Source organism: Actinomycetes bacterium, from assembly GCA_036000965.1.
Classification (GTDB): Bacteria; Actinomycetota; CALGFH01; order CALGFH01; family CALGFH01; genus DASYUT01.
Window position 1 is genome coordinate 1 of record DASYUT010000208.1, and the last position, 50,577, is coordinate 50,577.

General features: G+C 72.0%; 40 protein-coding genes and 1 pseudogene. 20 read left to right on the plus strand and 21 right to left on the minus strand.

Going from position 1 to position 50,577, the window contains the following annotated elements; all coding sequences use genetic code 11:
- Positions 1 to 294: 294 nt before the first annotated feature.
- Genes VG276_19320 through VG276_19340 form a run of 5 tightly spaced genes read right to left on the minus strand, consistent with a single transcriptional unit; the run spans position 295 to position 4,730 of the window.
- Entirely contained in the window at positions 295 to 1,365 is a 1,071-nt protein-coding gene (locus VG276_19320) for a macro domain-containing protein (GenBank protein ID HEV8651483.1), read from the minus strand.
- Between the two features lie 10 nt (positions 1,366 to 1,375).
- Positions 1,376 to 2,113, minus strand: a complete 738-nt coding sequence (locus tag VG276_19325) for a DUF4433 domain-containing protein (protein ID HEV8651484.1) — start codon at positions 2,111 to 2,113, stop codon at positions 1,376 to 1,378.
- Positions 2,114 to 2,137: 24 nt separating this feature from the next.
- Positions 2,138 to 2,338 carry a hypothetical protein gene (locus VG276_19330; protein ID HEV8651485.1) on the minus strand — a complete coding sequence of 67 codons (201 nt, stop codon included), beginning with the start codon at positions 2,336 to 2,338 and terminating at the stop codon, positions 2,138 to 2,140.
- The gene (locus VG276_19335) at positions 2,335 to 3,945 is read right to left on the minus strand and encodes a hypothetical protein (protein HEV8651486.1); all 1,611 of its coding nucleotides are present in this window, start codon (positions 3,943 to 3,945) and stop codon (positions 2,335 to 2,337) included. Before VG276_19335 ends, VG276_19330 begins: the two co-directional genes overlap by 4 nt.
- The gene (locus VG276_19340) at positions 3,921 to 4,730 is read right to left on the minus strand and encodes an ABC transporter ATP-binding protein (protein ID HEV8651487.1); all 810 of its coding nucleotides are present in this window, start codon (positions 4,728 to 4,730) and stop codon (positions 3,921 to 3,923) included. Before VG276_19340 ends, VG276_19335 begins: the two co-directional genes overlap by 25 nt.
- Positions 4,731 to 5,056: 326 nt before the next feature.
- On the opposite strand from VG276_19340, the gene pcrA reads away from it, so the two are divergent.
- From pcrA to VG276_19355, 3 genes are all read left to right on the plus strand, one after another.
- On the plus strand, positions 5,057 to 7,369 hold the full coding sequence (pcrA, locus tag VG276_19345; GenBank protein ID HEV8651488.1) for a DNA helicase PcrA: 2,313 nt from the start codon (positions 5,057 to 5,059) through the stop codon (positions 7,367 to 7,369).
- Between the two features lie 236 nt (positions 7,370 to 7,605).
- Positions 7,606 to 9,492 (plus strand): ABC transporter ATP-binding protein, encoded by a 1,887-nt coding sequence (locus VG276_19350; protein ID HEV8651489.1) that lies wholly within the window; start codon positions 7,606 to 7,608, stop codon positions 9,490 to 9,492.
- 12 nt (positions 9,493 to 9,504) lie between these two features.
- Complete coding sequence (locus tag VG276_19355) at positions 9,505 to 11,172, plus strand: class I SAM-dependent methyltransferase (protein HEV8651490.1); 1,668 nt, start codon at positions 9,505 to 9,507, stop codon at positions 11,170 to 11,172.
- A gap of 12 nt (positions 11,173 to 11,184) precedes the next feature.
- Here the strand turns inward: VG276_19355 and VG276_19360 are convergent, their stop codons facing one another.
- The 4 genes from VG276_19360 to VG276_19375 form a co-directional block, all read right to left on the minus strand.
- Positions 11,185 to 12,255: a hypothetical protein gene (locus tag VG276_19360; GenBank protein ID HEV8651491.1), complete on the minus strand. Its 1,071-nt coding sequence runs from the start codon at positions 12,253 to 12,255 to the stop codon at positions 11,185 to 11,187.
- 385 nt (positions 12,256 to 12,640) lie between these two features.
- Positions 12,641 to 14,470: a translational GTPase TypA gene (gene typA, locus VG276_19365; protein ID HEV8651492.1), complete on the minus strand. Its 1,830-nt coding sequence runs from the start codon at positions 14,468 to 14,470 to the stop codon at positions 12,641 to 12,643.
- Between the two features lie 338 nt (positions 14,471 to 14,808).
- Positions 14,809 to 16,398 (minus strand): PH domain-containing protein, encoded by a 1,590-nt coding sequence (locus tag VG276_19370; protein HEV8651493.1) that lies wholly within the window; start codon positions 16,396 to 16,398, stop codon positions 14,809 to 14,811.
- Entirely contained in the window at positions 16,388 to 16,903 is a 516-nt protein-coding gene (locus VG276_19375; protein ID HEV8651494.1) for a PH domain-containing protein, read from the minus strand. Before VG276_19375 ends, VG276_19370 begins: the two co-directional genes overlap by 11 nt.
- A gap of 100 nt (positions 16,904 to 17,003) precedes the next feature.
- Between VG276_19375 and VG276_19380 the strand changes: the two genes are divergently transcribed.
- The 4 genes from VG276_19380 (at position 17,004) to VG276_19395 (ending at position 21,066) form a co-directional block, all read left to right on the plus strand.
- The gene (locus VG276_19380; protein ID HEV8651495.1) at positions 17,004 to 17,987 is read left to right on the plus strand and encodes a 4-hydroxy-3-methylbut-2-enyl diphosphate reductase; all 984 of its coding nucleotides are present in this window, start codon (positions 17,004 to 17,006) and stop codon (positions 17,985 to 17,987) included.
- Positions 17,988 to 18,306: 319 nt separating this feature from the next.
- Positions 18,307 to 19,347, plus strand: coding sequence for an alcohol dehydrogenase catalytic domain-containing protein (locus tag VG276_19385; GenBank protein ID HEV8651496.1), 1,041 nt, complete (start codon positions 18,307 to 18,309; stop codon positions 19,345 to 19,347).
- 346 nt (positions 19,348 to 19,693) lie between these two features.
- Positions 19,694 to 20,782, plus strand: coding sequence for an exo-alpha-sialidase (locus VG276_19390; protein ID HEV8651497.1), 1,089 nt, complete (start codon positions 19,694 to 19,696; stop codon positions 20,780 to 20,782).
- A 2-nt stretch (positions 20,783 to 20,784) separates the two neighbouring features.
- Positions 20,785 to 21,066, plus strand: coding sequence for a ubiquitin-like small modifier protein 1 (locus tag VG276_19395; protein ID HEV8651498.1), 282 nt, complete (start codon positions 20,785 to 20,787; stop codon positions 21,064 to 21,066).
- A 111-nt stretch (positions 21,067 to 21,177) separates the two neighbouring features.
- Here the strand turns inward: VG276_19395 and VG276_19400 are convergent, their stop codons facing one another.
- On the minus strand, positions 21,178 to 22,224 hold the full coding sequence (locus tag VG276_19400; protein HEV8651499.1) for a DUF933 domain-containing protein: 1,047 nt from the start codon (positions 22,222 to 22,224) through the stop codon (positions 21,178 to 21,180).
- A 157-nt stretch (positions 22,225 to 22,381) separates the two neighbouring features.
- On the opposite strand from VG276_19400, the gene VG276_19405 reads away from it, so the two are divergent.
- Positions 22,382 to 23,719, plus strand: coding sequence for an ATP-binding protein (locus VG276_19405; GenBank protein HEV8651500.1), 1,338 nt, complete (start codon positions 22,382 to 22,384; stop codon positions 23,717 to 23,719).
- A 72-nt stretch (positions 23,720 to 23,791) separates the two neighbouring features.
- On the opposite strand, the gene VG276_19410 is transcribed toward VG276_19405, so the two are convergent.
- Positions 23,792 to 24,079 carry a 4a-hydroxytetrahydrobiopterin dehydratase gene (locus VG276_19410; GenBank protein HEV8651501.1) on the minus strand — a complete coding sequence of 96 codons (288 nt, stop codon included), beginning with the start codon at positions 24,077 to 24,079 and terminating at the stop codon, positions 23,792 to 23,794.
- A gap of 246 nt (positions 24,080 to 24,325) precedes the next feature.
- Here VG276_19410 and VG276_19415 point away from each other — a divergent pair, with 246 nt between their 5' ends.
- Positions 24,326 to 24,760 carry a hypothetical protein gene (locus VG276_19415; GenBank protein HEV8651502.1) on the plus strand — a complete coding sequence of 145 codons (435 nt, stop codon included), beginning with the start codon at positions 24,326 to 24,328 and terminating at the stop codon, positions 24,758 to 24,760.
- A gap of 218 nt (positions 24,761 to 24,978) precedes the next feature.
- Positions 24,979 to 27,111 carry an AAA family ATPase gene (locus tag VG276_19420; protein HEV8651503.1) on the plus strand — a complete coding sequence of 711 codons (2,133 nt, stop codon included), beginning with the start codon at positions 24,979 to 24,981 and terminating at the stop codon, positions 27,109 to 27,111.
- Here the strand turns inward: VG276_19420 and VG276_19425 are convergent.
- Positions 27,081 to 28,523, minus strand: a complete 1,443-nt coding sequence (locus VG276_19425) for a citrate synthase (protein ID HEV8651504.1) — start codon at positions 28,521 to 28,523, stop codon at positions 27,081 to 27,083. The two genes, VG276_19420 and VG276_19425, sit on opposite strands and share 31 nt — an antisense overlap.
- 101 nt (positions 28,524 to 28,624) lie before the next feature.
- On the opposite strand from VG276_19425, the gene VG276_19430 reads away from it, so the two are divergent.
- The 5 genes from VG276_19430 to VG276_19450 all read left to right on the plus strand — a co-directional run bounded on the left by VG276_19430 (position 28,625) and on the right by VG276_19450 (position 33,220).
- Positions 28,625 to 29,902 carry a hypothetical protein gene (locus tag VG276_19430; protein HEV8651505.1) on the plus strand — a complete coding sequence of 426 codons (1,278 nt, stop codon included), beginning with the start codon at positions 28,625 to 28,627 and terminating at the stop codon, positions 29,900 to 29,902.
- A 154-nt stretch (positions 29,903 to 30,056) separates the two neighbouring features.
- Positions 30,057 to 30,554, plus strand: coding sequence for a pyridoxamine 5'-phosphate oxidase family protein (locus tag VG276_19435; GenBank protein ID HEV8651506.1), 498 nt, complete (start codon positions 30,057 to 30,059; stop codon positions 30,552 to 30,554).
- Between the two features lie 320 nt (positions 30,555 to 30,874).
- Positions 30,875 to 31,003, plus strand: coding sequence for a hypothetical protein (locus VG276_19440; protein HEV8651507.1), 129 nt, complete (start codon positions 30,875 to 30,877; stop codon positions 31,001 to 31,003).
- A gap of 179 nt (positions 31,004 to 31,182) precedes the next feature.
- Entirely contained in the window at positions 31,183 to 32,301 is a 1,119-nt protein-coding gene (locus tag VG276_19445) for a low temperature requirement protein A (protein ID HEV8651508.1), read from the plus strand.
- Between the two features lie 436 nt (positions 32,302 to 32,737).
- Positions 32,738 to 33,220 carry a GNAT family N-acetyltransferase gene (locus tag VG276_19450; protein HEV8651509.1) on the plus strand — a complete coding sequence of 161 codons (483 nt, stop codon included), beginning with the start codon at positions 32,738 to 32,740 and terminating at the stop codon, positions 33,218 to 33,220.
- 60 nt (positions 33,221 to 33,280) lie between these two features.
- On the opposite strand, the gene VG276_19455 is transcribed toward VG276_19450, so the two are convergent.
- From VG276_19455 to VG276_19475, 5 genes and pseudogenes are all read right to left on the minus strand, one after another.
- Complete coding sequence (locus VG276_19455; protein HEV8651510.1) at positions 33,281 to 34,702, minus strand: cytochrome P450; 1,422 nt, start codon at positions 34,700 to 34,702, stop codon at positions 33,281 to 33,283.
- A gap of 17 nt (positions 34,703 to 34,719) precedes the next feature.
- Entirely contained in the window at positions 34,720 to 35,763 is a 1,044-nt protein-coding gene (locus tag VG276_19460; protein HEV8651511.1) for an alpha-hydroxy acid oxidase, read from the minus strand.
- 5 nt (positions 35,764 to 35,768) lie between these two features.
- Positions 35,769 to 37,310 carry an NAD(P)-binding domain-containing protein gene (locus VG276_19465; protein HEV8651512.1) on the minus strand — a complete coding sequence of 514 codons (1,542 nt, stop codon included), beginning with the start codon at positions 37,308 to 37,310 and terminating at the stop codon, positions 35,769 to 35,771.
- A gap of 75 nt (positions 37,311 to 37,385) precedes the next feature.
- Positions 37,386 to 38,636 (minus strand): annotated as a pseudogene (locus VG276_19470) (MFS transporter).
- A gap of 539 nt (positions 38,637 to 39,175) precedes the next feature.
- A complete protein-coding gene (locus VG276_19475) occupies positions 39,176 to 40,921 on the minus strand; it encodes an ABC transporter substrate-binding protein (protein HEV8651513.1) in 1,746 nt (581 codons plus the stop codon).
- A gap of 205 nt (positions 40,922 to 41,126) precedes the next feature.
- Between VG276_19475 and VG276_19480 the strand changes: the two genes are divergently transcribed.
- The 4 genes from VG276_19480 to nrfD all read left to right on the plus strand — a co-directional run bounded on the left by VG276_19480 (position 41,127) and on the right by nrfD (position 47,031).
- A complete protein-coding gene (locus VG276_19480; GenBank protein HEV8651514.1) occupies positions 41,127 to 41,777 on the plus strand; it encodes a nitroreductase family protein in 651 nt (216 codons plus the stop codon).
- A gap of 141 nt (positions 41,778 to 41,918) precedes the next feature.
- A complete protein-coding gene (gene fdh / locus VG276_19485) occupies positions 41,919 to 45,137 on the plus strand; it encodes a formate dehydrogenase (GenBank protein HEV8651515.1) in 3,219 nt (1,072 codons plus the stop codon).
- Positions 45,134 to 46,072, plus strand: coding sequence for a 4Fe-4S dicluster domain-containing protein (locus VG276_19490; protein ID HEV8651516.1), 939 nt, complete (start codon positions 45,134 to 45,136; stop codon positions 46,070 to 46,072). Before fdh ends, VG276_19490 begins: the two co-directional genes overlap by 4 nt.
- On the plus strand, positions 46,069 to 47,031 hold the full coding sequence (nrfD, locus tag VG276_19495; GenBank protein HEV8651517.1) for an NrfD/PsrC family molybdoenzyme membrane anchor subunit: 963 nt from the start codon (positions 46,069 to 46,071) through the stop codon (positions 47,029 to 47,031). Before VG276_19490 ends, nrfD begins: the two co-directional genes overlap by 4 nt.
- Positions 47,032 to 47,152: 121 nt before the next feature.
- On the opposite strand, the gene VG276_19500 is transcribed toward nrfD, so the two are convergent.
- Positions 47,153 to 47,383 carry a hypothetical protein gene (locus tag VG276_19500; GenBank protein ID HEV8651518.1) on the minus strand — a complete coding sequence of 77 codons (231 nt, stop codon included), beginning with the start codon at positions 47,381 to 47,383 and terminating at the stop codon, positions 47,153 to 47,155.
- A 178-nt stretch (positions 47,384 to 47,561) separates the two neighbouring features.
- On the opposite strand from VG276_19500, the gene VG276_19505 reads away from it, so the two are divergent.
- A complete protein-coding gene (locus VG276_19505; protein HEV8651519.1) occupies positions 47,562 to 48,071 on the plus strand; it encodes a MarR family winged helix-turn-helix transcriptional regulator in 510 nt (169 codons plus the stop codon).
- Positions 48,072 to 48,200: 129 nt separating this feature from the next.
- On the opposite strand, the gene VG276_19510 is transcribed toward VG276_19505, so the two are convergent.
- From VG276_19510 to VG276_19520, 3 genes are all read right to left on the minus strand, one after another.
- A complete protein-coding gene (locus VG276_19510) occupies positions 48,201 to 48,371 on the minus strand; it encodes a hypothetical protein (protein HEV8651520.1) in 171 nt (56 codons plus the stop codon).
- A 134-nt stretch (positions 48,372 to 48,505) separates the two neighbouring features.
- Positions 48,506 to 49,423, minus strand: coding sequence for a transcriptional regulator (locus tag VG276_19515; GenBank protein HEV8651521.1), 918 nt, complete (start codon positions 49,421 to 49,423; stop codon positions 48,506 to 48,508).
- A 5-nt stretch (positions 49,424 to 49,428) separates the two neighbouring features.
- Complete coding sequence (locus VG276_19520) at positions 49,429 to 49,899, minus strand: helix-turn-helix transcriptional regulator (GenBank protein ID HEV8651522.1); 471 nt, start codon at positions 49,897 to 49,899, stop codon at positions 49,429 to 49,431.
- Positions 49,900 to 50,577 lie beyond the last annotated feature (678 nt).

A 50,577-nucleotide genomic window follows, 5' to 3' on the forward strand; every position in this document is an offset into this window, starting at 1 on the left:
AAGTGCCTCGGCCGGCCTCTGGGCGGTAGCGGCTGGTTGCGCGTCGGTGCGGGGAGCGTGAGCGGCCGTGCGGAACGATCAAGGTGTGAAGTCAAGATGGGCTCGCGCGGCCTTGTCGCATCGTAGCTGTGCCGGACTGCCGCGTGGCCGGTTGGGCGCGCTGATAGGAGGCCTTGAACAGCCTCAGCCCCGCCGGTTCGTGCTCATCCAGTACGCCAGCTTCAAGTCCTCGGCCTGCTGGGGCGTGTATTCGCGGCGCAGGTTCTGCTGCTGCCCCTCGGATGAGAGCCGGCGTCAGCCGACTGCGGCGCGCGGCTCGGGTGTGAGCCAACCATGGTCCCGCAGCCGCTCCCATGCGAGCTTGATGTGCTGCTCGGTGAACAGCCGCCCCTTCCGCGGGCTCCACGCCTGCACACGCTTCACGGTCACCTCGGGGTCCGTGGCTGCGGCGGGGTCGAGCCGTGTGGCCACCCAGTGGACAGTCGCTAGCAGCTCCAGCCCATATGGGGTGTCGAAGCCCTCGATGAGGCCGGCGACACGGTCCAAACGGTCCCGTGTTCCCGGGTGGTCGCCCAAGAAGGCCCGAGCCTCATCGGCGGCGCCGGGCAGCAGTTCAAGCGGTGGGCCCTCGGCCACACGGCGACTTCGGTCGCCATAGCCCCGGAGATAATGGCCTTCCACGTTCTGTAGCACGTGGTTGAGGCTCTCCGCGTAAGGTCCGTAGCGAGCTGGCGCGAAGTCGAGGCGAAGCGGTTCCCCGGCGGCCTGCAGGAAGTACACGAGCTTCTGGATCTCAAGGACCGACACGCCGAAGCCGGGCTCGATGTAGCGGTCGAGGATTCCCACCAGCGTGGCCCGGGATGGGGTCATCGTCGGCCGCTTGGTTGCCACCTGCATCTCTTCGGGAGCGGGCGCCCCGCTCGGGGCATACAACAACACGTTGACTTCGGGCAGGTGACCAAGCGCCTCGTGGATCAGTGGCCGCACCTGAACCCATGGCAGCCCGCCATTGCCCACGCCTAGCGGGGGTACTGCGAGAGAGGCGATCCCTCGCTCGCGGATCACGCGCACCAGGTCAGCCAGTCCGACCTCGATGTCAGCCAGACGCGACCGCGAGCGCCAGTGCTGCTTGGTCGGGAAGTTGATGATGAAGCGTGGCCGCAGTTGCCCTGTTGGGAACACGAACATGCGGCCGAGTTCCACCTCACCGCGCTGGCAGGCGCGACGGTACGCCTCGTAGTTGGCCGGGAACGCCTGCTTGAACTGCAGCGCGATACCCTTGCCCATGACCCCCACCGTGTTGACGGTGTTGACCAGGGCGTCGGCGTCGGCCTTGAGCAGGTCGCCGCTGATTTCCTCGATCATCGTGACCTCCTCAGTAGTACCAGTCGCGTCTCACGGCGACGTGCGCGGCCCTACAACTGAGCCTATCCAACTCGGCACGGGCCATGTCAGCTGTTGCAGGAGTCAGAGTGGCGACGCCGAGAAACGCCTCCCAGGGCACCCGTTGATGCACGAGGAACTCGGCCGCCCGTCGGCGCATGCGGTCCGGATCCTCTGGGGTGTCGAACCACCAGGTGCCTCCCATCAGCTCCCAGTCCACTTTGCCGAGGTGCGTCAGGTCGTCGAAGAAGGCGGTCACCGTCTTCGCGCAATTGCCGTCGCTGAACACGAAGGGCAGTCGCAGGCGGACCACGGTGGCAACGTCGGTGACGAGGAAGACGAGCGGCTCTTGGCCCTCCCGATACTCGGGTACGCCCCCCTGCCAGACTTTGTAGAGCGTCGGGGATCTGGAGGCGAAGTAGAAGGGGGCGTAGTCGGCCACCACCCCGCCGGGCCCCACCGGTTGGTAGACGGGGTCTCCTCCGGGCACCCGGTTGGCGACAGGCCGGTCCCGACGGCGTGCCTTGACACCGCGATGGCCGGCCTCCACCGCCAGCTGCGTGTCGGGTTGCACTGCCGCATCACACAGCAACCCGTCCCTCACGACCCCGGCGAGGTTCCGGACGTGGGTGAAGTGGTACAGCAGAATGCGGTTGGGGACGGCGATGGTCGGCTCCTCGCGAACGGGAAGCAGTGGTCCTACGATACGGCCCTGAGCTGACTGGTCCACACCCCACGGCGGGCTCGGCCGGCCTCAGGCGGGTAGCTCGGCCGGGCCGGCGGCGGCGGGGTGCGACCAGCAGCGGCCCTGCCGGCCCGTGGCCGAGGCGAGCTGGTCCATGATCCTGGAGCGGACGCCGACATAGCCGACATACTGGTTCTCGGCCCGCTGGCGGATACGGGCCAGCTCGTGCGGCGGGCGCTCCTCGGCCAGGAGGGCCCACAGGAGGCTCATGCCGCCCTCGTCGACCTGAGCGCGGCCAGGAACTCCGGCTGGTGGTCGCGGAGCCACTCGCTGCCGGCCCGGACGCCCGCCCACCAGAGCGCGAGGCCGTAGCCGATCGCGAACGGGCAGGCGACGACCAGGGCGGGCCGCCACAGCAGGACACCGACCCCGACCAGGACGGCGATGGGGGCGAGCAGGGTCCCCTGCACCATCACGGCCATCATCTGCACCAGCCCGGTGGTGCAGCCCTGGCCGACGCCCTGGGCGGCCCACAGGTTGGTGGACGCCTCCGGCATCGGGACGGGGTAGCGGACCGAGACGAAGTCGGCCACCGCGAGCATCACCCCGAGCACGCCCAGGGCGACGCAGAGGACCACCGGCAGGTACAGCCAGCCGCCGGTGAGCGCGGCAACGGGCACGGCGACCAGCGCGACCAGCGCCATGCCCCCGATCCCGGTGGCGAGGTTCTTGCCCACCAGGTCGGTGCGGGGGTCGTTCCCGGCCACCAGGTTCGTCCACCAGGCCGCGCCGTCGGAGCCGAACTGGTTGAGCGCGTTCGCGGTCGTCACGTACAGCAGGGCCACGGCCAGGAAGACCAGCTGGGGACGGCGCACCTCCTCCACGAACGCGGCGAAGGCGACCATGGCGAAGGCGAACAGGAAGTTCAGCAGCCAGATCACCCGCAGCCTGGGGTGCCTGGCCATGTAGCGGAGCTCCTTGGCGGCCACCGCACCGCGGGCGTCGGCCGGCAGGACCGGTCGGGCGAACCGGGGGAGCAGTCCGACGGCGGCCCGGCGTCGCGGCCGGTCAGCCGGCTCGGCAGTGGTCAGGACGTGGGCCAGGCTCCGGTGCCACCACCAGAGCAGGAGCAGCGCGGCCAGCGCGGCCAGCAGCAGCTCCCCGGCGGCGGTGGCCAGGTCGCCCCGGCCGGCACCGACCACAGCCCGGGCCGCGAGCCCGGGCGGCAGCCAGCCGGCGACCCGCGCGACCGGCCGCAGGGCGTCGGCGAGCTCGCTGGTGCCAGCCGGCTTGGTGAAGCGCACGACCGCCTGCACGCCGAGGTTGAGCGCGAGCGCGCCCACCGACACGACCACGACCGCGAGGTCGCGCGCCTTGCGCGTGCGCAGCCAGCGCGACAGGGCGGTGGTGAGGGCACGGGCCATCGCCACGCAGAGCACGAACTCGACCAGCACGGCGGCGACCACGATCACGGCGCCAGGCCCGAGCGGCGCGTACCCGGCCACCGCCCCGGCCAGCACGGCCAGCGTGAGCGCGGGCGCGATGCCGATGCAGGACGCGGCGAACAGGCCGGTGACGAGCTGCCGTGGGTGCAGGGGGAGCAGGGCCAGGCGGCTCGGGTCCAGGGTCGCGTCGGCCGCGAAGGTCAGCACCGGCAGGATCGTCCAGGCCAGGAACACGGCCACGAACGCGGTCACGGCCAGGGCGGGACCCAGCCCCGGCGAGGCGCGCGGGACCACGGCGAGCAGGGCGAAGCCACCGGCGGCGAGCGGCGCGGCGACCAGGACCCCGGCGACCAGCCCGAAGGTCTGCTGCCAGTTGCCCCGCAGCCCGTTGCGGAGCAGCCGGAGCTTCAGGCGGACGAGGACCCGAGCCACCCCAGCTCCTCGGTGTCGACCTCGCCGGCGCCGACGAGCTGCACGAAGGCGTCCTCGAGGGGGCGGCCGCCGCGCACCTGGTCGGTCGGGCCCTCGGCGATCAGCCGGCCCTCGTGCATGATGCCGACCCGGTCGCAGAGCCGTTCGACCAGCTCCATGACATGGCTGGAGAACACCACGGTGGCACCGCCGCGGGTGTAGCGCTCGAGCAGGGCCCGGATCGTCCGCGCCGACACCGGGTCGATCGCCTCGAAGGGCTCGTCCAGGAACAGCACCCGGGGGGCGTGGAGCAGGGCGGAGGCCAGAGCGATCTTCTTGCGCATCCCGTGGCTGTAGTCGGCCACCAGCGTCCCGGCCGCCTCGGTCAGGCCGAGCACGTGGAGCAGCTCCCGGGCACGCTCGGCCACGGTGGCCGGGGGCATGCTGCGCAGCAGGCCGTTGTAGGTGAGCAGCTCGTCGCCGGTGAGCCGGTCGAACAGGCGCAGGTCCTCGGGGAGGACGCCGATGCGCTGCTTGGCCGTGAACGGGTCGTGCCAGACCTCGACGCCGTCCACCGCCACCCGCCCGGCGTCTGGTCGCAGCAGCCCAGTCACCATGCTCAGCGTCGTGGTCTTCCCGGCCCCGTTCGGCCCGACCAGGCCGAAGAAGCAGCCGTGCGGAATGTCCAGGTCGATCCCGTCCACGGCCACCTTGCTGCCGAACGCCTTGCGCAGGCCCCGTACGGAGAGCGCGGTGTGCGGCGGGCCCGGCGGGCCGTCGACCCGCCTGAGACCGTCGCCGTCCATCGCGCTCCTCGTCATCTGCCTCTGCCCGGGTGGGCGATCGCCGCTGCGTCGAAGACTCGGCCAGCTTCATTCTTCGGGGTGGCCCGGTCACGGGCCATGAACTTCTGACCGGGTGGGCGGTCATGCCCGCCGGCACGGCCAGCCTACCCTGAGGGCCACCATCTCCCCACCGCGCTTCCCCAGCCCAGCTGCACGAGCGCGTCCTCGAGGCGGGCTGGCAGGTGCTCCCGGTTGCCGGGCGCCTCGGTCCAGGCCAACCGGACCCCGCCCGGATGACGCCCGTCCCGGGTCCGCCGCGGTGGCACGGTGCCCATATACTCGGGGCGATGGACACGCTCCCGTTCCCGGGCTCGCAGGCCTCGCCCGACCTCCTCGACGGCCTGAACGACGCCCAGCGCCAAGCCGTGCTCTCGACCGAGGGCCCCACCCTGATCGTGGCCGGGGCCGGGTCGGGCAAGACCCGCGTGCTCACCCACCGGGTCGCCCACCTCATCAAGGACCGCGGGGTCCACCCGGCCAACGTCCTGGCGATCACGTTCACCAACAAGGCGGCCAGGGAGATGCAGGAGCGCCTGCGCCACCTGGTCGGGCCGGTGGTCAAGGCGATGTGGGTGTCGACCTTCCACTCGGCGTGCGCCCGCATGCTGCGCCGCAGTGGCTCCCGGCTCGGCTACACCTCGACGTTCACGATCTACGACGAGGCCGACGCCGAGCGCCTGATGACGGCGGTCTGCCGGCAGCTCGACCTCGACCCCAAGCGCCTGGCCCCCAGGGCCGTCCGCCACGCCGTCAGCGCGGCAAAGGACGAGTTGCGCGACCCCACCGGCTACGCCGACGTCGCGATGACCTGGTTCGACAAGAAGGTCGCCGAGGCATACCGGCTCTACCAGCGGCGGCTCGAGGAGTCCAACGCGCTCGACTTCGACGACCTCATCATGCAGACCGTGCGGCTGTTCACCGACCACCCCGACGTGCTCGCCGAGTACCAGGCGAGGTTCCGCTACGTGCTGGTCGACGAGTTCCAGGACACCAACGTCGCCCAGTACAAGCTGCTCAAGCTGCTCACCGCCGAGAGCCGCAACCTGGCCGTGGTGGGCGACAGCGACCAGAGCATCTACGCGTTCCGGGGCGCCACCATCCGCAACATCCTCGACTTCGAGGCCGACTACCCCGAGGCCAAGGTCATCCTGCTCGAGCAGAACTACCGCTCCACCCAGACGATCCTCTCGGCGGCCAACGCGGTCATCACCAACAACCTGGAGCGCAAGCCCAAGCAGCTGTGGACCCTGCTCGGCCAGGGGCACCCGATCGTCCGCTACCAGGCCGAGAACGAGCACGACGAGGCGGCCTGGGTCGTCGCCGAGGTCGAGCGCATCCACGACCAGGGGGGCAGCTACGGGCAGGTGGTCGTGTTCTACCGTACCAACGCCCAGTCCCGGGTCCTGGAAGAGGTGTTCGTCAAGGCCGGCCTGCCCTACAAGGTCGTCGGCGGGGTGAAGTTCTACGACCGGCGTGAGGTCAAGGACCTGCTCGCCTACCTCAAGGCAACCGTCAACCCGCTCGACACGGTGAGCCTGCGCCGCGTGCTCAACGTGCCCCGGCGGGGGATCGGCGAGACCAGCGAGCGTGCCATCGACCGCTTCGCCGAGCAGGAGGGCATCGCCCTTGCCGAGGCGCTGCGGCGGGCCGGGGAGGTCCCCGGCCTGGGCGCGCGCCAGGCCCGCGCCGTGGGCGACTTCGTCGCCGTCCTCGACGAGCTGCGCGCCGGCATGCAGGACGGCCGCACCTCGCGCCAGCTCGTGGAGGACGCCTGGTCGCTGTCGGGCCTGATGCGCGAGCTGGAGGCCGACGACACCATCGAGGGCCAGGGCCGGGTCGAGAACGTGCGCGAGCTCCGCTCGGTGGCCGAGGAGTACGCCGAGCGCGACCCGGACGGCGGCCTGCCCGAGTTCCTCGAGTCGATCGCGCTGGTGAGCGACGCCGACGAGGTCGAGTCGGGCAGCCAGGCGGTGACCCTGATGACCCTGCACACGGCCAAGGGGCTCGAGTACCCGGTGGTGTTCATCGTCGGCCTCGAGGAGAACGTCTTCCCCCACATCCGCTCGATCGGCGAGCCCCGCGACTTGGAAGAGGAGCGGCGGCTGGCCTACGTCGGCATCACCCGCGCGCGCGAGCGCCTGTACCTCACCAACGCCTGGAGCCGTTCGCTGTTCGGGTCGACCAGCTACAACCTGCCCTCCCGGTTCCTCAAGGAGGTGCCCGACGAGCTGGTCACGGTCGCCTCGGTCGAGCAGCGGCGGCGCCCCGGCTCGACACCCACCTGGGGGGACGCGAGCCCGGCCTTCGGCGCCGGCCGCCGCACGTTCGGCCCCGGCGGAGGCCAGGCGGGCCGCTCGTCGCCCGCGGGGACCTCGTGGAGCCGGCCCGCCACGCCCGCCGCGGACCTCGCCGAGCAGCAGCGGGGCGCGCTCGACCTGAGCCTCGCGCCCGGCGACGCGGTGGTGCACCGCCAGTGGGGTGCGGGCCGGGTGGTGGCGGTCTCGGGCCAGGGCGAGCGGGCCATGGCCGAGGTGGACTTCCCGAGCCAGGGCCGCAAGCGCCTCCTCCTGCGCTACGCCCCCCTGACCCGACCCGACTGACCCGACCCGACCTGACCCGACCCGACTGACCCGACCCGACCCGACCCGACTGACCTGACCCGACCCGACCGACCCGGCGACGACGAAGGCACCCGCCGGGTTACGGGCGCCTTCGTCGTCCTGGTCAGGCGGACCTCGCCGGGCAGCAGCGGGGCGGGGTCGTGGCCTGGCAGCCCGGTCGTGGTCCGCCCGCCCGGCGGAATGAACCGGGTCCGGGCGCGGTTGGCACCTCCGAGATGATGCGCTACTGGCACATGACCGACCTCGAACCCGGCACGAAGCTCGCGCGCGGGGTGGTCAGGCGCGTCTGGGGGTTCGCCCGCGCCTACCGGCTCCAGATCGCCCTGTACCTGCTCGCGATCGCGTTGTCGGCGCTCGTGGCCGTGGTGCCGCCGCTGCTGGTGCGCACGCTCATCAACGACGCGATCCCGCGCCGCAGTTTCCGGCTGGTCGACCTGATCGGCCTGGCCGCGGTCGGGGTGGCGCTCGCCAACGCCGGGCTCGCCCTGGCCCAGCGCTGGTTCTCGTCCCGGATCGGCGAGGGGCTCATCTACGACCTGCGCACCGCCCTGTTCGACCACGTGCAGCGCCAGCCGCTCGCGTTCTTCACCCACACCCAGACCGGCGCCCTGGTGAGCCGCATGAACAACGACGTGGTGGGCGCGCAGCGGGCCCTCACCGGCACGCTGGGGTCGGTGACCTCCAACGTCATCGGCCTGGTGGCCACGCTCACCGCTATGCTTGTGCTGAACTGGCGGATCACGCTCATCGCGCTGGTGGTGCTGCCGCTGTTCATCGTCCCGGCCAAGCGGGTCGGCAAGCGTCTCCAGGCGATCACACGCGAGTCCATGAACCTCAACGCGTCGATGAACTCGACGATGAACGAGCGCTTCAACGTGGCCGGCGCGCTGCTGGTGATGCTGTTCGGCCGGCGCCGGCGGGAGCTCGACGAGTTCTCGGGCAAGGCGGCCCGGGTGCGCGACATCGGGGTGCGGTCGGCCATGTTCGGCCAGACCTTCTTCGTCGCGCTCGGCCTGGTCGGCGCGGTCGGCACCGCCGCCGTGTACTGGCTCGGGTCCCGGCTCGTGCTGGACGGCCGCCTCAGGGCGGGCGACGTGGTCGCCCTGGCCGCCTACGTCACCCAGGTCTACGGGCCGCTCACCTCCCTGACCAACGCGCGCGTCGAGGTGATGACCGCGTTCGTGTCGTTCGAGCGGGTGTTTGAGGTGCTCGACCACCAGAGCCCGATCGCCGACCGGCCGGGCGCCCGCGACCTCGACGCGCCGGTCCGGGGCGAGATCGAGTTCGACCACGTCCACTTCGCCTACCCGAGCGCGGAGGACTCCTCCATCGCGAGCCTCACCGGCGGGGCCGCCGCGGTCGGGGCCGTCCCCGGGGAGCCGATCCTGCACGACGTGTCGTTCACGGCCAGGCCGGGCGAGCTGGTCGCGCTGGTCGGGCCGTCCGGGGCGGGCAAGACGACCACCGCCATGCTCGTCCCCCGGGTCTACGACGTGGACGCTGGCGCGGTCCGGGTCGACGGGGTCGACGTGCGCGACATCAAGCTCGAGAGCCTCCGCGCCGCCATCGGCCTGGTCGCCCAGGACCCCCACCTGTTCCACGACACTATCCTGGCCAACCTCCGCTACGCCGACCCGGACGCGACCATGGAGGAGATCGGGGCAGCGTGCCGGGCCGCCCGCATCGCCGACCTGATCGAGAGCCTGCCCGAGCGCTACGACACGATGGTCGGCGACCGCGGCTACCGGCTGTCGGGCGGGGAGAAGCAGCGCCTGGCGATCGCCCGGCTGCTGCTCGCCGACCCGGCCATCGTGATCCTCGACGAGGCCACCGCCCACCTCGACTCCGAGTCCGAGGTGCAGATCCAGGCGGCGCTGGCCGAGGCGCTGGCCGGCCGCACCAGCCTGGTGATCGCCCACCGGCTCTCCACGATCGTGCGCGCCGACCGCATCCTCGTGCTCGACGGCGGCCGGGTGGTGGAGCAGGGCACCCATGCCGAGCTGCTCGCGCAGGGCGGCCTGTACGCCGACCTCTACGCCACCCAGTTCGGCCGTGCCCCCGGGCTGGTCCCCGTGCCCAGCTCGGTCCCAGCCGCCACCTGAGCCGACTTCCCCTTGACCGAGTCCATCAGGTTCGAAGCCCGCGCCGCGCCGTCGGCCGAGAAGCTGCGCGGGGGGTACTACACCCCCGGCCCCGTGGCCCGGTTCCTGGCCGCCTGGGCGAGCGCGGCCGGCCCGCGCATCCTCGAGCCAAGCTGCGGCGACGGCGCCGTCCTGGCTGCGCTGGTGGACCAGGCCCGCGCCGCGGGACGACCCGGCACCGCCGCCGGTATCGTGGGCGTGGAGCTGGACGAGGCCGAGGCGGCCAAGGCCCGGCGGCATGGCGCCGCCGTGGTCGCCGCCGACTTCTTCGCGTGGTTCGCCGGGGGCCGCCGGGGGAGCTTCGACGCCGTGGCCGGCAACCCGCCCTACATCCGCTTCGGGAGCTGGACCGAGGAGAGCAGGGCGCGCGCGTTCGCCCTCATGCGCGGCGCCGGGCTGCGCCCGACCCGGCTCACCAACGCATGGGTGCCCTTCACCGTGGCCGCCGTGGAGGCCGTCCGTCCCGGAGGCCGGGTGGCGCTGGTGCTCCCGGCCGAGCTGCTCCAGGTCGGCTACGCGGCGCAGCTCCGCGAGCACCTGGTCGACCGGCTCGCCCAGCTCACCATCGTGAGCTTCCGCCGCCTGGTGTTCGACGGCGTGCTCCAAGAGGTCGTCCTGCTGCTCGGCGAGCGGGGCCAGGGTCCCGCGCGGGTGCGGACGGTCGAGTACGGCGACGCGGCCGAGCTGCCGCCGTCAGGCGACGTCGCGCAGGACTCGGCGTTCGCCCCGGCGCTCCGCCACGACCGCGAGAAGTGGACCAAGTACTACCTCGACGTCCCGCGGATCGACGCGCTGCGCCGGGTCCGGGTCGAAGGGCGGCTGGGCGTGTTCGCCGACGTCGCCCTGGTCGATGTCGGCGTCGTCTCGGGCCGGAACTCCTTCTTCTGCCTGACCCCGAGCCAGGTACGCGAGCGGCGGCTCGAGCACCTGTGCGTGTCCCTGGTCGGGCGCTCGGCGCAGCTCAGAGGCACCCTGTACGAGCCGGCGGACCTCGAGGGGCAGGTCGCCGAGGACGCCCGCTGCCGCCTGCTGGCGGTCCCCGAAGGCCATCCGCTCGCGAGCGACCCTGCCTTGCGGCACTACGTGGCCGAGGGCGAGGCGGCCGGCGTCCACCTCGGCTACAAGTGCTCCATCCGGCGGAGCTGGTGGTCGGTGCCCTCGGTCTGGACGCCGGACGCGTTCATGCTGCGCCAGATCCACTCGGGCCCTCGGGTGGCCGCCAATCTCGCCGGCGCGACCAGCACCGACACCGTGCACCGGGTCCGCCTGGTCGGCGACGCCACGGCGCCACAGCTCGCCACCGCCCTCGCCAACAGCGCGACGTTCGCGTTCTCGGAGGTCATGGGCCGCAGCTACGGCGGTGGCATCCTCGAGCTGGAACCGCGGGAGGCCGACGCCCTCCCGCTCCCCGACCCCCGTGAGGTCCCGGCCGGGCTGGTCAGGGCGGTCGACCACCTGGTCCGGGCCGGTGACCTCGACGGCGCGCTCGACCTGGTCGACGCCGAGCTGCTGGTCCGACGGCTCGGGATGCGCGGTGCGGACGTGACCCTGCTCAGGTCGGTCTGGCGCGACCTGAGCAGGCGCCGCGCCCGCCGGGCCCGCACGCCACGCCGGAACGGCGCCCGGACTCCCGCGGGCTGAGCGGACGCCCGGTCAGTGCTCCGGGGCGGCGTGGTCGTCCCTGGTGGAGAACACCGGCCTGGCCAGCGGTGGCGTGGCCCGCAGCGCCTCCACGTCGATCCCGATGCTCCTGAGCTGGCGCACCTCGGACGAGTCGGGCCCGGCCCGTCCGGGGAGGTGCCGTCCGGGGAGGTGGCGGCCGTCCGCCCCGCCGAGTGGGGGCCAGCCGCGCCGGGGGGTCCTTCGGTGAGCGGTGAGGGCCAGGCCCCGCGCGGTCGGCCAGCCGCGCGGCGCCCACCACAGGGAGGTGCAGGCGGCCAGGGTGGTAAGGAACGCCGCCAGGGCCAGCCACACGTACCCGGCGACGGCGACCGGCTCGAGCTCGCCCACCTCGCTGGCGACCAGGCGTGCCGCCTGGCCGGTGGCGGCCACCGGGTCGGTCCGCGCCAGCCGGCGCACCAGCGTCTTGGGGAGCAGCCGCTCCACGACCGGCTTGGCCGTCCCGAGCAGGCGATCCACCACGGGCTTGGCCGGCCCGAGGATGAAGGCGACCGGCTCGGCCTTCGAGAGCGAGATGCCGCCACCGGGACCGTCCGGACCGGAGCCGGCTCCCGGCGAGCCGCTCGAGCCGCCGGTGGCGGACCCGGATCCCCCGGAGGTCCCCGGAGGCAGCGCCCCAGACCTCGTCGTGCTGGTCACGGCGTTCGGGGGCAGCGCCGGCCCGGTGGTCCCGCTCACGATCGTGCTGGGCGGCGGGACCGTGGTGGGCGGGGCCGCGGTGGGTGGGGTGGTCGCGGGTGGTTCGGTCGTCGGCGGGGTGGTGGCGGGTGGTTCGGTGGCGGGTGGTTCGGTCGTCGGCGGGGCCGTGGCGGGTGGTTCGGTCGTGGGTGGGGCCGTGGCGGGTGGTTCGGTCGTCGGTGGGGTGGTGGCGGGTGGTTCGGTGGCGGGTGGTTCGGTCGTGGGTGGGGCCGTGGCGGGTGGCTCGGTGGTCGTGGGCGACTCTTGCGCGGCAGCCGTCGTGGGCAGGACGAGCAGCGCGACCAGGCCGAGGGCGAACCCCACTGCCAGGGTGGCGAGCGCCTTCTCAGTCGGTAGGTGGTGCACGGGAATGCTCCTAGCCGCGGCAGCCGGTGTGAAGCGGGCGGGGAGCAGAGCCCGTCACGGGAAGAGACCACGTCCAGCCACTGCCTCGCCGGTGTGCGTTGCAGGTCGCGGTGACCCGAAGCGCCGTCGGCAGGGCCATGGTGGGCGTCGGTCAGTGGACGAAGTCGGCAAAGGTATAGCGGAGCCGCGAAACGGAGTCAACGGTGCCAGGCAAACGAGCCAGCATCTCCCAACGCGACCGCTCGTTCCGGATGCCCCGGGCGAAGGGTGGTGGCCGCAGGTGCCCAATTCGGATGCCCGGGGCGAGGGTGGTGGCCGCCGGTGCCCCAACCGGATGTCCCCGGCGAAGGGTGGTGGCCGCAGGCACTCCGAGCAGTTCTGCGGGTCAGCCCTTTCTGGCGCGCTTGGCCGCCCGGCCCCGGGCGGCGGCGTCCAGCACCCGCTTGCGCAGCCGGGTCGACTTGGGCGTGACCTCGACCAGCTCGTCCACGGCGATGAACTCGAGCGCCTGCTCGAGCGAGAGCTGCCGCGCCGGCACCAGCCGGATCGCCTCGTCGGCGGCGTGGGTGCGCATGTTCGTCTTCTGCTTCTCCCGGGTCGGGTTCACGTCGATGTCGTCGGCGCGAGCGTTCTCGCCCACGACCATGCCCTCGTAGACCTCGGTGCCCGGGCCGACGAACAGCTCCCCACGCTCCTGGAGCTGGTCGAGCGCGTAGCCGGTGGTGACGCCGATCCGGTCGGCGACCAGGACCCCGGTGAGCCGGTGGTGGATCTCGCCGGCCCACTCGTCGTAGCCGTCGAACAGGTGGTGGAGGATGGCGGTGCCCTTGGTCTCGGTGAGCAGGGCCGAGCGGAAGCCGACCAGGCCGCGGGCAGGCACGCGGAACTCGAGCCGCACCCAGCCGGTGCCGTGGTTGACCAAGTTCGTCATGCGGCCTTTGCGCAGCGACAGGCTCTGGGTGACCACCCCTACGAACTCCTCGGGCACGTCGAGGGTGACCGCCTCGTAGGGCTCGTGGGTCCTGCCGTCGACGGTCCTGGTGATCACCTCGGGCTTGGACACCTGCAGCTCGTAGCCCTCGCGCCGCATCTGCTCGACAAGCACCGCGAGCTGCAGCTCGCCCCGGCCCTGGAGCTCGAAGGTGTCGGGGGAGTCGGTGGGCAGCACCCGGATCGAGACGTTGCCGAGGGCCTCCCGGTCGAGCCGCTCCTTGAGGTGGCGGCTGTTCAGGTAGGCGCCCTCGTTGCCGGCGAACGGCGAGGTGTTGACCCCGAACTGCATCGAGAGGCTGGGCTCGTCGATGGTGACCAGCGGCAGCGGCCGGGGGTCGTCGGGGTCGGCGACCGTCTCGCCCACGGTGACGTCGCCGAGCCCGGCAACGGCCACGATGTCGCCAGGCCCGGCCGCGTCCACCTCCAAGCGTGACAGCCCGGTCGCGCCGAGCAGCTTGGTGACCTTGGCTGGGACCAGGGTGCCGTCGCCCTTGGCCACCACCACCCGGTCGCCCAGGCGCAGCTCGCCCTGCCAGACCCGTCCGACCGCCAGCCGGCCCACGTAGGGGTCGGCGTCCAGGTTGGTGACCAGGAACTGCAGCGGGTGGCCGGGCTCGTAGGTCGGCGCCGGCGTCGTCGCCACGATCGCCTCGAACAGCGGCCCGAGGTCCGCGGCCAGGTCGTCGGGGCGCAGCCCGGCCCGCCCGGTGCGCGCGTCGGTGTACAAGATCGGGAAGTCGATCTGGTCCTCGTCGGCGTCCAGGTCGAGGAAGAGCTCCTCGACCTCGTGCACGACCTCGGCGGGGCGGGCGTCGGCGCGGTCGACCTTGTTGACGCAGACCACCACCGGCAGCCTCGTCGCCAGCGCCTTGCGCAGCACGTAACGGGTCTGGGGGAGCGGGCCCTCGCTCGCGTCGACCAGCAGCAGGACCGCGTCGACCATGCGCAGGGTCCGCTCGACCTCCCCGCCGAAGTCGGCGTGGCCGGGTGTGTCGACGATGTTGACGCGGATGCCCCGGAAGTCCACGGCGGTCTGCTTGGCCAGGATGGTGATGCCCTTCTCGCGCTCGAGGTCGAGCGAGTCCATCACCCGGTCGACCACCTCCTGGTTGGCACGGTAGGCCCCTGACTGCTGGAGCATGGCGTCCACCAGGGTGGTCTTGCCGTGGTCGACGTGCGCCACGATGGCCACGTTGCGGAGGTCTGCTCGAACTGCGGGCACCGGTGTGATCCTTTGAACGGGGCTGCTGCTGAACGGGAGCTGCTGCTGAACGGGAGCTGCTGCGCGCAAAACCCCAGTGTAGCGATCGCCGCAACCATGCCGAGCTGCGGCTTTCCCCGCTGGACGCCGACGAGGACCAGATCGGCTTCCCGAGTGGTTCCGGTACCCGGGTCACCCAGCACCTCGCCGACCTCTGGGTCAGGTGCTCCGCTCAGCCGCCCGGGATGAAGCGCAAAGGCAGGACCACCGGCCCTGGATGCGGCTCGCCCGACGCCCGCCCGAGATCGTTCGCCCGGGCCGCCCGAGCTCGTCGCATGCGGCTTCGCCAGACCCGTCGGTCAGCGGCTCACGACGCTCGCCAGCAGGGCCTCGGCGGTCGCGCCGGACTCGTCGGTGACCTTCGGCATGGTACCGCCACCGGCCACGTCGACGTACAGGGTGGCCAGCCCGGCCCGGCGCTGGAAGAGCGAGGCGTGGACGCGCGCGCTCTGCGCCTTGGCCACGGGGATCACCGTGGTCGTGCGGAGGAGCGCCCCCTGCCTCGCGGTGAGGAAGCCAGCCCGCCGGGCGTGCCCCAGGTTGCGGTAGGCGGCCTCTCCCGCGAGCGCGGCGAGCGGGACGGCGGCCAGCGCCAGCAGCCCCCAGGGCCGCAGCACGACCGCCACGGCCACCGCCGCGACCAGCGCCGGCACCACCCGGCGCACGATCGCGCGCCGGCGGGCGGTAGGCGGCGGCGCGAGCAGGAGCGGGACGGGCGCCGCGCCGGGCAGCAGCTCGCCGAGGACCTGGTTCACCCGGTCCGCGCGCAGGATCGGGACCGCGAGCCGGCTCGCGCGGTCGTCGGACCGGCCCGCCGCGCCCGCGCTCTGGATGCGGACCGAGGCAAAGCCGAGGCCGCGCCGCAGCAGCGACTCCTCGATGCGGACGACCTGGACCCGGACGAGCGGCACCACCGCCTCGCGGCGCTCCAGCAGCCCCCGCCGGACGACCAGGTTGTCGTCGCTGCGGGCCAGCACGAAGCCGGCATGGGTGACGATGCTCGACGCCGCGGCCAGACCGAGCCAGACCAGCACGGCCAGAGGCACGAGCGCGGCGACGACCAGCGGGCTCGACGGCGCCAGGGCCTCCGGGTCCACCCGGTCGAGTACCCACCCAGGGGCCTGGTCGAGCAGCTGGAACACCGGAGAGAGGACCGCGAGCACGGCGGCCGCCCGGGCGCTGGTGATCCCGGCCAGAGCCACCTCACCGAGGGAGAGGCGGACGAGGTCCCGCTCGAGCGGCCTCCCGGCGACCTCGGCCGGCCCGACCGTACCGGGCAGTGGCACCCCGGCACCGCTGGCTGCCCCGCCCTCCGCGCCGCCGGGTGCCCCGCCCTCCGCACTACGGGGCGCCTGGTCCTTGGTGCTGCCGGGTGCCTCGCCCTTGGTGCCGCGGGGCGGTCTGGTCCCTGGCGCCTCACCAGTGGTCGCGGCCCGCGCCCGCAGCAGGGCGGCACGCAGGCTCTCGGCCTCGGCCAGCGCGATCACGTCGAGGTCGACCTCGGAGGCCGAGGCGCCGCCCGCCGTCTCCACCCGCAGGGTGGCGACGCCGAGCAGGCGGTGGAGTGGCTTGCGGACCAGGTCGACCTGTTGGATACGGTCGAACGGGACTACCCGGAGCTGGCGGGCGAACACCCCCTGCTCCACCCGGAGCGCGTCCGCCTCCACGACGTAGCTCCGGCGCAGCCACTGAAGCACGGTTGCGACCAGCACCACCAGGGCAGCCAGGGCGATCAGCCAGAGCCGCCGCTGGGCCAGCGCCAACAGCGCGAGCGGCCAGAGCCGCCGGCCCTCGCGGACGGCGAGGAACACCGGGGTGAGCGGGTGGAGCCGTCTGGGCCGCCCCGGCTCGACCAGCCCGGGTGCCGGCCCGCGCGGCTCAGACTGCATCGCCCGCGCCGGTCCGGGCCAGGATCTGCCGGCGCAGCGTCTCTGCCTCGCCGACCGGGATCCCCGGGATGGTCGAGTCGCTGGAGGCGGCCGCCGTGTGGACCTTCAGCGTGGCCAGCCCCACCGCCCGCTCGACCGGGCCCTGGACGATGTCGATGTACTGGACGCGGTAGTAGGGGATGGCCGAGTGGACCCGCTCGACGATCCCGTGCCGCAGCTCGAGCGCGTTCTCGGCCGTCTCGTAGCGCCAGCTCCGGTAGCGCGCGAGCGGGACGCGCCACGAGGTCAGGCCGCCGAGGACGGCGAACGGGACGGCGGCCACGCCCACCGGCCAGGGCAGGTCGAGGCCGGTGGCGCGGGCGCCCACGTCGGCCGCGACCACCAGTACCACGAGCACGGCGGACCCGATCGCCTCCTGCACGGTCCACACCGTCAGCACGCGGCGGTCGAGGCACCTCGCCCCCGTCGGGTCGCCGGGGTCACCGGACGGGCCGGCCAAGGCCACCTCCCCTCCACTCGGCTCGGCGCGAGCCGATCGCGCCCTCCGCCAAGGCTAGCCGAGGCGGACCGGTAGCGATCGGTTGGAGATCGATAGAATGGAGGCCATGGCGAACACGACCCCAGACTTCGAGGCTCCGCCCCGGGTGCTCCTGGCCGCGCCCCGCGGCTACTGCGCCGGCGTCGACCGTGCCATCGAGATCGTCGAGGTCGCCCTACGCACCTACGGCCCGCCGGTGTACGTCCGCAAGCAGATCGTGCACAACCTGCACGTCGTGCGCAGGCTCGAGCGCGAGGGCGCCGTGTTCGTGGAGGAGCTGGACGAGGTCCCCGAGGGCGCGACCGTGGTGTTCTCGGCCCACGGGGTCGCACCCCAGGTGCACGCCGAGGCCAGGACAAGAGGCCTCAAGGTCATCGACGCGACCTGCCCCCTGGTCACCAAGGTCCACCAGGAGGCGCGCAAGTTCGCGGCCAAGGGCTACGACATCGTCCTCATCGGCCACGAGGGCCACGAGGAGGTCGAGGGCACCATGGGCCAGGCCCCCCGCGCCGTCCACCTGGTCGGCGACGCCGGCGAGGCATCCCGGGTCGAAGTCCCCGACCCGGAGCGGGTCGCCTACCTCACCCAGACCACCCTGTCGGTGGATGAGACGGCCGGGGTGATCGGCACCCTCCGCGAGCGCTTCCCGGTGCTGGCCGGGCCCCGCTCCGACGACATCTGCTACGCCACCCAGAACCGACAGACCGCGGTCAAGGCGCTGGCCGCCGAATGCGAGCTGATCCTCGTGATCGGGGCCGAGAACTCCTCCAACTCCAAGCGCCTGGTGGAGGTGGCTCGCGACCACGGCTGCGCCAGCCACCTGATCTCCGAGGCCGCCGCCGTCGACCCGGCCTGGTTCGACGGGGTCGGCACGGTCGGGGTCACCTCGGGCGCCTCTGCCCCCGACTGGCTGGTCGAGGAGCTGGTCGCCGCCCTCCGCGAGCGCGGCGCGACCGAGGTCCGCGAGGTCGAGATCGTGCCCGAGGACGTCCACTTCGCCCTGCCCGGCGGCCTGCGCCGCGACGCCGAGGCGCGCGCCACCGGCCGATAGGACCTCGGTCCGGGTCTCCCCTGACTGTCGCAGGACAAGACGTGTACTACCGTAGCGACGGACGCGAGTTCGGGGACCGTGCCCGCGCGGAGGCCATTCCGACGGACGCTCCGACCCGCTGAGCGCGCAGTGCGCACCCTCCTGGGCAGTGAGCAAGACGCTGCTGGGCAGTGAGCAAGACGCTGCTGGGGAGTGAGCAAGACGCTGCTGGGCAGTGAGCAAGACGCTGCGGCGGAGGGACCGGCCTGCCGCACGGCGAGGGTTGAGGGGGTCCTGCCTGGTGTTACCCTAGACCGAAAGCGCAGAAAGGGGCCTCGGGATGCACGCGGTCGTCTACCACGGACCCGGACAGAAGAGCTGGGAGGAGGTCCCGGACCCGAAGATCGAAGACGACGGCGACGCGGTCGTCCGCATCACCACGACCACCATCTGCGGCACTGACCTCCACATCCTCAAAGGAGACGTCCCCGCGGTGACGCCGGGACGGATCCTCGGCCACGAGGCCGTGGGCACGGTCACGGAGACCGGACCGGCGGTGCGCTCGGTCAAGCCGGGCGACCATGTGCTGCTGTCGTGCATCTCGGCCTGTGGCCGCTGCCGCTACTGCCGGGAGCGCCGGTACGGCCAGTGCATCGGCGGCGGCGGGTGGATCTTCGGCCACCTGATCGACGGAGTGCAGGCAGAGCTCGCCCGGGTACCGTTTGCCGACACCTCCACCTATCACGTACCGGCGGGGCTCACCGACGAGCACGTGCTCTACCTTGCTGACATCCTCCCGACCGGCTACGAGGTCGGCGTGCTCAACGGTCAGGTCCAGCCCGGCGACGTCGTGGCGATCGTCGGCGCCGGTCCGGTCGGGCTCGCCGCGGTGATCGGGGCGCGGCTGTACTCACCTGCCGCGATCATCGCGATCGACCCCACCCCGAACCGGCGTGACTGGGCCGAGAAGTTCGGTGCCAACGTCGTCGCCACGCCAGAGCAGGCCCGCGCCGAGACCGACCGGCTGACCGACGGCCTGGGCGCCGACGTGGCCGTGGAGGCGGTCGGCATCCCGGAGACCTTCGAGCAGTGCACGGAGCTGATCCGGGCGGGCGGCCGGGTCGCCAACGTGGGCGTGCATGGCAAGCCAGCGACCCTGCACCTTGAGTCGCTGTGGATCAAGGACGTCACGATCACGACCGGGCTGGTGGACACGTTCTCGACCCCGACCCTGCTCAAGACGGTCGCGGCCGGGCAGATCGATCCGACCCGCTTCACCACCCATCGCTTCCCGCTGCACGACGCCATCCAGGCGTACGACACGTTCGCCCGCGCGAGCGAGACCAACGCCCTCAAGGTGATGCTGACCGCGGAAGGCTAAGGACGTCACCAGAAGTTCTGCTCGTAACCGAGGTCAGCGACCAAGGCCTTCCCATCAAGTTACGGACAGGACTTCTGAGGTGCTGCTTTGCGCGCACAGCTCATAGGATGTGCCGACAGGTCCTGGGTCCGCGACCCGTGATAGTGATCTGATCTGCCGCCACCGGCTGCGCCTGTTCGCCCGCGCCGGCGAGGTCGGCGTCACCTGGTGATGGACGGCGCTGTGGGTGCTGACGTCCTGGGGCATGCTGGTGCCTTGTCAGGGTGCCGTGGGAAGCTCAGTCATCGCGGGAAAGCGCAGACATAGCAGGAAAGCTCAGTCATCACAGGAAGGGAGGCGCTAGCAGATGCACATCTTGCTGATGGTAGGTACGACCAAGGGGGCGTTCCTGTTCCGGGGCGATGCGGACCGCCAGGGGTTCGAACCGACCGGGCCACACTTCCCGGGCGAGGAGATCTACGCGCTCGCCTTCGACGGCCGTGCCGGCCGCAGCCGGGTGCTGGCCGGGACCGCGAGCTCCCACTGGGGCTCAGTAGTGCGCTGCTCCGACGACCTGGGCCGCACCTGGAGCGACCCGGCCGAGGGCAATGTGCGCTTCCCGGAGGGCACGGGCGCCGCTCTGGCCAGGGTCTGGCAGCTCCAGCCGGCTGGCGAGCAGCGCCCCGACACCGTGTACGCCGGGGTCGAGCCGGCCGCGCTGTTCCGCTCCGACGACGCCGGCGAGACCTTCGAGCTGGTCCGCGGGCTCTGGGACCATCCCCACCGGCCCCACTGGCAGCCCGGGGGCGGCGGCCTCTGCCTCCACACGGTCTTGCCCGACCCGGCCGACCCGGATCGCATCTGGGTCGCGGTCTCGGCCGCGGGCGTCTACCGGACCGACGACGGGGGCGCATCCTGGCAGGCCCGCAACCATGGGGTGCGCGCCGGCTTCCTGCCCGACCCCCATCCCGAGTTCGGCCAGTGCGTCCACAAGGTCGCCCAGGCCGCCGGCAGGCCGGACACCCTCTACATGCAGAGCCACGGGGGCCTGTACCGCAGCGACGACGGCGCCGAGAGCTGGACCGACATCGCCAACGGCGTCCCCAGCGACTTCGGGTTCCCGATGGTGGCCCACCCGGGCGACCCGGACACCGCGTTCGCGATCCCGCTCGAGTCCGACGGCTTCCGCTGCACCCCCGAGGGCCGGGCCCGCGTGTACCGGACCAAGGACGCGGGCGCGTTCTGGGAGCCGCTCGGCGAGGGGCTGCCCCAGCACGACGCCTACCTGACCGTGCTGCGGGACGGGTTCACCACCGACGGCATGAGCCCGGCTGGGCTGTACTTCGGGACCCGCACCGGTCAGGTGTTCGCCTCGGCCGACGAAGGGGAGCGCTGGCGGCTGGTGGCGGAGTGGCTGCCTCCGGTGCTCTGCGTCAAGGCCGCCGTGCTTCCCTGACCATGGCCACCCTCCACCTGCCGGCCGCGCTCAGCGCCTACGCGGGCGGTCGCAAGCGCGTCGAGGTGGCGCTGCCTGGTCCGGGCACCGTCGCCGCCCTGCTGGAGGCCGTGGGCCGCGACCACCCGGGCGTCCGCCAGCGGGTGCTCGACGAGCTGGGCGCGCTGCGGCCGCACGTCAACGTGTTCGTGAACGGCGAGAGCGTCCGCTACCTGACGGGGCTGGCCACCCCCGTCGCCGACGGCGACGAGGTCTGGGTCATCGCGGCCGTCTCCGGCGGCTAATGGCCCCCACGCGACAACCTGGACATCCCAGGGTGGCACGCCCAGGTGCGTGGCACTCCACCTGGCAGAGCAATCGGGCAGGGGCTCCTGAGCGCGCGGCCGGGCAGCCGCTCAGACGCTGAAGCGGACGTGCAGGCAGTCGCCCTCGGCCACGACGTAGGACTTGCCCTCGACCCGGAGCAGGCCCTTGGAGCGGGCCGCGTCCCAGCCGCCGGCCGCCACGACGTCGTCGTAGGTGGCCACCTCGGCCCGGATGAAGCCGCGCTCGAGGTCGGAGTGGATCCGCCCGGCCGCCTCGGGTGCGGTGGCGCCCCGGCGGACCTCCCAGGCCCGGGTCTCGTCCTCGCCGGTGGTGAAGAAGGTCTGGAGGTCGAGCAGGCGCCAGGCCGCGCCGACCACCTGGTCCAGGCCGGAGCGCTTGACCCCGTACTCGGCGAGCAACGCCGACGCCTCGTCGGCGCTCAGCTCGGCCGCCTCCGCCTCGAGCGCGCCGGGCAGGGCGACCGTCGGGATCCTGAGGGCCTCCTCGACCCGGGCCGCCCGGGCAGCCGCCTCGCCGGCCTGGTCCTCGCCCAGGTTCACGACCGCGAGCACGGGCTTCAGGGTCAGGGGGGAGAAGTTGCGCAGGACCCTCAGCTCCTCCGGCTCCCAGCGGGCGTCGCGCAGCGCCGTGCCGGTGTCGAGCAGGTCGCGCGCGCGGGCCAGGGTGGCCGCCTCGTGTGCGCCCTCCTTGACCCCGGCGCGGGCCTTCCTCGCCGCCTTGTCGGCGCCGCTCGCGATGCTGCCGAGGTCGGCCACGGTCAGCTCGAGCGCGAGGTCGGCGGCGGCGCCCACCGGGTCGCCGCCGCCCTCGAACCCGGGCAGGACCATCGCGAGCGCGTCGACCTCGCGCAGGGCGCCGAGCCCCTGGGCCGACAGCCCCGAGCCCTTGGGGCCGGCCGACAGCCCGGCCACGTCCACGAAGCGCACCTGCACGTAGACCCGCTTGCGGGAGCGTTCGAGGTCGGCGAGCACGTCCACCCTGGGCTCGGGCACCGGGACCGCGGCCACGGAGGCCTTGCCGGCCGGCCCGCCCGCTGGGATCCCCGCGCGGGTCAGGGCGTTGAACAGGGTCGTCTTACCCGACATGGGCAAACCGACGATGCCGACATCCTTCATCTGGACGAACTCCTGGGACGAACGCGCCGAATGGTTGAGCACGGCGGCGGAAAGCGAGATTCTACAGGCGCATCACTGCTGGTTCGGTGGAGGCTGGGTCCCCCGGCTGGTCTCCACCCGCGCCGCCCGCGGGCCGATACCACCCGGGACAGGCCGGATGGCATCGACCGGCGGGAACGAAGGGTTGTCGGGCGGCATCCTCGAAGGGGGCGACGTGGGGGCAGCGCGTGTGGCGCCGGCCGGCCCTGGCCGGGTCCTGCTCGTCGACGACCACCCCGCCATGCGCGAGGTGCTGCGCTCGCTGCTCGAGGACGTCGGCGGCTGGGAGGTGGTGGGCGAGGCCGACAGCGGCGAGGCCGCGCTCGAGCTGGTCGCCGCCACCACCCCCGACGTCGTGGTGATGGACTGCAGGATGCCCGGCGGCGGCGGGGTGGCGGCGACCCGGGCGATCACCCACCGGTTCCCAGCCGTGGCGGTGGTTGCGCACACCGCCTACGCCGACGAGGCGTACGTGCGCGAGATGGTGGCCGCCGGGGCCCGCGGGTACGTGCTCAAGGGGGACAGCCCGGCCGCCATCCTCGAGGCACTGGCCGCGGTGAGCCGGGGCGGGGCCCGGCTCTCCACCGAGGTGGCCGGTCCGGCCCTGGACGACCTGCGCGCCCTCTACGAGGCAGCCCTGGCCCGGAGCGAGGCCCTGCATGCCGAGAACGCCGAGCTGGCCGCTGCGGTCGCGCGCCTCACCGCGGTCGACCGGGCCAAGGACGAGTTTCTCGCCCTGGTAGGCCACGAGCTGCGCACCCCGGTCACGGTCGTGGTGGGCATGGCCGACACGCTGGCCGCCCGTCCCGAGGTCGCCGGCACCCCCGACGGCCAGGAGCTGGTGGCTCGCCTGGCTGCCAAGGCCCACCGCCTGGGCGCGCTGGTCGAGCAGCTGCTGGCCGCGAGCGCCTACGCCGTCGGCCGCAGTCCCGCGCTGATGACCAGGCCGGTCGCCGTGGCCGAGCTGGTCGCCGAGTGCGTGACGGCCCGGCGCGCGGCCGTGCCGGCGCTCCCGCTGGCCCTGGTCCTGCCCGAGGCGCCGAGGCCGGTGGCTGCCGACCCCACCGCGCTGCGTGCGGTGCTCGAGGCGCTGCTGGACAACGCGGCCAAGGCCGCCCCGCCGGGCACCGAGGTGACCGTCACCGTGGCCCAGCCCGAGGGGTGGACCCGGATCACCGTGACCGACCAGGGGGCCGGGGTGGCCCCGGCCGACCGCGACCGCATCTTCCGGCCTTTCACCCAGGTCGACGCCGGCCTTACCCGCCGGGCGGGCGGCCTCGGCCTCGGCCTGTTCCTGGTCAAGCGCCTGGTGGCCGGCATGGGCGGCCGGGTCGAGGTGGACGACAACCCGGGCGGCGGCGCCTGCTTCACCGTCGAGCTTCCCGACCCGGCGCCTCCCGCCTCGGTACCAGCAACGGTCAGCCCTCCGGCGACCCGGCTCCCTGGTAGCTGGTAGCTCCGGCGCCTGGCCCGGGTAGCTCCGGCGACGCGCCTCCGGGTAGCTCCGGCGACCGCTCCTGCCCGAAGGTCAGGGGTTGGTGGACAGAGACTCGGCGCGCTGGGCGAGTTGGAGGTCGTTCTCGGTGAGGCCGCCCTGGGAGTGGGTGGACAGGGCCAGGGTCACCTTGTTCCAGCGGATGTCGATGTCGGGGTGGTGGTTGGCCTCCTCGGCGGCGTCGGCGACCCGGTTCACGAACGCCATTGCCGCGGCGAAGTCGGCGTGCCTGAAGGTCTTGCTGATCTCGTTGCCGCGCCGCTCCCAACCGGGGAGCGCCTGCAGCCCCTCCTCGATGGCGGCGTCGTCCAGCAGTGGCATGGCTCCTCCTCGGCGACGACGGCGGCCTTCCCTGGCTGAGGTGCGTGAGGCCCCGGTCGATTCTGCGCCATCGGCGCGCACGTCGGGTAGGTTCGGCGTCACGAGTCGGGTCGGTTCGGGGTCACGGACAGGCTCGGGGTCAGCGGGAACCGTCGACCGGATCGGAGCGTCCAACCAGCCATGAAGCAGCACTCACACGCCGCCCGAGACCGGGCTCGTCCCAGTCGACGTAGCGTCCAACCGAACATGAAGCAGCACTCACGCCGCAGCGCGCTGCTCGCCCTGGCGGTCGCCGCGCTCCTCACCGCCTGCGCCGACCCGGACGCCGGGGGAGCCGGGTCGGGAGGGCAGGCGTCGCCCACCTCGAGCACCGCCACCACAGCAACCAGCGTACCCTCGACCACCGGCGTGCAGCTTCCCTCCAGCTCTCGGCCCGACCAGCCCGGCGACCAGGTCAAGGTCGTGGTCCGGGGCGTGGTCCGAGAGGGGGTTGAGCCCGGCTGCCGGCTGCTCCAGGTCGACCAGGTACAGCGCTGGCTGCTCGTCGGGAGCGGCAAGGACGCTGACAAACTCGTACCCGGCGCCCGGGTCGAGGTCGTGGGCGTGCGCGCCCCGGGGCAGCTCAGCTACTGCCAGCAGGCCCGCCCCCTGCGGGTGCTCTCGGTCAAGCGACTGCCGTAGGATCAGCAGGATTCGAGGCTAGTGATGGTCACGCAGACTGTGCTACACATTTCTACGTAGCACAGAGCTGAGGAATTTCGTCAAAGCGCTTGAACGCGCTCACACACAGTGGCGGAGTTCCACGATCCGTGGCTTACTTGTTCCCAGAGTTCGGGAGGGGAAGCGAGGGAGCACCACCCTCGAATTTCCGTCCGGGCCACCCGAGATCGGGAGGCGACGTGGGCAGACGACAGCTCTCCGCGCAGGCGGGCCGGCGCGACAAGCTGGTCCCCGCGTTGCGCAGCGTCAACAGCATGCTCGGTGGGGACGCCGTCCTGCGCGCCGCGGACATCGACGTCGGCCACGCGCGGGAGCGCCGCAGGCAGCGGCGCCTCGTCCGGGTCGCGGTCGTCCTCTGGCTGGCCTGCGCCTTCGCCTGGTACCGGGTGCTGACCCACCAGTCCCTCAACCCGCTGTCCGGCCTCGACCTCGGCCCTGACGTCGCCCTCTGGCTGCCACTGGTGCTGCTGGTGCTGCTGGTCGGGCTCGTGATGCTGCTGCCCATGGCGGGCCAGAGCCGCTCGCCGCACCTTCTCTACCGGCCCGAGCAGATCCAGGTCAGCCTGGACGACGTCAAGGGGCTCGATCCTCTCCGGGACGAGATCGTCAAGACGCTCAACCTGTTCCTCGGTTATGCGACGTTCCGCGACCGGCTCGGCGGCAACCCGCGCCGCGGGATCCTGTTCGAGGGCCGGCCGGGCACCGGCAAGACGCATATGGCCAAGGCAATGGCCAGGCACGCCGGCGTGCCCTTCCTGTTCGTCTCGGCCACCAGTTTCCAGTCGATGTGGTACGGCATGACCGCGCGCAAGATCCGCTCCTATTTCAAGGCGCTGCGCAAGATCGCCCGCGAGGAAGGCGGCGCGATCGGGTTCATCGAGGAGATCGATGCCATCGGCGGGACCAGGGGCAGCGTGGAAGGCATGGGCGTCTCTCCGGCCACCGCCTGGCCGGTCCTGGGCCGCCGGGTCGAGCCGTCCATCGCCTCGGGCACCGGCGGGGTCGTGAACGAGCTGCTGATCCAGCTCCAGAGCTTCGACACCCCGCCGCTCGGCGAGCGGGCGTGGGGCAAGGTCATCGACTGGGTCAACGGCTACCTGCCACTGGACCACCAGCTCCGCAAGCGCTCCCTCAAGTACAACAACATCCTCGTGATCGCGGCCACCAACCGGGCCGACGCGCTCGACCCGGCGCTGCTGCGTCCGGGCCGGTTCGACCGCAAGCTCTATTTCGACCTGCCCAACAAGGACGGCCGCCGGGAGCTGGTCGACTACTTCCTCGACAAGAAGGCCCACCACGGGGAACTGGACGACCCCGCCCGGCGCGAGGAGCTGGCCCACCTCACCTTCGGCTACACCCCGGTGATGATCGAGCACCTGCTCGACGAGGCCCTGGTGTGGGCGCTGCGGTCGGGCCGCGACGCGATGCGCTGGGTCGACGTGAACCAGGCCAAGCTCTCCGAGGAGATCGGGCTCAAGCAGCCGGTCACCTACACCCCGCTCGAGAAGGAGATGGTGGCCACCCACGAGGCCGGCCACGCGGTCGCCGCCTACCTGTCGGGCGTCGGCCGCAAGCTCGAGGTCCTCTCCATCATCAAGCGCAAGGACGCCCTCGGCCTGCTCGCCCACAACGACACCGAGGAGCGCTGGACCCGCACCAAGACCGAGCTGCAGGCGTTCCTGCGGATCTCGTGCGCCGGCATGGCCGCCGAGGAGCTGTGGTTCGGGGAGTCCACCACCGGCCCGGGCGGCGACCTCGTCGGCGCCACCAGCATTGCCGCCCAGATGGTGGGCGCCCTGGGCATGACCGACTCGCTCGTCTCCTACGTGGCGATGGAAGAGGGCCTCAACGACCGCAACATGGTCGCCCGGGTGCTGTCCGACTCCGATGGCAAGGACAAGGTCGACCGGCTCCTCCACGAGGCCAAGGCGTCGGTCAAGGACCAGCTCGACCGGAACCGCACCCTCGTCGAGGCGCTCAGGGACGCCCTGATCGACCGGGAGGAGCTCATCGGCGACGAGATCGTCGAGGTGCTCCGCCAGGCCGAGGCCGAGTTGGCCACCCCGCTGCCGGCCCGCCGCTCCCCGGAGCTGCTCGCCAACCGGCCCGAGCCCTTGGCGCCTGAGCCGCGCGGGCCCGAGCGCCTGGCGCTCGGGCCCGTGGCACCTGAGCCCCTGGCGCCCGAGGAGCCTGCCGCCCCGGCTGCGTCGGCCCCGCCGGCTGCGTCGGCCCCGCCAGCCCCCGAGACCCGGGGCGCGACGGGCAGGTGGCTCGAGCCTCCCTACCCCGGGGGCCACGGCAGCACCTCCTGACCCTTGCCTGATCCTGCCTGATCCTGCGCGGTTGGTAGACGGCGGCCTGGCGGCGGTAGCGGGCCGACGTAGGTGGCCCGGGGCCGGATCGGAGTGCCCCGCTCGTACTCCTCGAGTGCGTGGGCCAGCCAGCCGGCCGTCCGCGCGACGGCGAACACCGCCTCGCCGGCGCCCCGGGTCATCCCGGTCACGTGGGCGAGCGCGGCCAGCGCGAAGTCGGCGTTCGGCGGCGGCAGCCGGCGGCGCCCCACCGCGGCGAGGACGGCCTCCACCACAGCGAGCCGGCCGGCCTCGCCCGCTTCGGGCGGCGTGGCGTGGCCCGCTTCGGGCGGCGCGGCGTGGCCCGCTTCGGGCGGCGCGGCCTCGCGCGCTTCCGGCAAGCCGGATGCGGGGGCCAGCGCACGGATCCGCTCGAACAGCAGGGCCGCGCGCGGGTCTCCGTGGGGGTACAAGGGGTGCCCGAGCCCGGGCACCCCTTCGCCCCGCCGCAGCCGGTCGCCGACCACCCGGGCCGCCTCGGCCGGCCCCTCGATCCCGGCCAGCATCGCCTCGACCGCGAGCGACGCGCCGCCGTGCTGGGCGCCGCTCACGACCCCCAGGCCCGCGAGCACGACCGCGTACGGGTCGGCCCGTACCGACGCGGCCACCCTGGCCGCGAGCGTCGAGGCAGCGAGCTCGTGGTCGGCCAGGAGCACGAGCGCGGCATCGAGCACCTCCACCATGCCGGGGACCGGGTCCGACGGGCAGAGCCGCCGCCACAGCCGCGCCGCGACGCGCCCCTCCAGGCCCGGCTCGCGCGCGCCGACGGCCGCACCAGCCAGGGGAAGGGCGTGGACCAGCCCGGCCAGCAGCGCCTGGCCGGTCGTGACCACGGCGGCCGGGTGCAGCTCGAAGCGCAGCTCGTCGGTGGCGGCCAGCGCGGCCGCGACGACCCGGAGGCGGTCGAGGGGCAGGGTGCCCGAGGGGAGTCCCGCCTGGCACGCAGCTGCCACGGCCACCGCGCCGGGATCGGCCCGCCAGCCCGAGGCCGCAGCCCCCTCGAACCGGCTGGTCCACAACCAGGAGGCGACCTCCTCGAAGCTGTGCGAGCGGGCGAGGGCCAAGGCGTCGAGGCCCCGGTACCACAGCGTCCCGTGCTGGATCGCGGTGAGCGCCGACTCGACCACCACGGCGGGCGCCCCGTGAGGCTCGCGCCGTCGGCCCCGGCGGGCGAGCTGATCGACCTCGTCGGGGTCGAACGAGCTGGTCCGCCCGCCCGCCTCCCGCCTGCTGCGCAGCAGCCCGCGGCTGACGTAGGCGTAGAGCGTCTCGGGCTTGACTCCGAGCCGCGCCGCGGCCTCGGCGCTGGTCAGCCGGCGGGTCGCGGCCTCGGCGCTGGTCAGCCGGCGAGTCGCGGGCACCGCCTCGCTCATTGGGCCTCCCGCAATGACATTGATTACATGATCAATATTGACGAACCCTACCTGCGCTGGCAGCATCCACACAAGCTCGACCGAACCGCTGGAGCTGGACCATGCCGCGTATCCACTTCCTCGACGTCACCAACCGCGACGGCGTCCAGACGGCGCGCGTCAACCTGTCGAAGTTCGGCAAGACGATGGTGAACTTCTACCTCGGCAAGCTCGGCGTGACCCAGTCCGAGCTGGGCTTCCCGGCCCTGTTCCACGAGGTGCCCTACATCAGGGCGAACCTCGCCCTGGCGGAGGCGGGCGCGTTCGGCGGCCTGCGCCTGTCCGGGTGGGCCAGGGCCGTGCCCGAGGACGTCGATGCGGCCGCTCCGCTCGGCCTCAGGCACATGAACCTGTCGATCTCCACCTCGGACCAGATGATCGCCAACAAGTTCAAGGGCCGCCTGGACCGGGCCGCGGTCATCCGCGAGATGGTCAAGGCCACAGCGGCGGCCAAGGCGGCCGGGGTCGAGACTCTGGGCGTGAACGCCGAAGACGGCTCCCGAACCGACGACGGCTACCTGGCCGAGTTCGCCCACGCGGCCAGGGACGCCGGGGCCGACCGCATCCGCTACTGCGACACGATCGGGGGCGAGACCCCCGCCCACATCCGCGAGCGCTTCGCCCGCCTGGCCGCCGACGTCGGCATCCCGGTCGAGACGCACTGCCACAACGACCTCGGCATGGCCGTGGCCAACTCGGTCTCCGGCGCGCTCGGCGACCTCGACGCCGGCCAGGACGCCTGGGTCAACACCTGCGTCAACGGCATCGGCGAGCGGGCCGGCAACGCCGACCTCCTCTCCTGCATCCTCGCCTTCCGGCACGGCTTCGGCCTGGCCTCGCGGGCTTCGGGCGAGGGGGCCTCGCGCGCCTCGGGCGAGGGGGCCGATCAGGCGGAGCTAGGCGACGGCCTCGACCTCGGCTGGGCGCGGCGGTTCGGCCTGTGGGCCAGCTACGCGTTCGGCCAGCCGCTGCCGATCGGGCAGCCGGGCGTGGGCCGCAACGCGTTCGCCCACGAGTCGGGGATCCACGCCGACGGCGCGCTCAAGGACCGCCACAACTACGAGCTGTACGACGACGAGACGCTCGGGCCGTTCCCCCACGACCACGCCCAGCGCGAGGGCCGGGTCGTGCTGACCGGCGAGTACGGCGGCCGGGCCGGGTTCCGGCACGTGATGGAAGCCCTCGGCGTCGAGGTGGCCGGCGACCACGAGGAGCTGGTGTTCAAGCTCGTGCAGCTCACCAACGCGGCCACCGGCCGCCCCCTCACCGACGACGAGCTGCGCCTGCTCGCCGCCCATCCCGGGGAGCTGGCCCTGCTCTACCCCGGGTATCTGTCCTGACGTCATGAACCAACCGATGGCCACATGACGGGGATAAACGCTGGGGCGGAACGTGCCGACGACGCCGGCGGGCTCGGCGAGGTGTTCACCCACGGACCGATGGTCCGGAGCAGCGGCGGGCCCGAATAGGCAACACGAGCATCGGAGCAACGAGATGAACCAGAAGAACCTCGACATCTACGGTGCCGAGCCGATTCCTTGGTCGCGCGCGCTCGACCAGCTGGAGGCTGGCTCCGCGAAGACGTACTGGCTGGCCACGGTGGGCCCCGACGGGCGGCCGCACGTCGCAGGGGTGGGCGCGTTGTGGATCGACGGGAAGTTCTACTTCACGAGTGGCCATGGGACGCGCAAGAGCCGGAACCTGGCCGAGAACCCGAACTGCGTCGTCTCGGTGGCGCTCCCGAACCTCGACCTCGTCATCGAGGGCACGGCGGCCAAGGTGACCGACGAAGCCACGCTCCAGCACATCGCGGAGCGCTACGCGGCCCAGGGGTGGCCGGCGCGCGTGAGCGACGGCGCCATCACCGCCGAGTACAGCGCGCCGAGCGCCGGACCGCCGCCCTGGAACCTCTACGTCGTCACGCCCGTAGCGGCGGTCGGCGTTGCCACCGCCGGGCCGTACGGCGCCATGCGCTGGCAGTTCGAGAGCTGAACCGCTCGCGGGAGCGAAGGAGAACATCGATGGCGAACCACAGACGTGGCGAAAGTGGAGGCGGTGAAAGGGGGACGCGGGAGCCGGCGAGTAGCTCGCTGCTCGAACGGGGTAGGCTGCGGGTGAGCAGCGGCGCTGACCTCGTTCTCCCAGCAGGTCAACGCCCTCACCGAGCTGGGCGGGCTGTTCCAGCGCGCCGCCATCGTGCTGGGCTGGGGGTGGGTGGCGCTGCTCGCGGTCCGGCTGCTGGCAACCTTCGCCCACCAAGCAGCGTCCGTCTCCGCTTCCACATAGCGCGAACCTCAGGGGCACCCGAGCCGGTGACGCCGCTCGAGGTGGGGGTCTGGGCGCCCTACCTGTACTCCCGCCGCCGGTACTCCGCTCACGCCATCGCGTCCCACACGATCGCCGACACCCCACTGATCGTGAAGATCTTCCGTCTCGGCTGAGCTGAGAGGCGACCCCTTCGACTGCGAAGTCGGTAACGATAGTCACCGTTGGGTGCTGGCATGATCACGGAACCGAGACGGCCGGTCCGGCGGGAGGGCAGGTGGGGTCGGTGAGGCGGGGTGCTGGTCTTGGTGGGCTGCTGCGGGCTCATGACGGCGGTGCGCAGCGGGTCACCTCCATGGAGCTGTTCTTCGACCTGGTGTACGTGCTGGCGGTGACGCAGCTGTCGCACCTGCTGCTCGAACATCTCAGCGTGCGTGGCGCCGCGCAGACGGCGCTGCTGTTGCTGGCGGTATGGGTGGCGTGGATCTACAACGCCTGGTTCACCAACTGGTTCGACCCTGACCGGCGGATGGTGCGGCTGGTGCTGGTCGGGGTGATGCTGGCCAGCCTGCTCATGTCGGCGACCCTGGCGGAGGCGTTCGGCGAGCGCGGCCTGCTGTTCGCCGGAGCGTACGCGGCGATGCAGGTCGGCCGGACGCTGTTCGTGGTCGCGGCGCTGCGCGAGGAACCGGGGTTGCGCCGCAACTTCCAGCGGATCCTCGTCTGGCTGGTGGCCGCCGCGGTGCTGTGGCTGGCCGGTGGTCTTGGACACGGGACAGCGCGGGAGGCGCTGTGGCTGGCGGCCGTGGTGGTGGACCTCACCGGGCCGGTGTGCGGGTTCTTCACCCCGGGCCTGGGGCGTTCGCAGACGACGGACTGGACGATCGCCGGCTGGCACATGGCAGAGCGCTGTCAGCTGTTCATCATCATCGCGCTGGGCGAGTCGCTGCTGGTCACCGGCGCCACGTTCGGGGAGCTGCCGTTCTCTGCGGCGACCGTCGCCGCGTTCGTGGTGGCCTTCCTCGGCAGCGTGGCGCTGTGGTGGGTCTACTTCGACCGCAGTGCCGAGGCCGCCAGCCAGGTGATCGCGGGGTCGTCCGACCCGGGGCGGCTGGGCCGGTCGGCCTACACCTACTGCCATGTGCTGATGGCGGCCGGCATCATCGTCACCGCCGTCGGCGACGAGCTGACGATCACCCACCCGAGTGGGCACGCGAGCGTGGCGACCATCGCGACCGTCCTGGCCGGCCCGGCGTTGTTCCTGGCCGGGCATGTCCTGTTCAAGCGGGCGGTGTTCGGCGTGCTGTCGGTCCCCCGCCTGCTCGCGATCCTCGCGTTGGCGATCCTGGCACCGCTGGGGCTGGTCGTGTCGCCGCTGGTCCTTGCCACCGCGGCAACCCTGGTCGTGGCCGCCGTGGCCGCGTCGGACTCCCGCACGCGGCCGGCGGACCAGCCCGCGTCGGCGACCATCTGACCACCCCGCGCCGGCGACCACCTGACACAAGCTGGCGGCGGCTGAGCGACTGGCAGCGCGCCAGCGTGTGGCAGTGGCCGCAGCGCCTGCTGCTCGAGGAGTCCAGTTGTCATCAGCGACCTGCTCGACCGCGGCCGGAGTCCGCTGACACCTGCAATCGCTGTGGGCGGCTCAGCCGCCTCATCGCGGTCTTGTTGTGTTCTGGCGCTGGGTGCTCAACCGAAGTTGACGGTCATTATCGGGACATTGGACCACGCCGGCGGCAAGCTCCGGGAACAGCTCCCGGGCCTTGGCGCACTCCAGTCCCTCAGCCACCGCTCACCCCGAGCGCCTCGCGGCGGAGCTTGGCAATCCCCCTCACCGATGCGGAATCCCGCGCGCGATCGCCGCCGTAGTACCAATGGAGCAAACGTCTTCGGTGATCCGGGGTCAAGACATGGAGATCAGACCGGTAAGGCGCGGCGAGGCGGCCGGCCTGCGGGAGCTGCGGCTTCGTGCGCTTGGTGATGCGCCGTACGCATATTTCGCGTCGCTGGAGAACGAGGAGAGCCTGCCGCTGTCGTACTGGGAGGACTGGGCGACGAGCGAGGACAAGGTCGTGCTCGTGGCCGTGGAGGACGGTGACTGGCTCGGCATGGCGGGCGCGTTCGTGCATCCGGACAAGAGCGACACAGTGAGTCTTTGGTGGCTGTGGGTCGCCCCAAACGCGCGCGGGCGGGGGCTCGCGCGACGGCTGGTGGTAGCGCGGGCTGACTGGGCGCGGGAACGGGGTGCCGTCCGGCTCGAGCTTGCGGTCGCCGAGAACAACAGGGCAGCCAAGGCGCTCTACCGGAGCCTCGGGTTCGTCCCGACGGGGGAACGCCGGTCAATGGCCTCCGACCCGACGCGTGTCGGGATATTCATGGCCCGGCCGCTCTGAGACTCCACCGGCCAGCGGTACGGGTCATGGTCACGGTCCGGTCCTGTGTGGCCGGTGCCGTCACCGCCCGTCAGCGACCACGGGCAGGTGTTCGGCAGCTCCGGAATCCCGCTCCTGCGCTTCGAAATGGCGTTGGCACAAACGCTGCCGCCGTGCGTCCCACACCATGTACGTTCCGAGGATGAGCTGGACGACGCTGCGCACGAGGCCCTCCCATCTATCACGGAGCCAGATGTAGGCCAACGACGTTTGCGCAACGCCATGACGCACGGTTCGCGACAGGCGATCAGGGCGGTCGTCTCGGCGTTGCGCAAACGTCGTTGGCGGCGCGAGGCAGGGACCGTGTGGTCCGTCCCGCGGCACAAGCAGGCACGGCCCGCGGTTCGGCATCGAGCGGGTGTGCGACGCCGACGAGTACAACACGAAGCGCCGCAGCGTCTCGCGCGCCGCAACGCGCATGGTGATCGGTGCCAGCCGCCACGCCGGACACGGGCGGTTGGAGGCGACGCCGAACGGGATGTGGTTGGCATCCCGTGCGGAAAGCGTCTCCCACCGCGAGGGGTCGAAGCGGTCAGGGTCGTCGAAGCCCACGCGCTGGAACGCAGGGTAGTTGAAGCACAGCACCGAACCCGCCGGGAGGGTGACGCCATCGCTCGCGGCGATCTCCCCGGTCGTGATGCGGTGGGCGACCCCGAAGAGCGGGTAGAGGCGGAACGTCTCCTCGATGACCTGGTCAAGGTAGCGGTCGTCGCGCAAGGCCCGGGCCTGTGTCTCGGGGTGCTGTGCCAGGACCATGAGCAGGTGGGCCATGGCCTCGGACGTCTGCACGATCGCGGTGTTGAAGAATGTGCCCTGCAGGTAGAGGGCGCGCTCCCGGGTCGACAGGCCCGAGGGAAGCTCGTGGGGCAGGCCGCCGGCTTCGAGCCGGTCGATGAGAAACCGGGTCAGACGGTCCCGCCGGTCCATGTGCCGCAGCCCGCAGCTATTGAGCGCAGTCACGACGTCGTCGGCGTTGCCGACGATGAGCGCGCGTGCCTGGGGCGGGCATCGCTCCCCGAAGACGACCTCGTAGTAGAACTCGGCCCATACTGGCATCATGAGGTCGCGGAGCCGTACGAGCCGGGCACCGCGGATCCTGCCGAGCGCCTGAGCCGAGCATCGCGCCGCCAACGTCTCGGCTTCGGTGCGAGGCACGGCGAGGATGCGCCGGGTGGTGCGGGCGATCTCCTCGTAGCGGTCCCCCGGCTCGAGATGCTCCTGATGGATCTCGGCACCCGGTGACAGCCAGTACCAGAACAGGTCCGACAGGCCGGCGCCCCGGCTGCGCCCGTTCGCCGCCGGGTGGGAGTAGACCTCCTTGAAGTGGTCGGCGTCGACGAGGTCGCCGGGGATGGGAATCCCCTCGTCGCCGTTGCTGTGGGCGAAGACGCGCATGCGCAGCGCGACGATCCCCTTCGGCAGCCACAATGGGAGGCTCGCCATCAAGAGCATGCACGTGATCAGAACGAGCACCGCTGGCACGGCTTCCTCCAGATGAGATCGGGGCTCACGTCGCGCGGCGAGCGGCAGCCGCACAGGGCCAGAGCAAGGTCGAACTCGGTACGGAGCATGTCCAGCACCCGCGCGATGCCGTCTTCGCCGTCCACCGCGAGCCCCCAGAGGATGGGACGCCCGATCGCGACGGCGTCCGCGCCGAGCGCCAAGGCCTTGAGGACATCGGTGCCGCGTCGGACCCCGCCGTCGAGCAGCAGCGGAACGGCCCCTACGACGGCGTCGGCGACCTGTGGCAGCAGCTCGATCGTGGCCGGCACGGTGTCGAGCTGGCGTCCGCCGTGGTTCGAGACGGCGAGCGCGTCGATGCCGCGGTCAACCGCGAGCCGCGCGTCCTGCGGGTGGACGACGCCCTTGAGCACGATCGGCAGCGCGGTGACCGACCGCAGCCAGTCGATGTGGTCCCACGACAGATCGGACCGGAAGGCGATGGACCGTCCGTCCATGTGGGCGCAGGCCATCCCGGGTGGCAGATCGAGGAAGCCGTTGCGCAGGTCCCGCTCGCGGCGGCCGAACACCGGCGAGTCCACGGACACCACCAACGCCGCGCAGCCCACCGCCTCGGCACGCCGGACGAGACGCTCGGTGAAGCCGAGGTCGGGCTGGACGTAGAGCTGGAACCACAGGTCGGCGCCGGTCTCGACGAGCTCCTCGATCGCGACCGTCGACGCCATGCTGACGACCATGATCACGCCGGCCTTCGCCGCGGCCCGCGCGGTTGCCAGCTCACCGCCGGGATGGGCGAGCCGGTGGAACGCGGTCGGCGCGACGATGACGGGCAGGGCTGCGCGGCGGCCCAGCAGGGTGACACCCAGTTCCCGTGTCCGGCTGCCGCGCAGCACGCGTGGCACCAGGCCGATCTGGGCGAATGCAGCCTCGTTCGCCCGCACCGTGACCTCGTCCCCAGCGCCGCCCGCGAAAAAGTCGTAGACGGCGGGGTCGAGGCGGCGGCGCGCCTCCTCCTCGATCTCCCGCAACGAAAGGGATTCCATGGCACTCAGGCAGGGACCCGGCCCATCTCGCGGGCGAGGAAGGCTTGCAGCGGTTCCCGGTGCACGGTCTCGTCGGTCCACTCGTTCTCGAGGTTCTCCGTCACGTGGTGCTCCGCGACGAATTCCCCGAGCCGGTAAGCCCGGACGATCGGGTGCAGGTAGCGGCCCTTCGCCGCGAGCTCCGCATCGGACTGGGCGATGCGGCCCACCGAGATGTCGAACGGGTCGAACCGGTCGTGATCGGGGCCGTATTCCAGCGTGACCGTGACGTAGTTGCCGGTGTAGTTGGCCAGCACGTAGTCAACGGGCAGCTCCTCGTAGTGGCGTGCGGTCCTGTCCGGGTCGAGCGTGACCAGGTCGCAGAGGAAGCCGAACTGCTGCCACAGGGCCGAGGTCCGGTTGACCCGGGTGATCACGGCGTCCGCCAGCGCCCGTGGCTCGGCGGGGAGGCACCGATGGGGCCACTCCACCCCGTCGTACTTGCATTCCAGCATGCGGTGCAGAGCCCGGATCCCGTAACGGAAGCCGTGGATGAACCCGCCTGTCGACCGCTTGAAGTCGCGGACCTGCATGAGCGTCCCGGCGAAGTAGAGCCCTGGGACGTTGACCGACTCCCACTCGGGCGTCTGCGCGGGAAAGCGGTCATCGATGACCAGCTCGGGACGGCAGGCCGGATCGAAGATCGAAGGATCGAACCGGAAGCCTGTGCACACGATCACCCGGTCGTAGGGGATGTCCTTGGTGACCTCGTTCGCCCGCGCGAAGCTCACGGTGACCAGATAGGAGCCGTCCCGGCGTTCGATGCGCTGGATCGTCCCGTCGAGGAGCGCGTTCTGCGACTTGAGCTGATAGGTATCGAGCAGGTTGTTGTTGACCGCGCGCAGATGCCCCACGTAGTGGGTCCGCCACGCCATCCGGATGGACTCCGGGCCCGCGACGTGGATCACTGCCGCCGTCTCGATCAGGTTGTCCGCGGTCTCGAACCCGGAATTGCCCTTGCCGATGACCAGCACCCGCTGGTCCACGAAGTCACCGGGATCCACCGAGACGGTGCCGTACTGCTCCGCGGTCTCGATACCGGGGATCGGTGGAACGTACGGCGCCGAGAATCCGGTCGCCACGACCAACCGCCTCGCTGCATAGGCCCGTCCGTTCTCGTCGGTCACGCGGAAGGCCCCGTCCTCGCGGTTGACGCGGACGACCCGGGTGCCGTAGCGGACGCGCAGGCGGAAAGCGCCGGCGAAATCGGCCAGATACCGCACCATGTCGTCGGCGTCGGGGAGGTAGCGGCCGGTGTAGCGGGTGAAGAGCAGGTGCGGGTCGTCAGACAGCAGCGAATTCCAGTCCATGCGCAGGTTGAGCCCGGGGTCGTCCCAGCCGGTGTGCGGCTTGTTGATCGAGATCAGACGCCGGTGCCGCGGGAACCTGCTGAAGAACGTTCCTGGCGCCCGCCCGGCCTCAAGGATCAGGTAGTCGCGTCCTGCTCGCTCCAGGAAGTACCCGAGCTGCAGCCCCGCTGGACCCGCGCCGATCACCAGATAGTCCATGGGTCTTCCTCCAGACATGGTACGAGCGGTGTCCCGCGACGCACGAGCGGCCAGCTCAATCGCGGTGATCTCCTCCAGCCGCCGACGGCGGGTCTCGACCCCGTAGCGGGCGACTGCCGAGGCGGCGAGCGCGGTCGGGATGGCACCGAGCACCGCGGCTCCGGTCAGGCTGGGTGGGGCCAGCCCGATCACGACGACGCTCACGCCCAGCAGCCCGCCCGCGCGAGCGCAGGCTCCCGCCAGGCCGGTCCCCCGGGCTCGGACGCGTGTCGGGTACACCTCCGAGCTGTACGGCGTCAGCACGGCGAGGATGGAGTTTGTGCCCACCAGCAGGAGCACGATGAGCGCCTGGAGCACGTATGGGTGGTCTCCCACCCGCCGCCCCAGCGCAACGAAGGCGAGGAGCGTGGCCGAGGTGAGCAGGGCGACGCCGATCATCGTCCGCCTGCTGCTCCAGAAGCCATACAGCAACGCCACCGCGAACACGGCGGGGAACCCGATGATGGCGGCGCCGGCGAGCAGGCGCTCGGACGCGCCGGTCTCCAGTCCCAGCTGGCGCAGGTTGGTGGGCAGCCACAGCAGGAACCTGCTGTTCACCAGGCCCCAGGCGAGGCCGAAGAGCGCGACCGCGGTCGTCAGACCGCCGAACGGCCTTCGGAGAAGCTGCGCGTACCGGCCCGGCTCCTCCTCGGAGCGAGGCGCCGGATCCTCACGCACGAGGCGGGCGCCGAAGCGCGCCATCACCGCCTCCGCCTCGGCGGTGCGGCCGGAGGCGAGCAGGAACCGGGGCGACTCGGGAATCCAACGGTTGAGCAGGATGAGGAGCACGCCCGTCGGCAGCCCGATCAGCCAGAGGACACGCCAGCCGAACCGCGGCTCCAGCGTGGAGGCAAGGAGGCTCGTGACGACGTACGCCCCCGCCACGTCGCCACCGATCAGCACCATCAGCCAGCTGCGGTGCCGGGCGGGGATGATCTCGGCCAGCAGGGCGAACGCGATGGGCAGCATCCCGCCGACCGCCGCGCCCATGAGGAAGCACATGAACAGGTTCCAGCCGAACGCGGGCATCGCGCCGCAGATGGACGTGGCGATGAACATGACGCCGGCGAGCAGGATCGACGCCCGCCTGCCGATGCGGTCACCCAGCCAGCCCCATCCGGCGGAGCCGAGCACCATTCCGACGAGCGCGCACAGCGGCAACAAGGCCACGGGCACCTGACCCTGCGGGTTCAGCGGCGACTTCAGGCCGTACTCCTGGGCCATGCCGGGCACCACGAACGCCAGCGTGGTCGGCTTCATGACGTCGATGGTCACGGCGACGGCCATGACGGCGAGGAGCGCCAGGTGGGCGCGCCGGATCGGGGCATCGTCCAACGCGGCCACCCGCACCCCGGCGACCCGATCCGGACAGGCCCGGCGCCCCGCGCCACCAGTCCATACCCCGACAACGCGATGCCCACGACGATGAGGCCCATGCCCGCCTTCATCGAGGGATCCATCGGCATCCCGGCCAGCTGATAGCCCATGCCACGTGCACCGACGTACATGGGGAGATGCAGGACCACACCCGCGCTCACCGCGGCGATTCCGAACCAGAACGCTCGGCGATGAGCGAAAGCGATCATCGGGCGGGCCCCCTGAGGTCGCGGACAGCCTCACAGGGTTATACGGGAATGACCGGGCAGGGGATTCGCGAAGGATCACACGGTTGCTGGGACGCGGCTGGCCCGCAAGAACTGCTCAGACGGCTGCCGCAAGCGCCCGGCCGCCAGGCCGCCCGGGACGGCCGAGGGGCCGCCAGACGGCGGCCCCTCCGTGCCCTCGTGCCTTGCCTGCTTCAGGCGTCCCGGTCACGCATGGGCCGGCTACGGAGTGTTCGGGTTGAGCCAGAGAGCGGTCAGGTCGGGCTGGGCGTACCAGGGCGTGAAGGCCCAGTTCTTGGTCCTCTCCGACCAGAAGGCCGGGCTCTTGTCGTAGATGTAGGGCACCCAGACTGCGTCCTGCATGATCCGCTTGTCGATGGCCGTCCAGAGCGCGCCTCGCTTGGCCTTGTCGGGCTCGGCCAGGGCCTGGTCGATCATCGAGTTGACCTCGGGGTTGTCGTACTCCGGGTAGTTCTGGTTGCCCGACGGCAGGATCGAGCGGCCGTCGAAGTTGGGCACGATGAACGACCGGGTCCCGTCACCTGCGAAGTCCGGACACCAGCCGGCGTTGCCGATCTGGTGCTCGAGCCGCTTGGCCGGGATCTGGAGCTGGTCGGTGTAGTGCGCCGAGTTGGTGAGCTGGCGCACCGTCAGCTTGATCCCGACCCGGGCCAGCGCCGCCTGCACCACGGTGTCGACCTGCTTGCTCGCGCCGGTGTTCACGCCCACGTAGCCGAGGGTGAGCCCGTTGGGGTAGCCGGCCTCGGCCAGCAGCTGCTTGGCCTTGGCCGGGTCGCCCTGGTTGTTCGGGGTCGGGTAGAGGTCGTACTTCTGGTAGCCGAGCAGGGTCGGGGTCAGGATCGTGGAGGCCGGGTCACCGGCGAACGTGCCGCCCCTGGCCCGCTGGGTGGCGACCTTGTCGACGGCGTACTCGATGGCCTGGCGCACCTTCAGGTTCGAGATCGCCCCCGCCTTCGGGCTGGCCCCGAGCGACAGGTAGCGGATGCAGCCGCTGATCGGGTCGGCGAACTGCTGCTTGAGCTTCGGGTCGGTGGCCAGCCGCTGCAGCTGGGAGTTGGGCGGCTGGGTGTCGAGGGAGAGGTCGGCGTCGCCGCGCTCGATGAGCTGCTGGATCGCGTCGCTCTCGAGGCCCTCGCGGACGGTGATCGATTCGACCCACGCCTTGCGCAGCGGGTCGGTGGCCGGGTCCCAGTTGGTGTTGCGCACCAGCTCGATCGACTTGTTGGGCACGTACTCCTTGAGGGTGTACGGGCCGGAGCCGACCATGTGCTTGGAGTAGTCGCTGCCCACCTTGTACTTGGACGCGTACTCCTTGGGCACCGGCGCGAAGAACGGCTGGAACAGCACGGACAGGAAGTCCGGGGCCGGCTTGTCCAGGGTGATCGTGAGGGTGTCGCCGCTGGCCACGATGCCCGAGATCGTCTTGGCCTTGCCGTCGCCGAAGTCCTTGGCTCCCTTGATCAGGTTGCCGTAGCTCTGGCCGCCGGACGGGGTTGCCTTGTCGTACAGGCGCTCGACCGCGGTGACGAAGTCCTCGGCGGTGACCTCCCGGTTGACCGGCGGGGCATACTTCACGCCCTTGCGGATCTTGAACGTGAACACCTTGTTGTCCGGCGACACTTCGGCCGGGCCGTCGGACAGGTCGGGCACCGGGGTGAACTCGTCGGGGGTGCCCTTCTTGGTGATGTCGAACGAGTAGAGCCCACGCGCGTAGGTCCGCTGCAGGGCCGCGGTGACCGTGTAGTAGCCGTTGGCCGTGTCGAGGTAGTCGACGTCGGCGGCGTTCACGATCCGCAGGGTGCCGCCCCGCACGGGCTTGCCGTCGGAGCCGCCGCCGCTGCTGCCACCCCCTCCTCCTCCGTCGCCACCGCAGGCGCCCGCCAGCAGCGCGACTGTGGCCAGTAGCACGGTGGCCTGCGCGGCTCTGCTCCGTCGTATCCGTGTCACGTTCCCACCACCTCCTGGCGCGCCGCCACGCCGCGGCGCCCGAGAACACGGCCATCTCAGCCGCGCCGCATGAGAGGCCCCTGAGAATTCCATTCGGATCCCGTGAGAGCCGACCGCTCGGGTGTGGGAGCCGGCCGCTTGGGGTGTGGGAGCCGCCTGCTCGGGGTGTGGGAGCCGGCGCCCGGGGCGTGCGGGACGTGTAGGAGTGACGGACACTGGGCGTGACCTCGACCAGACCCGTGCCGCATCGGAGGGCCCGTTGGAGCTGGGTGACGCCGTCCGCCGGCGCCGGATGGTGCGCCGCTTCGAGCAGCGGCCGCTGCCGCCCGAGGTGCTCGACCGCGTGCTGGAGAGCGCGCTGCACGCGCCCTCGGCCGGGTTCTCCCAGGGGACCGAGCTGGTGGTGCTGGACGAGCCGGGCGCGGTCGAGCGCTTCTGGAGCACGACCGCCGACCCGAGGTTCGACCGGCGGGTGGACCGGTCCGCCGGCCCGCCGGTGCTCGTGCTGGTCCTGTCCGGCAAGCGGGCCTACCTGGACCGCTACGCCGAGCCGGACAAGGCCGGTCTCGGCATGGACGTCGAGGCTGGCTGGCCGGTGCCCTACTGGGACCTGGACGCGGCCATGGCGGCCATGCTGCTGCTGCTGGCGGCGGTCGACGCCGGCATCGGCGGCTGGCTGTTCGGCGTGTTCCACGGCGAGGAGCGGCTGCTCCGCGACCTCGGCGTGCCCGTGGAGCGCCGGCTGATCGGCGTGGTCGGGCTCGGCCACCCGGCCACCGACGACCGCCCCAGCGGCTCACCCCGGCGCCGCTCGCGCCGCCCGCTCGGCGAGGTCGTCCACCGCGGCGGCTGGTAGCCCCTGGTGTCCGCGGGGTTCCGGGACGGCGAGCGCGTCGACCTCCGCCGACGGCTACGAGACCCTCCCGGGGGTATACCTGGTCGGAGGCGCCCCGCGCTCCCGGGCGGACCGGTCGCCGGCACGACGAAGGAGGAGTCCGTGGACCTACGCAGGCTGCTCGAGACGTGGCCCGTGGTTCGCCAGCTCCGCGGACAGGACCGTCTCGGCCTGGGCGAGTCGGCCCGGTCGGCCCGCTCGGCCGCCCTCGCCCCCCGCACCAGCCAGGCCGACAAGGTGGTCGGGTCGATCTGCCCCTACTGCGCGGTCGGCTGCGCCCAGAAGGTCTACGTCAAGGACGGCGCGGTCACCCAGATCGAGGGCGACGACGCGAGCCCCATCTCGCGCGGCCGGCTCTGCCCCAAGGGAGCGGCGACCAAGCAGCTGGTCACCTCGCCCTCGCGGGTCACCAAGGTCCGCTACCGGCGACCCTACGGGACCGAGTGGGAGGACCTCGACCTCGACCAGGCGATGGAGATGATCGCTGACCGGTTCATCGCCACCCGCGAGGCCACCTGGCAGGAGCGCCAGGGCAAGCTGGTCACCAAGCGCACCCTGGGGCTGTCGAGCCTCGGCGGGGCGACCATCGACAACGAGGAGAACTACCTGCTCAAGAAGCTGTTCACCGCGCTCGGAGCGATCCAGATCGAGAACCAGGCGCGCATGTGACACTCCGCCACCGTCCCGGGTCTCGGGACCTCGTTCGGCCGCGGCGGCGCCACCACCTTCCAGCAGGACCTCCAGAACGCCGACTGCATCGTGATCCAGGGCTCCAACATGGCCGAGGCGCACCCGGTCGGCTTCCAGTGGGTCATGGAGGCCAAGGCCCGGGGCGCCAGGATCATCCACGTCGACCCGCGGTTCACCCGCACCAGCGCGCTCGCCCACACCTACGTCCCGATCCGGGCCGGCACCGACATCGCGTTCCTGGGCGGGATCGTGCACCAGATCCTGGAGGGCGGTCGCGAGTTCCGTGACTACGTCGTCCACTACACCAACGCGCCGGTGATCATCCGCGAGGAGTTCGCCGACACCGAGGACCTCGACGGGCTGTTCAGCGGCTACGACCCGGAGACGGGCGAGTACGACCCGTCCAGCTGGATGTACGAGGGGATGCAGGTGGGCATCGGTGCCGGCTCGCGTGCGGGCAGGATGGCCCTGCCCGAGTCGTACGGGTCGGGTGGGGCCAAGCTCTTCTCCGGACGCCCGCCCGCGACCGACCCGACCCTCGAGCACCCCCGCTGCGTGTTCCAGATCCTCAAGCGCCACTACCGCCGCTACACCCCCGAGATGGTCGAGCGGGTGTGCGGCGTGCCCAGAGCGTCGCTCCTCGAGGTGGCCGAGGCGCTGTGCGCGAACTCCGGCCGCGAGCGGACCAGCGCCTTCGTCTACGCCGTGGGCTGGACCCAGCACACCGTCGGGGTGCAGTACATCCGCACCGCCTCCATCATCCAGCTGCTGCTCGGCAACGTCGGCCGGCCCGGCGGCGGTGTCATGGCCATGCGCGGGCACGCCACCATCCAGGGCTCGACCGACATTCCCACCCTGTACAACCTGCTGCCCGGGTACCTGCCCATGCCCCACGCCGAGGTGCACGAGAACATGGCCGACTGGCTCGAGGAGCACAGGCTGCCGGCCGGCTTCTGGGGGCGCCTCGACGCCTACATGGTGAGCCTGCTCAAGGCCTGGTGGGGGGAAGCGGCCACCCCCGACGACGACTTCTGCTTCCACTACCTGCCCAGGCTGACCGGGGACCACTCGTGGTTCACCATCGTGTTCAGGATGCTCGGCGGCGAGGTCGAGGGGCTCCTCCTGCCCGGCCAGAACCCGGCCGTCGGCTCGGTCAACGGCGGCCTGAACCGCAAGGCCATGGCCAACCTGAAGTGGCTGGTCGTCCGGGACTTCGTCGAGACCGAGTCGGCGTCGTTCTGGAAGGACGCTCCGGAGATCGAGACCGGGGAGCTGGCGACCGAGGAGATCGGCACCGAGGTCTTCTTCCTCCCGGCCGCCACCCACACCGAGAAGAACGGGTCGTACACCAACACCCAGCGCCTGCTGCAGTGGCACCACCAAGCGGTCGACCCGCCCGGCGACGCCCGCTCGGAGCTGTGGTTCTGCTACCACCTGGGCCGCATCATCCGGGAGCGGCTGGCCGGCTCGACCGACCCCAAGGACCGGCCCATCCTCGACCTCACCTGGGACTACCCGCTGGAAGGGACGCTGGCCGAGCCGAGCGCCGACGCGGTCCTGGCCGAGATCGGCGGGTTCGACGCCGACGGCAAGCCGGCCTCCGGCTACCTCGACCTGAAGGCGGACGGGTCCACCTCGTGCGGCTGCTGGATCTACTCGGGCTGCCACGCCGACGGGATCAACCAGGCGGCCAGGCGCAGACCCCACACTGAGCAGACCTGGGTCGCGCCCGAGTGGGGCTGGGCCTGGCCCTACAACCGCCGCATCCTCTACAACCGGGCCAGCGCCGACCCGCAAGGCAGGCCCTGGTCGGAGCGGAAGCGCTACGTCTGGTGGGACGAGGAGCAGGGCCGCTGGACCGGCTTTGACAACCCCGACTTCGTGGCCACCATGCCCCCCGGCTACCAACCGCCCGAGGACGCCCAGGCCGAGAAGGCCCTGACCGGGGACAGCCCGTTCGTCATGCAGGCCGACGGCAAGGGCTGGCTCTACTGCCCCAACGGGCTGGTCGACGGCCCGCTGCCCACCCACTACGAGCCGCACGAGTCGCCCTACGCCAACCTGCTCTACGGCCAGCAGGCCAACCCGACCCGGCAGCGGTACGACCGGCCGGGCAACCGCTACCACCCGTCTCACGGCGAGCCGGGGACCGGCGCCTACCCGTTCGTGGTCACCAGCTTCCGGCTCACCGAGCACCACACCGCCGGCGGCATGAGCCGGACCCTGCCCTACCTGGCCGAGCTCCAGCCCGAGCTGTTCTGCGAGGTCAGCCCGGAGCTGGCCGCCGAGCGAGGCCTGCGCCACGGCGGCTGGGCCACCATCGTGAGCGCCCGCGGCGCGATCGAGGCCAAGGTGCTGGTGACCAAGCGGATGCAGCCGCTGCGAGGCGAAGGCCGGGTCGTCCACCAGGTCGGCCTGCCCTGGCACTTCGGCCCCAAGGGGCTGGCCGTGGGGGACTCGCCCAACGACCTGTTCTCGGTCGTGCTCGACAGCAACGTCCAGATCCAGGAGAGCAAGGTGTCCACCTGCGACATCCGGCCCGGGCGCCGGCCCCGGGGCCCGGACCTGCCCAGGATGGTCGAGGAGTACCGGCGGCTGGCGGCCCGGGGCGACGGGGGAGGCACGGGATGAGCGCGCGCCCGGCCACCTTCGGGGGTGGCTACGACGGCGAGGCCCGGCCCCGCATGGGCTTCTTCACCGACACCTCGATCTGCATCGGCTGCAAGGCGTGCGAGGTCGCCTGCAAGGAGTGGAACCTGCTCCCCCAGGACGGGCCGCTCAGCTTCACCGGCAACTCCCTCGACAACACCATGGCGCTCGGGGCGAGCACCTGGCGCCACGTGGCCTTCATCGAGCAGGCCAGGCCGGTGCCCGTGCCCGACCTCGACCTGGCCGCCCTGGCCGAGCGCGCCGCCGGGGACCAGGCCGCGGGTGCCACCAGCGGGATGCCCGAGGTCGGCGGCGGCTCGATGGTCGAGGCGGTCGGCCCGGCCCGCGACGGGATCCGCTGGCTGATGAGCTCGGACGTGTGCAAGCACTGCTCGTCAGCGGCCTGCCTGGAGGTCTGCCCGACCGGGGCCCTGTTCCGCACCGAGTTCGGCACGGTCGTGGTCCAGCCGGACATCTGCAACGGCTGCGGGTACTGCGTGCCCGCCTGCCCGTTCGGGGTCATCGACCGGCGCGAGGACGACGGCCGGGCGTGGAAGTGCACGCTCTGCTACGACCGGCTCCGCGACGACCTGGAGCCGGCCTGCGCGCACGCCTGCCCGACCAAGTCGATCCAGTTCGGGCAGGTCGACGAGCTCCACGCCCGGGCCGACGAGCGCCTGGACGAGCTGCACCGGGCCGGGGTGGACAGCGCCCAGCTCTACCTGCGCGATGAGGCTGACGGGGTCGGCGGCGGCGGCGCCTTCTTCCTGCTGCTCGACGAGCCCGAGGTGTACGGCTTCCCGCCCGACCCGGTGTCCACCACCCGCGACCTGCCGGCCTTCTGGAAGGCGGCCGGCCTGGCCGCCGGGGCCCTGGTCGCCGGCCTGGCCGCCGCCTTCGCCGGGGGCCGGCGGTGACGGCCGCGCCGCCCACGCCCCGCCGCGACCCGGACCGGCCCGGGGTGTCGATGGTGCCAAGGGCCGAGTTCCGCAGCTACTACGGCCGCCCGGTGCTCAAGCAGCCGGTGTGGAGCGACGAGGTCGCGCTGTACTACTTCACCGGCGGGCTGGCCGGTGCCTCGGCCAGCCTCGCCCTGGCCGCCCGGCTGGCCGGCAACCAGCGGCTGGCCTCCGACGCCCTGGCCGTGTCGGCCACCGGCGTGCTGGCCAGCCTGCCCCTGCTCGTCCTCGACCTGGGGCGGCCGGCCCGCTTCCACCACATGCTGCGGGTGCTGCGGCCGACCTCCCCGATGAGCGTCGGCACCTGGATCCTGACCACGCTGGGCCCGTCGGTGGTGGGCGCGGCAGTGGCCGACAGGCTCGGCATCTTCCCCCGGCTCGGCCGGGCCGCCGAGGTGGTGGCCGGGTCGCTCGGCCCGGCCCTGGCCACCTACACCGCGGTGCTGGTGGCCGACACCGCCGTGCCCGCCTGGCACGAGGCAGGGCGGCACCTGCCGTTCGTGTTCGCGGGCAGCGCGGCCGCGGCGGCCGGCGGGGCCGCCGCCATCCTCACCCCGACCGCCGAGGCGGGCCCGGCCCGCCGCCTGGCCGTGGGCGGCGCGCTGCTGGAGCTGGCCGCCGCCGAGGTCATGGAGCGCCGGCTGGGCGAGCTGGCCGAGCCCTACCACAAGCCCCCGGCCCGGCGCTTCGCCACCCTGGCCCGGGCCGCCAGCGGGGCCGGTGCGCTCGTGCTCGGCCTGGCCGGCCGCAGGCGCCCCGCGGCCGTGCTCGGCGGGGCGCTGCTGCTGCTCGGCTCGGCCTGCCAGCGCCTGGCCGTGCACAAGGCCGGCTTCGAGTCCGCCCGCGACCCCAGCTACGTCGTCGGGCCCCAGCGGGCCCGCCTGGACGCCAGGGCGGGAGTCCCCTCCCGGCGCTGACTTGCGCTCGACAGCACCGGGCCGCTTGCGCCCTGCCGGAGACGACCTGGCGTGGGCCGGTCACCTGCTGCTTGCCTGCTGATCGGCGCCGTGGTCACAGGGTCGGCTTGAATTCCATCGCCTACACGGCCGAGAGCAGCAGGAGCAGGTTGATACCGGACAGGGTCGCCGCCCGCCGCTGCAGCCTGGGCCATCGCGGGTCGTCGAGCGGAGCGTCGGCGGCGAGCCGGCGCAGCTCGGTGTTGGTCGCGCGGATCAGCGTCGCCCCGAGGGCCAGGGACAGGGCAACCGCTGCGATGCCCCACGCGACCCAGAGGGTGCCGTAGCCGACGTTGATCTGCTCGACCCGCACCAGGCCGGTGATCTCTGAACAGGTTCTCGATCGTGTACACGCCTGCCTCCCCTTGGCCAGGGGCGCCGGACATGCGACCGCGCCAGGGCGTCGGTCACCCAGGAAACTTCAAGAACGGAACCATTCCGGATGGAACGGTTCAAGTCAAGAGTGATTCTGAGGCGCTACCGTTGCGGTCATGACCAGGCGTACGAGCTCCACTCCGCCAGCCGCCGCCCGGCGGCGCGTCCCCGGCGTCGCCTTCCTGCTCTCCCAGCTCGGGTACCACTCGGCTCGCCTGTGGAAGGGCCGGCTGGCTCCCCTTGGCCTCGATCCTCGCCACGTCATGCTGCTCCGCCATATCGCCGACGACGAGGGCCGCTCCCAGCAGGCGTTCGGCGAGGCGCTGCGGATCCCGCCGAGCCGCATGGTCGCGCTCGTCGACGGCCTCGAAGAGCGCGGCCTGCTCAGGCGAAGGCCCAACCCCAACGATCGTCGCGTGCGAACCCTGCACCTCACCCGCGACGGCCGGCGGCTGCTCGGCAAGATCATGGAGGTGTCCCTCGAGCACGAGCAGCAGCTGTGCACCGGCCTGCAGCCCGCCGAGCGCGAGCAGCTCATCACGCTGCTCAGCCGGCTCGCCACCGAGCAGGGGCTTGCCGCAGGAGTCCACCCCGGAGCTGCCGACCCCGACCCCAACCAGCGCTGAGCAGCTCGTGTGCGCCGACCGACGAGCTGGCGAGAGGGACGGCCGCCGGCCGAGCCGCCGTCGATCCCGCTTCCACGGGCCCGCCCGTCCTGACGTCGAGGCTGCGATGCACCCGACGCCAGGGTCCTTTCATCCGGGCCGCCTGACCAGGCCGCTGGCCGGCTCGTGGGGATGGTCGACCAGCTGACGCAGGCGCGCCTCCCGCTGCCGGTCCTGCTCGGCTTGGTAGTCCACCCAGAGCAGCGGGACCAGCGCGATCCACAGCAGCGCGACCGCGGCCAGGACGTCGAGCGTCCGCATCGCCCCTCCCCTCCTGGATGACTGGACCGGGCCTCTCGGGCTCGCAGGGAGGATCAGGCCGGCCCCGGCGGGCGGCTATGACGGGCTACGCATCGGCGGTATGCGCGGCATGCATCGGCGCGGGCGGGTCGGCGCTACTGGCCGACCAGCTCCAGATACAGCGCCTCGAAGTCGCGCACGGCCGGCACGCTCTGGTGTGGCTGAAGTTGGTGACGAAGCAACCGAACCCGCTCGTTGCCCCGCGCGGTGTTCATGCTCGCCGCGGCGAGCAGCGCCCGGACAGCCTGCCGGGCGGCCTCCTCCAGCTCGCCGGCTTGGACATAGCCTTGGGCGAGCCAGCTCACGTACAGGGCGACCTCGCGGGCGCGGCGCTCGTCGTAGCGGCCGAGGACGCTTCGGAGGAGCGGCTCGGCGCGGTGTGGCTGGCCAAGCTCGGTGTAGCAGCGTCCCGCCATCACGTCGATCTCGTCACGGTCCAGCCAGTACGCCCAGCTGGGCTCAGCTTCGGGGCGGCGGTCTTCAAAGGCGTGGTCTGCCTCGCCGAGTGCTCGCTCGGCCTGGCGGAGCTCGCCGGCGCGCGCGTGCGCCCAGGCGACCCGCTCGGCCAGCAGTGTCCGGGCAGTCGCTGGCCCGCGTCGAGCGGTGCCCGTGGCGGCGGTGTGGGCCAGCAGCACGGCCTCGTACGGGTTGTCCGCGTTGGCGTACAGGTAGCTCAGCAGCGAGACGAGGTTGGCCGCGAGCGTCGGGTCACCAGCCGCGTGCGCGGCGTGGATGCCGGTCGCGTAGTGCCTGATGGCCGCGGCGTGCTGACCTGCGTCCACCGCGATCCACCCGGCGACCTGGGACAGTTCCCCGACCGCTTTGAGGAGCCGCTTGCCCAGCGTCTCGGTGTAGGCGGCGCCCTTGAGCAGGCGGGCGGTCACCTCCAGCTCGCGGCGGACGAGCTGGTATGAGTCCCCGCCGCCGATGAAGTCGTCCAAGCGGCGCAGGTACTCCACGCGCCGCTCGATCCTGCCGAGTAGCTCCTCGCCGATGCGCCGGCCCGCGCGCACCTCAATCACCTGTGGGGGATGAGCCACTCGTGCGCCAGGCGAGCGGCCAGGGCCGGCGTCACGTCCGCCGCGGCGCTGTCCAGCTCCTCCAGGAGCCGCCTGGTTGACGCTGGCGTCCACTCCCCACCGGGCAGCAGCGCCCCGGGCTCGGGCGGCGGGGCGTTCGCGGACCCGTGCATGGTGGGCTGCTCACCGGGTAGGTCGAACCACAGATACTCGGGTGGGATGGCCAGCATACGGGCCCAGTGGATGAGCCGGTCGAGGTCGCGGACCGGGGGGCCGTTCTCGATGCGGCTGAGCTGGGTTTGGGTAATCCCGAGCCAGCCGGCGACCTGTTCTTGGGCAAGCGGCCGGGGGCCATGGAACCAGTGATGCCGCCAGGCACGGACAACGCGACCGAGGTGGCGGCTGGCGAGGGCGTCACGCATCTGATCGGTGAGCCAGTACTCGGCCGAGATCTCCGGGGGCTGGAGCATGGCCTCCTGCGCCTGTCTACGACAGGATGCGCACAAGGCATCAGGGTTGTCGCGGGCGAGCCGTGTCCCGCAGCGGCAGTAGCGGGCTGCTGCCGCCCGCCGCCGGGGCGGGCTATTACCCTCCGGCATGTCGGAGGGTTCCGACCATACCCCCGGCCGTACCATGGGCGTGGGCCTTCGCATCCAACGTACCATCCGCCTCATCTGCGCCTGTAGCCATTGTAGGCTGCGGCCAGCCAGGCCCCAAGCATCGCCGGCGTCCCGGAAGTTGGCGGGCCACACGAGACGAGCAACGGCACCAAGCAATGCAAGTCCCACCCCCTCCACCATGGGGAAGCTGATCCTGAGCAGGGTAAATGGGTGGCAAGGCGGAACCGTACATTCTCCGAACACGCCTGGGCCAGAGGGTTATCCACAGATGCCAGATCAGTCTCGGCGCGTGTCTGGTAGGTAGGTCATACTCTAGCGAGCGTCGGCGGCGGACCCCTATCTCGGTGGAGGCTCCACTGGAAGCCCGGATGCCGGCCTTCCCCACTGACTCGTGTTTCGGGGTTATGCGGCGGGGTTGTGCTGGCTGAGCAGCACGTCTGGGAATAGGTCGAGGCTGTGCTGGTCAGGGTGACCATGGCGATATTCGGCGGCCAGGAGGGCACGCCTGAGCGAGGCGAGCATGTCTGC

What these genes read in the sequence shown, in the direction of transcription:
- VG276_19320 (HEV8651483.1), bottom strand. Translation starts at nt 1,365, where the DNA reads ATGATCGAGGAAATCAGCGGCGACCTGCTCAAGGCCGACGCCGACGCC.
- VG276_19330 (HEV8651485.1), bottom strand. Translation starts at nt 2,338, where the DNA reads ATGAGCCTCCTGTGGGCCCTCCTGGCCGAGGAGCGCCCGCCGCACGAG.
- VG276_19340 (HEV8651487.1), bottom strand. Translation starts at nt 4,730, where the DNA reads ATGGACGGCGACGGTCTCAGGCGGGTCGACGGCCCGCCGGGCCCGCCG.
- pcrA (HEV8651488.1), top strand. Translation starts at nt 5,057, where the DNA reads ATGGACACGCTCCCGTTCCCGGGCTCGCAGGCCTCGCCCGACCTCCTC.
- VG276_19350 (HEV8651489.1), top strand. Translation starts at nt 7,606, where the DNA reads ATGATGCGCTACTGGCACATGACCGACCTCGAACCCGGCACGAAGCTC.
- VG276_19370 (HEV8651493.1), bottom strand. Translation starts at nt 16,398, where the DNA reads ATGCAGTCTGAGCCGCGCGGGCCGGCACCCGGGCTGGTCGAGCCGGGG.
- VG276_19380 (HEV8651495.1), top strand. Translation starts at nt 17,004, where the DNA reads ATGGCGAACACGACCCCAGACTTCGAGGCTCCGCCCCGGGTGCTCCTG.
- VG276_19385 (HEV8651496.1), top strand. Translation starts at nt 18,307, where the DNA reads ATGCACGCGGTCGTCTACCACGGACCCGGACAGAAGAGCTGGGAGGAG.
- VG276_19390 (HEV8651497.1), top strand. Translation starts at nt 19,694, where the DNA reads ATGCACATCTTGCTGATGGTAGGTACGACCAAGGGGGCGTTCCTGTTC.
- VG276_19395 (HEV8651498.1), top strand. Translation starts at nt 20,785, where the DNA reads ATGGCCACCCTCCACCTGCCGGCCGCGCTCAGCGCCTACGCGGGCGGT.
- VG276_19400 (HEV8651499.1), bottom strand. Translation starts at nt 22,224, where the DNA reads ATGAAGGATGTCGGCATCGTCGGTTTGCCCATGTCGGGTAAGACGACC.
- VG276_19405 (HEV8651500.1), top strand. Translation starts at nt 22,382, where the DNA reads ATGGCATCGACCGGCGGGAACGAAGGGTTGTCGGGCGGCATCCTCGAA.
- VG276_19410 (HEV8651501.1), bottom strand. Translation starts at nt 24,079, where the DNA reads ATGCCACTGCTGGACGACGCCGCCATCGAGGAGGGGCTGCAGGCGCTC.
- VG276_19415 (HEV8651502.1), top strand. Translation starts at nt 24,326, where the DNA reads ATGAAGCAGCACTCACGCCGCAGCGCGCTGCTCGCCCTGGCGGTCGCC.
- VG276_19425 (HEV8651504.1), bottom strand. Translation starts at nt 28,523, where the DNA reads ATGAGCGAGGCGGTGCCCGCGACTCGCCGGCTGACCAGCGCCGAGGCC.
- VG276_19430 (HEV8651505.1), top strand. Translation starts at nt 28,625, where the DNA reads ATGCCGCGTATCCACTTCCTCGACGTCACCAACCGCGACGGCGTCCAG.
- VG276_19435 (HEV8651506.1), top strand. Translation starts at nt 30,057, where the DNA reads ATGAACCAGAAGAACCTCGACATCTACGGTGCCGAGCCGATTCCTTGG.
- VG276_19445 (HEV8651508.1), top strand. Translation starts at nt 31,183, where the DNA reads ATGGAGCTGTTCTTCGACCTGGTGTACGTGCTGGCGGTGACGCAGCTG.
- VG276_19450 (HEV8651509.1), top strand. Translation starts at nt 32,738, where the DNA reads ATGGAGATCAGACCGGTAAGGCGCGGCGAGGCGGCCGGCCTGCGGGAG.
- VG276_19455 (HEV8651510.1), bottom strand. Translation starts at nt 34,702, where the DNA reads ATGGCGAGCCTCCCATTGTGGCTGCCGAAGGGGATCGTCGCGCTGCGC.
- VG276_19460 (HEV8651511.1), bottom strand. Translation starts at nt 35,763, where the DNA reads ATGGAATCCCTTTCGTTGCGGGAGATCGAGGAGGAGGCGCGCCGCCGC.
- VG276_19465 (HEV8651512.1), bottom strand. Translation starts at nt 37,310, where the DNA reads ATGGACTATCTGGTGATCGGCGCGGGTCCAGCGGGGCTGCAGCTCGGG.
- VG276_19490 (HEV8651516.1), top strand. Translation starts at nt 45,134, where the DNA reads ATGAGCGCGCGCCCGGCCACCTTCGGGGGTGGCTACGACGGCGAGGCC.
- VG276_19505 (HEV8651519.1), top strand. Translation starts at nt 47,562, where the DNA reads ATGACCAGGCGTACGAGCTCCACTCCGCCAGCCGCCGCCCGGCGGCGC.
- VG276_19510 (HEV8651520.1), bottom strand. Translation starts at nt 48,371, where the DNA reads ATGCGGACGCTCGACGTCCTGGCCGCGGTCGCGCTGCTGTGGATCGCG.
- VG276_19520 (HEV8651522.1), bottom strand. Translation starts at nt 49,899, where the DNA reads ATGCTCCAGCCCCCGGAGATCTCGGCCGAGTACTGGCTCACCGATCAG.